Genomic DNA, 55,861 nt, shown 5'->3' with positions numbered 1-55,861 from the left:
CTGCAGCAGGGCCGCTGGACACCACTGCACAAAACCCATGCCAGACCCCTGGCGAAGCAGCGCCGCGCCGACCTGCACATCACGCTGATGGTGGTGCCCGCCTTGCTGATGGTGTTTGCCGTGCCCTACTACCTCAACCTGAACCAGTTTGTGCCCCTGATCGCCTTGCTGTTGCTGCTGCCCTTGGTGGGGGCGGCGCTGCGCTTCAATCTGCGCGGTGCAGTGTTGGCCGTGGTGTTGCTGGGCAGCGGCCTGGCGGTGATGACGGCCTTGTTCAACCAGCGCGAGCTGGCCTTGCAGTACCAGCTGGTGATGGTGGCGATTGCCCTGGTGGGCCTGTGGCTGGGCGGCGCGGTGGAGTCGCGCAACCACCACATGCTGCGCAACCGGGACTTTGCCCGCGTCTCCAACGACCTGCTGTGGGAAATCAACACCGAAGGGCAGGTGCTCAGCATCAGCGGTCGCCTGGCCAAGCACATCCGCCTGGCCCCCGGCCAATTCTGGAACGGGGTGCTGGAGGGCGTGTCGCAGCCCCACCTCAAGGTGCTGGAAAACGCACTGGCCCGCCAACGGCCCTTTCGCCACCTGGAGATTGCGGTGCAAGGCCGTGAAAGCACCCAAAGCACAGGCGGCACCCAGGGCGCGCCGCTGTGGATGCAGGTCAACGGCCTGCCGGTATGGAACGATTGGGGCGACCTGACCGGCTACCGCGGCACCGCCACCGACATCACCCACGCCTACCGGGCCAAGACCCTGCTGAAAAACTACAACCAGGAGCTGTTGGCCGATGTAGCCCGCCACACCCTGGATTTGCGCCAGAGCAACAGCGAGCTGGCCCTCAAGGAGCAGCGGCTGCAGGTGCTGCTGGCGGCGGCCCCGGTAGGCGTGCTGGAGCTGGACAGCGCCGACTGCTGCCGCTACCTCAACGTCAATGGCCGCGCCCTCACGGCCTGCACGCCCGAGCAGGCGCAGGGCCGCCACTTTCTGGAGTTTGTGCACCCCGAGGACCGCAGCCGCGTCGAACACGCCTGGACCCACCACCGCCACAGCCACCAGGTGCAGTGGCTGGAGTTTCGCCTGGACACCAGCAACCTGTGGTGCGCCGCCTACTGGATCCACCTGCGCCATGCCGACAGCAGCCCGGCCGGTGCCATCATGGTGCTGACCGATTCCACCGCGCGCCGCGCGCAGGACGAGCGCCTGTGGACCCTGGCCCACCACGACACCCTCACCAGCCTGCCCAACCGCAACCTGTTCTGGGACCGCTGCGCGCAGGCCATGAGCCTGGCCAAGCGCCACGACAGCGGCGTCGCCATGCTCTGGCTGGACCTGGACGGTTTCAAATCGGTGAACGACCGCCTGGGCCACGCGGCGGGCGATGCCTTGTTGCAACAGGTGGCGCAGCGCCTGAAGGGCCGTATCCGCGACAGCGACACCGTCGCCCGCATGGGCGGCGACGAGTTCGCCGTGGTCATGCCCGAGATCACCAGTCCTGAGGCCGCCGTACGCATCGCCCAGGCGCTGGTCGCCAGCCTGGGCGAAGTGTTTGACCTGCCACAGGGGCCAGCGCACATCTCCGGCAGCATCGGCGTGGCCCTGTTCCCCCTGCACGCTCACACGGTAGAGACCCTCACGCAGTATGCCGACATGGCCATGTACAGCGCCAAGCGGGCGGGGAAAAACCAGGTGCAGGTGTGGAGCCCGGCTTGCGACAAGCCGCTGACGTGCTGAGTTTGGGGGGCTTCAGCAACGCATCCGGAACTGCTGGTCGCGCGACTGCTTGCGGTCGGTGGCGATCTGGTCCATATGGGACGCGTTCCCCCCGGCGCGGGCCAGTTGGTCCAGGTAGCGGATGCGCGCGTCCAGGGCGGTGCACTGGGATGCCTTGCTCGGCGTGTAGGACTCGATGCGGGTGGTTGGCTCGGGTGGGGCTGCCAGCGCTGCACTTTTCGCGCGTTGGTTTTGGGCCATTTGCACCTGCTGGTCAAACGGCATCCCCGAGGGCACGGATTCCATGCGCTCGACCAGGGCACTGCGCTGGCTGCAATGCTCCTGCGCCCAGAACTGCCCACCACCGTAGCCTTGGCACAGGTATAGCGTTGTGGTGCCCGCAGCGCCGCCCTGCGCGCTCAGCGCTGGCGAGGTGTCTACAGACCGACCACCCGCGCAGGGTGCGCTGCTGTAGGTGTTGCCACAGCGGTAGACCTGGGCGTGCAGGGTGGTTGACAGTGCCAGGAGGGCGAGGGCGGTGAAGATGCGCATGGGCCTTGCATGGTACATGCGGTGTGCTCCCTTTGACGCTGTTGGTGCGTACACCGTTCGCCCCAATGATTTAAGCGAAAAATGCCCCCACCGCCCATTCCATAAGCGTGAGCAGCTATTTATCCAATAGCAAACCTGCCAGCCACCCCACCTACTTCACCAGCGGCCGCACGGTGGTGAATCCACCATCCACCGCAATCACCTGCCCCGTAATCCGTGCCGCGCCGTCGCTCAGCAGCCAGGCCATGGCATCCGCTACCTGCACAGCGGTTTGCACGCCGCCCAGCGGATATTGCTTGCCCGCGCCTTCGCGCATCGCGTCCATGCGCAGCATGCTGGCGGTCATGGGGGTGTCGGTCATGCCGGGGGCCACTACGTTGACGCGCAGGCCTAGCGGGGCGTAGGTGGCTGCTGCACTGCGGGCCAGGGCTTCGATGCCGCCTTTGGCTGCCGCTATCGCTTCGTGGTTGGCCACGCCGATGCGCGAGACCACACTGGAGGCCAGTACCGCCGCGCCTTGCAGCTTGGCCATGCGCAGGGCTTCCACCCAGGCTTGCAGCATGAAGAAGGCGCTGTCCAGGTTGATGCGCATGACTTCGCGGTACTGGGCTGCGGTGCTGCGGTGCAGGGGCGCAATCAAGGTGCTGCCGACGCAGTGGGCCAGCAGGGTGGGCGGGCCGCCTAGCTGGGCCACGCAAGCGGCGATGGCTTCTGCGGTGCCCTCAAACGTGGTGGTGTCGGCGGCGATATGGGCATCGGCGGGTACGTCGGCCAGTGCGGCGGCATCGCGGCCTACGGCGGCTACCCGGTGGCCTGCCAGGCGCAACTGGGCGACGACTTCACGGCCTATGCCACCGCGTGCGCCGGTCACCAGAGCGATCTGAGGAGATGTGGTTGTCATGGGGTGTGCTTTCTGGAGGGGGATCAAACAAGGGGCCTGCCGACAGGCTGGCCAGTCCGGGCAAGTCGTGCAGCTGGGTGATGCCACGGGTCGTGCGCGTCCACCACTGCGAGAACGAAGTGCAGGGGCGGGCGACTTCGGCAAACAAGAGCGGAGCGGGCTGGACCTGGGCCAGGGCGCTCAGATCCACGTGCGGATCGGCCACGGTATGCACCGATCGCGCGCCGCGCAGGGCCTGGTGCAGCGTGGCGGTGTCGGCGTGCCAGCGGGCGGTGGTCAGCTCGGCCATACGGGTGCTTACAAAGCTCCAGCGCTTATCGCTCCAGGGCCAGGCGCTATGAAATTCTGCAAGGTAGATGCCGATGCACAGCGTGTCGGCAGGCAGGTCTGGCGCCAGGCGCAGCGCCCAGGGATGGACCAGCCAGACATCGCGGCCAGTGACCAGCGCGGCATCGGGCGCGGTGGAGTTCGGCGGGGTGGAGGACACAGCGGGCTCTTCTACGCCTTCGGCTCCTGGCAGCCCGGCCACGGCACGCGGGCTGCGAGCGATGGCATCCAGCGCGGCGTAGCTGGTGTCGATCACGCTGCCGGGGCTGTGCCAGTCGGGCGGGGCGTACTTGGAGACGTTCTCGGCGTTGAACAAATACGGCTTGGTGCTGCCCGTGCCCGCCACCCATTGCCAGCTCAGGTGGTTGCTGGCCAGGTCGCCGTCGAGCAGGTGGGCCAGCATCCAGTCGGCCCCGGCACGCCAATGCACTTTGCGGATGTGCACCACGTAGCTGGCCAGCCACATGCGGGCGTGGTTGTGCAAGTAGCCGGTGGCGTAGAGCGTGCGCACGGCGGTGTCGATGGCCGGGATGCCGGTGCGGGCCTGGCGGATGTCATCGGGCATCTCGGCGGCATAGGCGTTTTTGGGCAGCAACCCCTCGTGCAGCGACTGCAAGATGCCGGAGCCCAGGTGCTGCCACACATGGCGAAAGTATTCGCGCCAGCCCAGCTCGAAGACGAATTTATGGCCCACGTTCAGCCGGTGCTGCGCCGCCACGCCTGCCAGCACCTCGGGCAGGGTGACAAAGCCATGGGTGATGTAGGGCGATAAGCCGGTGACCGCTCCTTCGATGGCGTTGCGGCTGCGGGCGTAGTCGGCGGGGCGTACCGCTTTGAGGCGGGCCTGTGCTGCTGCCAGAGTAGGCTCGAAGCTCATGCACTGGCCCCCACGGCACCGCTGCGGATGGCGGCGGCGCGCTCGGCCACGGCCTGCTTTTGGGTGTCGCTCAGGCGAGCCAGGTTGCGGACTTGCAAGGACATGCGCGGGTTGGCGGTGAGCATCTTTTCGTGCCGCGCCAGAAAGTCCCAGTACAGCGTGGTGTAGGGGCAGGCGCGTTCGCCTTCGCGCTGGGCTGGGTCGTAGCGGCAACTGGCGCAGTGCTGTTTGCTGCCCATGCGTTCGATGTACTTGCCGGTAGCGATGTAGGGTTTGCTGGCCATCAGGCCGCCGTCGGCGTACATCGCCATGCCCAAGGTATTGGGCAGCTCCACCCATTCCACCGCGTCCACGTAGACCGACAAGTACCAGGCGTGCACCTGTTGCGGCTGCACGCCCAGCAGCAGGGCGAACAGGCCGGTGACCATGAGGCGCTGGATGTGGTGGCTGTAACCGTGCGCCAGGGTTTGCTCGATCGCGTCGCGCAGGCAGGCCATGTCGGTCTGGCCGGTCCAGTACCAGGCGGGCAGGGGCTCCTGGGCGTTGAGGGCGTTGCGGTCGGCGTAAGCAGGCATCTGCGTCCAGTAGATGCCGCGCACGTATTCGCGCCAGCCCAGGATCTGGCGGATGAAGCCTTCCACACAGGCCAGGGGGGCGGCACCGGCGTGGTAGGCGGCCTCGGCGGCGGCCACCACTTCGCGGGGGTTCAGCAGCTTGAGGTTCATCGCCGCCGACAGGTGCGAGTGGTACAGCCAGGTCTCGCCCGGCCACAGGGCATCCTGGTAGCGGCCAAACAGGGGCAGGCGCTCTGCTATGAAGGCATCCAGCGATTGCAGCGCCTGTGCGCGGGTGACGGGCCAGGCAAAGCTGTGCAGCGTGCCGGGGTGGCTGGCGAAGCGGGTGTTGACCAGGTCCATCACTTCCTGCGTGGTGGCATCGGGCGCGAAGGTGGTGCGGGCGGGCACGCTGCCGGGGCCGGTTTTGCCAAAGGCTTCGCGGTTCTCGGCATCGAAGTTCCACTGGCCGCCGGTGGGCTGGTCGCCGTCCATCAGCACGCCGTGGCGGCGGCGCATTTCGCGGTAGAAATACTCCATGCGCAGCGATTTGCGGTCTTTGGCGTGCTCGGCAAACTGGCGCACGGTGGCATAGAAGTGGCGGTCTTCGCGCACGTCCAGCGGCACACCGGCTTCTTTGGCCACGGCCCGGATGGATTGGTACACACGAAAATCGCCTGCACCGCTTAGTACCAAAGCGTGAGCTGCTAGATTTTTAATAGCAAATTGTAGTTCGGCGGCCAGGCTGCCCCGGTTGTCCGACTGCTCCAACCGGGTGTAGTGCACGGGCATGCCCGCATCGCGCAGGCCTTGGGCAAAGTGGCGCATGGCGGCCAGAAACAGGGCGATGCGCTGCTTGCTGGACCAGATGTGGGTGGACTCCTCGGCCACCTCGGCCATCCACACGGCATCCTGCGCGGGGTCGAATTCGTCGAAGGCGCTGGAGGCCATGTCCAGCTGGTCGCCCAGCACGATGACCAGGTTTCTAAGCATTCTTGTTCTTTCGGCAGGCATCCGAGCAGTACTTCACCTCGGCCCAGTTTTTGGCCCAGCTTTTACGCCAGGCCATGGCCCTGCCGCAGGCCACGCAGGGCTTGCTGGGCAGGGACTGCTTGTTGCCTTTGAAACCTGTGAGAGGCATCAGGCCTTCTTGGCCCAGGCGCTGCACCAGCCTTTACCGGCGACCACTTTGCCTGCAAACAGCGGGCAGCCACCGGTGGCATCGGCCGGTTTGCCCTGGTACAGCGCGCAGTTGCTGCATAGCTGTGCGGCGGCGTGCTTGGGGTACTTTTTGGCATCGACCTTGGTGGAGTCGGCGGCGTAGCCGAGGGCGGCGGCCTGGGGGTCTTTTTCATCCACCTTGGCCTGGGCGCGCGCGCCGGTGGAGAGGGTGGTCAGGGCTGTGCCGGTGGCTGCGATGGCCATGAGGAAAACGCGTCGTGGGTGGGTCATTTTGGGTATCTCCTGCCGATGTTCCTAAAGGGGAATACCGGCGGACTGCCTCCGTCAAAAGTAACGGTGGCCGGAGCATACGCAACACCTGCGCACGCTGCTTTGATCGACATCAATACGCAGCGGGTTAGTCTGATACTAGCCAGTCACCCTTCTTACTCACCCTGTGATCCCCGGTGCGCCCAGCCGGTGGTGTGCTTCTCGATAAAGCTGAACAGCTCGTACATCACCATGGCCATCGCGCCCACCACCATCAGCCCGGCAAAGGCCAGGCCCATCTGCATGCTGGAGCCGGCCGAGATCAGCAGGTAGCCAATGCCTTCGTTGGCGGCGGTCATCTCCGACACCGTGGTGCCCACAAACGCCAGGGTGATGGCCACTTTGAGCGAGCCGAAAAAATAGGGCATGGAGCGCGGCAGGCCCACCTTGGTGAGCACGTCCCAGCGCTTGGCACCCAGCACGCGCAGCACGTCTTCCAGCTCGGGCTCCAGCGTGGCCAGGCCGGTGGCAATGTTGACCATGATGGGGAAAAAGCTGATCAAAAACGCGGTGAGGATGGCCGGGCCGGTGCCGATGCCAAACCACACCACCAGAATCGGCACAAACGCGGCCTTGGGCAGGGCATTAAACGCCGTCATCAGCGGGTAGATGGCGGCGTACGCCAGGCGCGAGCTGCCCACCACAAAGCCCAGCAGCACGCCCACCACAATCGCCAGGCCGAACCCCGCCATCGTGACCCAGTAGGTGCGCCAGGCATGGGCGGCGATGGTGCCTTTGAATTCGACCAGCTGCGTCCAGATGCGCCAGGGGCTGGGGAAGATGAATTCCGACACGTTGAACGCGGTGCAAATGCCCTGCCACAGCAGCAGGATGGCTACTAGCAGCACCCAGGGCGACCAGCGTTCCAGGGTTTTGGGGTTCATGGCGTGGCCTTTCGGAAGTTGCCGATGTGGCCGCGCAGGGCGTGCACGATGTCGGTGAATTCTGGGGTGTAGGTCAGCTCCAGGTCGCGCGGGCGGGGCAGGTTGATGTGCTGTTTGTGCATGAAGCGGCCCGGGCTCTTGCCCATCACGTACACCGTGTCGGCCAGAAACACGCTTTCGCGCAGGTCGTGCGTGACCAGAATCACGTTGAAGCGCTGCTCGGTCCACAGGTCGCGCAGGATGCACCACAGCTCCTCGCGGGTAAAGGCATCCAGCGCGCCAAAGGGCTCGTCGAGCAGCAGCATCTTGGGCTCGTGGATGAGTGCGCGGCAAATGCTGGCGCGCTGCTGCATGCCGCCCGAGAGCTGCCAGGGGAACTTGTCCTCGTAGCCGCCCAGCCCCACCTTTTGCAGCAACTGGCGGGCACGCTCGACGTATTCCTTGCGCTTAGCCTTGAAGTTGGAGCGGTAGGGCTCCACGATCTCCAGCGGCAGCAGCACGTTGTCTACCGTGGTGCGCCAGGGCAGCAGCGACGGTGCCTGGAAGGCCATGCCCGAAATCTTCAGCGGCCCGGTGACCGGCTGGCCGTCGATGCGGATATTGCCCCGGGACGGCATCTTCAGCCCCGTGGCCAGCTTCATGAAGGTGGACTTGCCGCAGCCCGACGGCCCGACGATGGCGATGAACTCGCCCTGCTGCACCTGCAGGTCGATGGCCTCCACCGCAAACTGGCCTTGCGCCCGCAGCGTGTCGTTGTAGGCGAGCCAGACATCGGAGAAATCTACAAAAGGAGGTGTGTTCACAGATTTATAAGAAATAGGCCGCTAGCGCTTATTTAATAAGCGTGAGAAGCTATGGAAAAGATAGTAATAGGATTTACGCAGCGCCCCTGTATCGCCCTTCGGGCTTACAGGGGGAACTTGCGTAAGTCCTGGGTAAATCACTTAGTGGCTCCACAGCGCATGCATGGGCACGGCCCACAGATTCGGGCCAAAGCGCAGCACCTGCTCGCCGGTGTACAGCACCAGCCCCACAAACACCTGGCCGGGCGGCACCATGCGGTCCTGGAACCAGCGCAGGTGTTTGAAGCTGTCGGCGCTGACGGCCGAACCGGCCTTGACCTCGATGCCCAGGGTGCTGCCGTCGGGCGTGGTCACCACAAAGTCGATCTCGCGCTGCTCGCGGTCGCGGTAGTGGGCGAGCTGGTGCGGCTCGTCCTGGGCATCGAGCTGGGCCGCCAGTTGGGCGTAGACAAAGCCTTCCACCAGCTTGCCGCTCTGGTCGGCATCCAGGCGGGCAGTGTCAAACTGCCAGCGCAGCAGGCTGGCGACCAGGCCGGTGTCGGTCATGACCAGCTTGTCTTGCTTGCCCACGCGGGCGTAGTCGGTGCGCGTCCAGGGTCGCAGCCGCTCGACCAGAAACAGCGATTCCAGTGCGTTGATGTACGACTCCAGCGTGGGCCGGGCCAGTGCCAGTTGCGCGCCAATGGCGCTGGTGTCCATCAGCTTGCACGACCAAGCGGCCAGCACCTCCAGCAGCTGCGCCATACTGTCTTTGCGGCGGATCTGGGCAATGTCTTGCAGGTCGCGCGCCATCAGGGCGGCCAAGTAGTCGGTGTGCCAGCGGCGCACGCTTTTGGCGGGCAGGGCCTGCACTTCGGGGTAGCCGCCGCGCAGGGCCTTTTGCAGCACCTCGTCTTTGCTGGGGCCGGGCCCCAGGCCATCCCAGTCCTGGCGCAGGGCGCGGGCGATGAAGTGCGGGGCGGCACCGGCCATTTCTCCCTCACTGAATGGCCGCAGGCGCAGGGTGCTGACGCGCCCGGCCAGCGATTCGGTCACGCTGGGCAGGCTTTGGATGTTGGCCGAGCCCGTGAGCAAAAAGCGCCCGGGCCGGGGGTGTTCATCGGCCTCTTTTTTGATGGCCATCAGCAGGGCCGGGGCGCGCTGGATTTCGTCAATCACCATCAGCCCATCGCCATGCGCCACAAAGCCGTGCGGATCGGCCAGCGCTGCGGCCAGCAGCCCCGCGTCGTCCAGGGTGCGGTAGAGCACGCTCTCAGGCGCGGCCACGACCTTGGCCAGCGTGGTCTTGCCGCACTGCCGCGCCCCGGCCAGCACCACCACCCTGCGCGTCTGCAAGGCTTCAAAGACGGCGGGGGCCAGCCAGCGCTGGATGCCTAGTGTGGAGGGCAATGGCATGTCCGCTATTTTTATAGTAGAGGTTCCGCTATTTTATAGTTAGGAAGCCCGCGATGGCGCAGTTTCAACATGCCTGGATCGCCATGGATTTATAAGAAATAGGCCGCTAGCGCTTATTCAATAAGCGTGAGAAGCTACGAAAACTGTAGTAACTACTTCTTGCCCGGCAATACGTTCAATTCAGCCGCACTGGGCAGGAAACTGCCGTTCCATACCGCATCGGGATTGACCCGCGTTTTGGTGGCGAACGCATCCGACACCTGCGAGGCCATCAGCGACAGGCGGGGCGGGGTGGTCTGGCCGAAACCTTCGGCGCGGGCGTTGGGGGTGTTGATGGCGGTGTCGATGGCCATGTTCAGGCGGCGCAGCTCCAGGGCACCGTTGATGATGCCGTCGCGGGCCTTCACGTCTTCGATGGCCACGGCGGGCCGGGCGATGACTTCGCGCATGCCCTTGGCAAAGGCCTGCAAAAAGGCTTTGACGGCGGCGGGGTTCTCCTTGATCAACTTGGGCGAGGCGATGATGGCGTTGCCGTACAGCTTTACGCCAAACTGCGGGTAGGGCATGACCAGCACGTCCTCCGCCTTGGTGCCGCGGGCTTCCAGGTTCAGCAGCGAGGTGAAGGTGAAGCCGGTGATGGCATCCACGTCGCCGCGCACCAGCATGGTTTCGCGCAGCGGCGGATCCATGCTGGTCCATTGCACGCCGCTGATGCCGTTGGCCTTGGCAAAGATGGGGAAGGCGCGGCGGCCTGCGTCAAACACCGGGGCACCGAGCTTTTTGCCGCTCAGGTCGGCGGGGGTTTTGATGCCGGATTTTTTCAGCACCATCACCGAGGCCGGGGTGTCGGCGTAGACCATCATCACCGCCACCGGCTTGTTGGGCGCGTCGGGGTTGTTGGCGTGAAATTCCATCAGCGCGGCCATGTCGGCAAAGCCCATGTCGTAGGCCCCCGAGGCCACGCGCGTCACGGTGCCGCCCGAGCCATTGCCTACGTCGATGGTCACGTCCAGTTTGGCATCCTTGAAATAGCCCTTGGCCGCAGGCGTGAGGAACAGCGCCGCCGGACCTTCGAAGCGCCAGTCGAGCTGGAATTTGATGGGTGTGGCCTGGGCAAAAGCGGGGGCGGCCAGCAGCAGGGCGGCGCTGGCCAGGGTGGTGTGCAGAAAGCTGCGTTTTTTCATGGGGATGCTCCGAATGGGTATCCAGACGTTACAGCAATAAAGGTGCCACCCAACGAAAAAGCGCACTATAAAAGTGCGCTTTTCTGAGGGGGTGCAGCGGGCTACTTGTGCAAAGTGGCTGCGTTGGCGACGGCCAGGGCCGTCATGTTCACGACCCGGCGCACCGTGGCCGAGGGCGTGAGGATGTGTGCCGAAGCGGCTGCACCCAGCAAGATGGGGCCGACGGTCACGCCATGGCCAGCGGTGACTTTCAGCACGTTGAACAGGATGTTGGCCGCGTCCAGGTTGGGGCAGACCAGCAGGTTGGCGGCACCGTGCAGGCTGGTTTCAGCATCCATCAGGGCGGCTTCACGCATGGGTTGCATGAGTGCCGCATCGCCTTGCAGTTCGCCATCGGACTCGATGTCAGGGGCCATGGCGGCAAACAATTCGCGGGCGGTGCGCATTTTGCGGGCCGAGGGGCGGTCTGAAGAGCCGTAGTTGGAGTGCGACAGAAACGCCACCTTGGGTGGCAGGCCGAAGCGGGTGACCTCGTCGGCGGCCATCACCGCAATGCTGGCCAGCTGTTCGGCCGTGGGCTCTTCGTTGACAAACGCGTCGGTGATGAACAGGGTATGCGTGTCCAGCAACAGTGCGTTCAGCGCGGCAAAGCCGGAAGCGCCTTTTTTCAAACCAATGATGTTGCGCACATGCTCCAGATGCCCTTCGTAGCGGCCCAGCAAGCCGCACAGCATGGCATCGGCATCGCCCAGGCGCACCATTAGCGCGGCAATGGTGGTGTTGGAGCGGCGTACGGCGGCCTTGGCCACGTCTTGCGATACGCCGCGGCGGCCCATCAGCTGGTGGTAGGTCTCCCAGTACTGGCGAAAGCGCGAGTCGTCTTCGGGGTTGACCACTTCCACGTCCACGCCCACGCGGATGCGCAGACCGGCTTTGAGGATGCGGGCTTCGATGACGGCGGGGCGGCCGATCAGGATGGGGTGGGCCAGGTTTTCGTCCACGGCCACCTGGGCGGCGCGCAGCACGCGGTCGTCTTCGCCTTCGGCATAGGCCACGCGCTTGCCACCGGCGGGCACGGCCTTGGCGGTGCTAAACACCGGGCGCATGACCATGCCGGTTTGGTAGACAAAGCGCATCAGGCTCTGGCGGTAGGCCTCGTAGTCCTGGATGGGGCGGGTGGCCACGCCGGACTCTTCGGCGGCCTTGGCCACGGCAGGTGCGATGCGCAGAATCAGGCGCGAGTCAAACGGCGTGGGGATCAGGTATTCGCTGCCAAACACCAGCTCTTTGCCCGCGTAGGCGGCGGCCACTTCTTCGCTGATGTCGGCCTTGGCCAGGTCGGCAATCTGGCGCACGCAGGCCAGCTTCATGGCTTCGGTGATCTTGGTCGCGCCGCAGTCCAGTGCGCCGCGGAAGATGTACGGGAAGCACAGCACGTTGTTGACCTGGTTCGGGTAGTCCGAGCGGCCGGTGGCAATGATGCAATCGGGGCGCACGGCCTTGGCCAGTTCGGGGCGGATTTCGGGCTCGGGGTTGGCCAGCGCCAGGATGATGGGCTTGGCGGCCATGGTCTTGACCATCTCGGCGGTGAGCACCCCGGCGGCGGAGCAACCCAGAAACACGTCGGCATTGTTCACTGCGTCGGCCAGCGTGCGGGCCGAGGTGTCCTGGGCGTAGCGCTCTTTGGAGGCATCAAAACCGCCGGGGCGGCCATGGTAGATGATGCCCTTGGAGTCGCAGGCGTAGATGTTCTTGCGCTGCACGCCCAGGCCCACCATCACGTCCAGGCAGGCGATGGCCGCGGCACCGGCACCGGATACCGCCACCTTCACGTCTTCGATCTTCTTGCCCACCAGCTCCAGGCCGTTGAGCAGCGCCGCCGACGAGATGATGGCCGTGCCGTGCTGGTCATCGTGGAACACCGGGATGTTCATGCGCTCGCGCAGTTTTTGCTCGATGTAGAAGCACTCTGGCGCTTTGATGTCTTCCAGGTTCACACCGCCCAGGGTGGGTTCCATGGCGGCAATGATGTCCACCAGCTTGTCGGGGTCGTTTTCGGCCAGCTCGATGTCGAACACGTCGATACCGGCGAATTTCTTGAACAAACAGCCCTTGCCCTCCATCACCGGCTTGGAAGCCAGCGGGCCGATGTTGCCCAGGCCCAGCACCGCCGTGCCGTTGGTGATCACGCCGACCAGGTTGCCGCGCGAGGTGTATTCGGCCGCCAGCGACGGGTCGCGCTGGATGTCCAGGCAGGGGTAGGCCACACCGGGCGAGTAGGCCAGCGACAGATCGCGCTGGTTGGACAGCGGCTTGGTCGCGTTGACCGAGATTTTCCCCTTGGTGGGGGTGCAGTGGTATTCGCGGGCTGCGTCGCGCAGCGCCATTTCTGCGGGAGAAATGTCTTTGGCCATTTTGCTCAGTGTCCTCGTTGGTGTTTTTGACCGTGTAAGCCTACCGCAAGCAATAGCAGGTAGTCCCGGTGGAGACTACCTATCTCGATGCAAAAAATGTATCCATTTATGCCAGCAGGTCGGCCAGCGTGCGGGCGATCACCTTGGTGGCGCGGCGCAGGTCTTCCAGGTGCAGGCGCTCGTCGGCGCGCTTGGCGTGCGACTCCAGCACGGTGCGCGGGCCCGCGCCGTAGATCACGCCGGGGATGCCCGCAGCCGCGTACAGCCGCACGTCGGTGTACAGGGGGGTGCCCATGGCCGGAATGGCCTCGCCAAACACCGCCATGCCGTGCTTCTGGATGGCATCGACCAGCGGCTGGTTGCCGGGCAGGGGCTGCATGGAATGGGCCAGCAGCAGGCGTTTAATGTCTACCGTGATGCCGGGCTGGAGGGCGGCGGCATCGGCAATCACCTGGCGGATGTTGGCTTCGACCTCGACCGGGTTCTCTTCGGGGATCATGCGGCGGTCGAGCTTGAACGTGACCTTGCCGGGCACAACGTTGGTATTGGTGCCGCCGGTGATCGTGCCCACGTTCAGGTAGGGGTGGGTGATGCCTTCCACGCCCGAGGTGACTTTTTGGTACAGCGTGTTTTGCGCGTACAGGGCGTTCAGTATTTGTACCGCGCCGTGCAGTGCGTCTACGCCGCTCTCGGGTATGGCGGCATGGGCCATCTTGCCGTGTACGGTGACTTCCATCTGCAGGCAGCCGTTGTGCGCGGTGACGACTTGGTAGGAAAAGCCTGCGGCGATCATCAGGTCGGGATTAACGATGTTGTTTTTGAGCAGCCAGCCGGGGCCGAGTTCGCCGCCGAACTCTTCGTCGTAGGTGAAGTGCAGTTCCACCGCACCTTGGAGCGGCAGGCCCAGGGATTCGAGCGCCCGCACCGCAAAGGTGAAACTGGCGAAGTCGCCCTTGCTCACCGCTGTGGCGCGGCCAAAGATGTGGCCGTCGGCAATCTCGCCGCCGTAGGGCGGGTGGGTCCAGCCGTCGCCGGGCGGGACCACGTCGCCATGGGCGTTCAGGGCGATGGTCTTGCCTGGGCCGTATTTGCGACGCACCACCAGGTTGGTGATGGATTCCATGCCGGCGGCGCTGACTTCGGCGGCGGGCACGGGGTGCTTTTCCACCGCCAGACCCATGGCTTCCAGAAGAGTCGCGGCGCGGTCGGCGTGGGGGGCGTTGTTACCGGGCGGGGTATCGGTGGGGACGCGGATGAGCTCTTGCAAAAAGGCGACTTCTTCGTCGAAATGCTGGTCGATCCAGGCATCGAGCGGGGCGTAATCTGTCATGGGGTGATCAAGTTATTCAAAAGATGAGAAAAAGCGTCGACGGCCAGTTGCATGTCGTCTGCGGTGCTGCTTTCCAGCGGGTTGTGGCTGATACCGGCGTTTTGGCCGCGCACAAACAGCATGGCCTGGGGCATCACTTCGTGCAGCTTCATGGCGTCGTGGCCCGCGCCGCTGGGCATGCGGTGCAGGGGCACGCCCAGGGCATTGACGGCAGCTTCCCAGTGCTGCTGCCACACCGGCGCGCTGGGTGCGGCGGCGGCGCGCATGGTTTCTTCCAGGGTGTAGCGCAGGCCCCGGCGGTCGCAGATGGATTGCAGCTGGGCGACCACATCGTTGGCCAGGGCATCGCGCTGGGCGTTGTTGGGGGCTCGCAGGTCCAGGCTGAAGTTGCACTGGCCGGGCACCACGTTGATGGAGCCGTTGGGCACCTGCAGCATGCCCACGGTGCCGACCGAGTCGCCGTCTTGCCCGGCGCGTTGCTCCACGTACAGCGCCAGTTCGGCCACGGCGGTGGCCGCATCGCGGCGGCGGTTCATGGGCGTGGTGCCCGCGTGGCAGGCCACGCCCAGTACCTCGCCGGTGTAGCGCACGCTGCCGTTGATGGAGGTGACGACGCCCAAGGGAATATCCAGCTCGTTGAGCACCGGGCCCTGCTCGATGTGGACTTCGACAAAGCCCAGGTAGTCGGCCGGATTGCGCTGCAGGGCGGGGATGTCGTTGATCTGCAAACCCGCATCGGCCATGGCGCTGCGCATGCGGATGCCGTCTACATCGGTCTGGTCCAGCCAGACGGGGTTGAAGTGGCCGATCAACGCGCCGGAGCCGAGGAAGGTGGCTTTGTAGCGCTGGCCTTCTTCTTCGGCAAAACCTACCACTTCGAAGTGGAACGGCAGGCGCTTGCCTTGTTGGGCCATGGCCTGCACGCAGGCCATGGGCACAAAAATGCCCAGGCGGCCATCGTATTTGCCGCCGTTGCGCACGGTGTCATAGTGGCTGCCCGTCAGCAGGGTTTTGGCATCTTCGGTGGATGCGAGATAGCGGCCCACCACATTGCCCACGGCATCGATCTGCACGGTGTCAAAGCCGCAATCGTGCATGTTCTGGGCGATCTGGGCGGCGCAGGCGCGGTGCGCGTCGGTCAGGTAGGTGACGGTGAGCTGGCCATGTTCGGCATAGCCGGGGTCGGTGTGCACGCTTAAATCTTCTTGCCAGTCCCACACCGTGTTGCCCTGCGGGGGGTGCGTGTCGAACGCGTCGTTGAGGCGGATTTCGACGATGCGGTGGATGTTGCGCAGCGCTTCGGCGTGCTCAAAGTCGGCCGGGTTGCGCAGTCGGCGCACAAACGTGTCGATGATCTCCTGCTTGCGCAAGCCCGTGCCGCGCGGCCCGCGCACCGCCAGGATGAACGGGAAGCCAAACTTCTGGCCGTAGTCGGCATTGAGCTGCTGCAACTGGGCCAGCTCTTGCGGCGTGCAGCGCGTCAGGCCGGCCTGGTTTTGCTCGTGGCTGGATTCGGCGGTGAGCGGTTCGGCGGCTTTGCCTGCGAGCTCGGGGTGGGCGCGGATCAGGTCCAGCTGGGCCTGTACACCGGCTGCGGCCAGCACCTGCACCATGGCGTACTTGAACCCCGCCAACGAGGCGAAGGGCCGCGCGGCCAGGGCTTTTTCTGCGATCCAGGGAGAGTGTTCGTACAGGCCGGGCAGCTGCTGCAGTACCTCGTGCTGGGGAGCGGTGTTGAGGAAAGCGAGCGTCAGGGGCATGGGTGTTTACAAGGCGGCTAGAGGATGGTTGCAGGGCGGTAAGGGTGGACTTTTTGCCAGTGTTCGGCGATGTCGATGCGGCGGCAAATCCACACCCGCTCATGGCTTTGCACGTAGTCCAGAAATTTTTGCAGCGCCCCAAACCGGCCCGGTCGGCCCAGCACCCGGCAGTGCATGCCGATGCTCATCATCTTGGGTGCGTCTTCGCCCTCGGCGTAGAGCACGTCAAAGCTGTCTTTCAGGTACTGCAGAAAGTGGTCGCCGGTGTTGAAGCCCTGCACCTGCACGCAGCGCATGTCGTTGGTGTCCAGCGAATACGGGATGACCAGCCGCGGCTCCACCGTGCCGTCGGTTTTGGTGGTGGGCAGCCAGAACGGCAGGTCGTCGCCGTAGTAGTCGCTGTCGTAGCTGAAGCCGCCCTGGTCGGCCAGCAGGCGGCGGGTGTTGGGGCTGTCGCGGCCGGTGTACCAGCCTTGGGGCCACTGGCCGCCGGTCATCTTGCGGATGATTTCGGCACCCACGGCCATGTGCTCGCGCTCGGTGGCTTCGGGCAGGTTTTGGTAGTGGATCCAGCGCCAGCCGTGGCAGGCGATTTCATGGCCCAGGTCGACGAAGGCCTGGGTTAGCTCAGGATGCCGCTCCAGCGCCATGGACACGCCGAAGATGGTGAGCGGCAGACCGCGCTTTTCGAACTCGCGCAGGATGCGCCAGGAGCCCGCCCGCGAGCCGTATTCGTACATCGACTCGATGGTCATGTGCCGGTCGGGGAAGGGTTGGGCGGTGATCAGCTCGGACAAAAAGGTTTCCGAGGCCGCATCGCCGTGCAGCACATTGTTTTCGCCGCCTTCTTCGTAGTTGAGTACGAACTGCACCGCGATCTTGGCCCGGTTGGGCCACTGGGCGTGGGGGACGTTGCGGCCATAGCCGACCAAGTCACGTGGGTAGGAGGCAGAAGTCTCGGTCATGGCACTCGGATAAGCACAAGTCAGGCCAGTGCGTCAGGCCAGCGCCATGGCAATGTCGTTGCTGGGGATCTTGCGGTCAAAGGTGAGGTTGGCCTCAACGTTGTGCAGGTGCTGGCCGATCAAACGCACGGCCAGGTCTTCGTCTTTGGCGGCCAGGGCTTTGATGAGCTCGTCGTGGTCGGCGCAGGCGTGGTCGGTGGGGTTGTCGGTCTGGTACATCAGGGTGATGAGCGAGCAGCGCGACAGCAGCTCCACCATCATTTGCACCAGTACATCGTTGTCCAGCAGCTCGGCCATGCGGATGTGGAAATTACCCAACACTTCGGTGCGGTTGGTCAGGTCTTTGTCCTTGAGCGCAGCCTTTTCGATCACGGCCTGCTCTTTCAAGGCCTTGATTTTGCTTGGGGTGATGTCGCGCACCAGGGCGCGCACCAGCTCCGCCTCCAGCATGCGGCGCACCGAAAACACCTGTCGCGCCTCGGTGACCGACGGCGCAGCCACAAAGGCGCCGCGCGCGGGCTCCAGGCGGATCAGGCGGTTTTGCGAGAGCTGGAACAGGGCTTGTCGGACCAGGGTGCGCGATACACCAAAATGGTCGGCCAGCTTTTGTTCAGCCAGTTTGGTGCCGGGGTGGAGCCGGTGCTCAACAATCGCCTTGGTCAGGGCTTCGACGATCGTATTGGTATTGGTCGTGGTGGATTCCATACCACCATAATAACGCAAAATTTGTACTGTATACAAATTTGTTTGGTTACAACGTATTTGATTAAGTGAGGACACGTATGGGATTGAGCACACACGTTTTGGATACTATGCACGGCAGCCCGGCGGCCGGTATGGCGGTGGAACTTTACACCACACAGGGGGAGAACAGCACGCTGATCAAGCGTTTTGTAACCAACGCCGATGGCCGCAGCGAAGGCCTTTTGCTGGATGCCACCAGCCTGCAAGTGGGCACCTACAGGCTCACGTTTGATGTGGAAGCCTACTTTAAGGCCCAGGGTGTGGCCTTACCCGAGCCGAACTTTTTACACCGGGTGAGCCTGGACTTTGGTATTGCCGACCCTCGCCAGCATTACCATGTGCCGCTGCTGGTCAGCCCCTGGAGTTACTCCACCTACCGCGGCAGCTAAGTTGTCATGCCCACGACTTAGTGTTTTGCCAGAATCGGCTCCTCAATCAGGAGGTGTTGCGGTGGTTAAATTTATAAGAAATAGGCCTGTACGCCATATTCTATCGGCGGTAGCAGCTATTTTTTTTATAGCTGTATCGGATGTTGCGGTGGCGCAAGCCGCTTATCCCGAGAAGCCGGTCAAGATCGTGGTGCCGTTTGCGCCCGGGGCGGGCACCGATGCCATGGGCCGCTTGATGGCCCAAAAGCTCGGCGAGGTGCTGGGGGCCAGCTTTGTGGTGGAAAACCGCACCGGCGCGTCGGGTGCCATCGGCACCCAGGCGGTGGCGGCTGCGGCCCCCGATGGCTACACCTTGCTGCTGGTGGCATCGCCCTTCACCACCGTGGCTGCGGCCATGCCCAGCGCCCACTACGACCCCCTGCGCGACTTTGTGCCGGTAGGCATGGTGGCGAGCGGCCCTCTGGTGTGGGCCACCAGCAGCCAGGTGCCCGTGCGGACCATGAAGGAGCTGATCGGCATGGCCCGGCAAAAGCCCGGCGCGCTGAACTACGGCTCTGCCGGTGCGGGCGGGGTCAACCACCTGGTGCTGGAACTGCTGAAGGCGCGCACCGGCACCTTTATTACCCACATTCCCTACCGTGGCGTGGCCCCGGCCACCATGGACATGCTGGCTGGCCATGTGCAGTTGGTCACCGGCACCATCCCGGCGCTGCTGCCCTTCATCAAGGATGGCCGGGTGCGTCCCTTGGCCGTGACCAGCGCCAAGCGTTCCAGCGCCTTGCCGGATGTACCCAGCATGGCCGAGGCCGGTTTTCCCGGTGTTGACGTGGTGAACTACTTTGCTCTGATGGCCCCGGCAGGCACGCCAGCGGCCATCGTCGGGCAACTCAATGCCGCTATCCAGCAGGTGGTGGTGATGCCCGAGGTGGTGGCCCGCTTCAAGGCCGATGCGGTGGAGGCCGCGCCCGGCTCACCCGCGCTGCTGGGGCATTTCATCGAAGCCGATTACCGCGCCTGGCGCAACGTGGTCAAAACCCAGAACCTCAAGCTGGAATAGCCCCGCGCTGGAGGGCTGAGAGCGTTTTCACAACTGCCCCTCGGTCAGTGTGTCCAGCTGGAACTGGCCGTTCTTGTTCCACAGCCAGGTGTCGGTGTAGGTGACGCGGCCCAGGCGTGAAGGCGGCGGAAAAGGGGCTGCAGCGCGCACGGTGCGTTCGATTTCGGTGATCACCTCGGGCGCGTGTTTGGGCGCGCGCAGCCAGTGCAGGCCGGTGACCAGGCCTTTGCGGTCCAGGTGCACTTCCAACACCCCGATGGCGTACAGGTGGGGCTGTAGCTTGCCCTGGTGGATGCGCTCGGCATTGCGGTTGTACAGGTGGCGGGCGGCATCGCGGCGGTAGTCGCGCGGCGTGCTGGCGGTGGAGATTTTGGGCGGTGCCACCGCCGCAGGCACGGGGGCTTCGGGCTGCGATTGGGTCGCCGGCGCGCCGGGGGTCGCCGACGGGCTGGCCGTGGGTGTGGTGGGCCCAGGCCCGGAGCCGCAACCCGCCAACAAAGCGGCGAGGGTGGTGGACAGGCTGGCCAGGGTCCAGCGCAGATAGGAAGCTTTTTTCATGGTGTGTCGGGGGCCGAGGGCCGCCCATGCATACTGGGAATGTGAAAAATTCAGACGTTTTACTCCAACATTTGCAAACCGCGCCTGCCGTGCTGGTTACGGTGCAGTCTACCCAAGGCTCGGTGCCGCGCGGGCCGGGCACCTGGATGGCGGTGCTGGCCGACCAACTGGTGGGTACCATCGGCGGCGGCCAACTCGAATTCCAGGCCATGGCCGAGGCGCGTGCCCGCCTGAACGGTGCCCTGGGTGCCGAGGTCATCCGCTACCCGCTGGGCCCCAGTTTGGGGCAGTGCTGCGGGGGCGTGGTGCATCTGCGGTTTGAACTGCTCGGCTTGGCCGATACCGACCGCCTGCGCACCGACCTGGCCCAGGTGCATCCACCCGTGGCCTTGTTTGGCGGCGGCCATGTGGGCCACGCGCTGGTGCAGGTGCTGGCACGGCTGCCGTTTGCCCTGGCGTGGATCGACAGCCGCGACGGCATCTTCCCCACCGAGCTGCCAGACACCGTGCGCTGCGAGCATTCCGAACCGGTGCAGCGGGCGGTGCACGATATTGCTCCCGGCAGCCAGGTGCTCATCATGAGCTTTAGCCATGCCGAAGACCTGGACATCGTGGCCGCCTGCCTGCAGCGCCAGCGCAGCCGGGGCGACTTGCCCTTCATCGGCCTGATTGGTAGCCAGACCAAGTGGGCCAGTTTTCGCCAACGGCTGGTGGCAAAGGGGTTCACCGAGGCCGAGCTGGCCCAGGTCACCTGCCCGATTGGCGTGCCTGGTATCCCTGGCAAAGAGCCCGAGGTGATTGCCGTCGCCGTGGCGGCACAGTTGTTGCAAAGGCTTACTGCCTAGAATCAACCGGTCGCAGCGGTGCAAAGCCAGCTCCCCAGGCTTTTGTGCGTGACCTTTTTAGTGCCTACAGCGCCCGCAGTGGTGGGCATCGCAATATTGCTGTCAAAGGGTGAGTGACACATGGAAAGCTATTACCTCGACTGGGCCAACCTGCTGCTGCGCTGGGTCCACGTCATTACCGCCATCGCCTGGATTGGCTCGTCTTTTTACTTCGTCTTTTTGGACAGCAGCCTGACCCCGCCGGTCGATGACGATCTCAAGAAGCAGGGCGTGAGCGGCGAGCTGTGGGCCGTGCACGGCGGCGGCTTCTACCACCCGGTGAAGTTTGCCGGTGCGCCGCCGCAGTTGCCCAAGCACCTGCACTGGTTTTACTGGGAAAGCTATTCCACCTGGCTGACCGGCTTCTCGCTGTTTACCGTGTCGTACCTGTGGAACGCCAGCACCTATTTGGTCGACAAGTCGCTGATGGACTGGTCCAGTGGTGCAGCGGTGAGCGTGGCGTTGGCGTTTTTTGTGGTGTTCTGGATGGCCTACGACTGCATTTGCCAGATTTTTGGCAAGCGCAAAGGTGGCGATGCCATCGTGGGTGCGTTGGTGGCGGTGCTGGTGTGTGCCGCATCCTGGCTGGCCTGCCATTGGTTTGCCGGGCGTGCGGCCTTTTTGCTGGTGGGCGCCATGATCGCCACCACCATGAGCGCCAACGTGTTCTTCTGGATCATCCCGGGCCAGCGCACCGTGGTGGCCGACATCAAGGCCGGCCGACCCATCGACCCCATCCACGGCCAGCGCGGCAAGCAGCGCAGCGTGCACAACACCTACTTCACCCTGCCGGTGCTGTTTGCCATGCTCAGCAACCACTACAGCTTCACCTACACCCACCCGCAGAACTGGCTGGTGCTGGTGCTGATGATGCTGGCAGGCGCGGCGATCCGGCAGTTTTTTGTGCTGCGCCACGGCTACCTGCTGGGTCGCAATCGCCACCCCATAGGCTACGCGCTGGTAGGCCTGGCAGTGATTGCCGGTGCCATCGTCTGGATAAAACCCCTGCCTGCTACACAATCAGTAGCTGCTAACGCCGATGGAATAAGCGCCAAGCCGGTAATTTCTTATGAAAAAGTGCAGGCGGTCATTGCCCAGCGCTGCACCCAGTGCCATGGCGCGCAGGTGCAGATGAAGAACGTGCGGCTGGACTCGCCCGCCGACCTGAAGCTGCACGCGCAGATGGTCTACCAGCAGGCGGTGGTCACCAAAATCATGCCCATGAACAACTCCACCGGCATCACCGATGCCGAGCGCGCGCTGATCGGGCAATGGTTCGAGGGCGGTGCGCCGGTGAACTAGGCTGCGTCAGGCACCGGCGTGAAGTGCAGGTGCATGAGTTGCCAGTCGCCCGGCGTTTTGCGCCACAGCTCGCTGAAGAACACGCTGCTGTGCGGCGTGTCGTCGATCAGCGTCTGGCTTTGGCCCGAGACCACGGCAAATTCACCGTGGTACTGCAGGGACAGGCTGGCATCCTGCTTGTAGGCGGTGTCGGGGAACCACAGATCGGCCTGCACCGCACGCGAGATGCCGTGCAGCTGCTCCCATTTGGATTGCACGCCGCTGGCATGCACCACGCAAAACGAGTCGGCTTGCACACTGGCCATGTAGTCGGTGTCACCGGCGAAAAATGCGGCATACCAGTCTTCGCGGGTGTTCAGTAGATTGATGTTGTCCATAGCTTCTTTTTAGGTGGTTTGCCATTGGGCACGGCGCAGGCCGGTCCGGCAGAATGCGAAACGGCACAGGGCCGCGATGGGGTGATTATCCGGTGCGCTGCAAGCGCTTTGAAAACGGCTTGCACAAAGCTTGCCAAAGGTCTTTGCACCATCCCCGTGCAGCCGGTCCGCCTGCCCTGCTACCATTCTTGGATGTTAATGAAAACACCCGACGCTATGAATTCTGTTGCGCTGGCCGATGCCCGCGACGGTGAAGGCACACCTGTCTCCGTCAAGATCCGTGAACGGCTGCAGGCCGCGCGCAAGCGGTTCAACGCCAACGACAACATTTCCGAGTTCATCCAGCCTGGTGAGTTGGAACTGCTGCTCGACGAAGTCACCGACAAAATGCAGGGCGTGCTCAGCAGCATGGTGATCGACACCGACCGCGACCACAACACCAACAACACCGCGCGCCGCGTCGCCAAGATGTACCTCAAAGAGGTGTTCCAGGGCCGCTACGTGGCAGCCCCCAACATCACCGAATTCCCCAACGCCGAGCACTTGAACGAGCTGATGATCGTTGGCCCCATCACTGTGCGCAGCGCCTGCTCGCACCACCTGTGCCCGGTGATCGGCAAGATCTGGATCGGCGTGCTGCCCAATGAGCACACCAACGTGATTGGCTTGTCCAAGTACGCACGCCTGGCCGAATGGATCATGGGCCGCCCGCAAATCCAGGAAGAGGCCGTGGTGCAACTGGCCGACCTGATCCAGGAAAAAACCCAGCCCGACGGCCTGGCCATCGTCATGGAAGCCAGCCACTACTGCATGGGCTGGCGCGGCGTGAAAGACATGGACAGCAAGATGATCAACTCGGTCATGCGCGGTGCGTTCCTGAAGGATTCGAACCTGCGCCGCGAATTTTTGTCTCTCATTCCTAGAAAAGGCTAACGCCATGCTTGTACGTTTGCTCTACGCCAGCCGCGCGCTGGACACCAGTGCGGGTGCCATTGAAGCCATCCTGGCCCAGTCGCGCCAGTACAACCCGGCCTGCGGTATCACCGGCATCCTGTGCTACGGCGGCGGCATCTTTTTGCAGGCCATCGAAGGCGGGCGCATGCCGGTCAACGAGCTCTACGGCCATATCCAGCGCGATGCACGGCACAAAGACGTGGCCTTGCTGCACTTCGAAGAAATCTCCGAGCGCCGCTTTGGCGGCTGGACCATGGGCCAGGTCAACATCTTGAAGCTTAACCAGTCGATTCTGCTGAAATATGCCGAAAAGCCCGAGCTCGACCCGTATGCGGTGTCGGGCAAGGTATCGCTGGCGCTGCTGGAAGAGCTTATGGCCACCGCTTCTATCGTCGGGCGCGTCTAACCGTCTCACTCCACCCATCTAACCCGCAAGCCTTGACCGACTTGCGGGTTTTTGTACTTTCGCATGTCTGTTTTTGCCCTATGTCTGGTGCTGTTGGCGGGCCTGATCCACGCCAGCTGGAATATTGCCGCCAAAAAAGCCGGTGGTGATGCGCGCTTTGCCGTGTTTTCCGGGATGGTGGGCGTGGTTGTGTGGGCCCCGGTGGCCCTCTGGCTGGGGGTGGATGAAGTACCCCGCTGGAACGCTACCCAGTGGGGCATGCTGGCCCTCAGTGCCTGCGTGCACGCCCTGTACTTTGTGGTGCTGCTGCGCGGCTACCGCAAGGCCGACCTGACCGTGGTGTACCCGCTGGCGCGCGGGCTGGGGCCGCTGATTTCGTCGCTGGCCGCTGTGCTGTTGCTGGGCGAACGCCTGAGCCTCTGGGGTGCCCTGGGCTTGGTCGGCGTGGTGACGGGGGTGTTTTTGATCGCCGGGGGCCCCGGCCTGTGGCGGGCTCCGCGCGACCCGGTCAACGCCGCCCGCCTGCGGGCCGGCCTGCGCTACGGCGCGCTCACCGGCATGTGCATCGCCTGCTACACCGTGGCCGACGGCTACGCGGTCAAGGTGCTGCTGGTCTCGCCCATCATGTTCGACTACGCCAGCAATGTTCTGCGCATGGGCCTGATGGGCTCTACCGTGCTGCGCGACCTGCCTGCGGCCCGGCTGTTGTGGCAGGCGCAATGGCGCTACGCGCTGCTGGTGGGCATTCTGAGCCCCGTGTCGTACGTGCTGGTGCTGTATGCGGTGCAAACCGCGCCACTGTCCCACGTGGCCCCGGCGCGCGAGGTGTCCATGCTGTTTGCCGCGCTGCTGGGCGGACACTTGCTGGGCGAGGGGCAGCGCGGCACCCGGCTGCTGGGCGCGGGCTGCATTGCGCTGGGCGTGGTGGCACTGGCGCTGGGCTAGCCATGGAGTCCACCGAACTCCTGGGTTGCGATTTCTCCAGCAGCCCCAGCGCCCGTAAAAACATCGTGCTGGCCTGGGGCCAGGTGGCCGGGGGGCGTGTGGTCTTGCAGCGTCTGGAGCGCCTGCCGTCCCTGGCTGCATTTGCCGCCGTGCTGGCCCGGCCACGCGCTTGGGTGGGCTGCTTCGATCTGCCGTTTGGCCTGCCGCGCGAATTGGTGCAGAGCCTGGGCTGGCCGCTGGACTGGGCTGCCTGTATCCGCCATTTTGCGGGGTTGGAGCGGGCGCAGATCCGCAGCCTGTTTGCCGCGTTTTGCGATGCCCGGCCGGTGGGTGGCAAGTTTGCCCACCGCGCCTGCGATGCTTTGGCGGGTTCCAGCCCGTCCATGAAATGGGTGAATCCACCCGTGGCCTACATGCTGCACGCGGGCGTGCCCTTGCTGCTGGAAGCCGGGGTGGATTTCCCCGGCCTGCACCCGGGTGACCCGCAGCGCGTGGCCCTGGAGGCCTACCCCGGCCTGCTGGCGCGCGAGGTGCTGGACGGCTGGACTCCGGGTGCCCAGGGCACCGGGCGGCGCAGCTACAAAAGCGACGACAAGGCCAAGCAAACCCCGCAACGGCTGGCGGCGCGGACCGACCTGGTCCAGGCGCTGGAAGCGGGGCAGGGCGTGCACGGGCCGCTGCGCCTGGGCATGCGCTTGCAACTCACGGCGGCCCAGCGTGCCTTGCTGTTGGCGGACGCCAGTGGCGATGCCCTGGATGCCGTGTTGTGCATGCTGCAAGCCGCCTGGGCCAAGCAACAGCATGCCGTCGGTGTACCGTGCTACGGCCTGCCAGGCCATTTAGATCCCCTCGAAGGCTGGATCATCACCGTGTGATGCCAAGTGCTTGATACGGGCCTGGGCCGCTGTATAGTTGTCAGCGAATACTTACGATTTATTTCAGTGTTTTAAATATTGCGTACAATTTATGTATTCTTTTGTTGGCAAGTGCGGGGTCTTTCTGTTCGGGCTGCTCCTATGCCACGGTGCTTGGGCGGCAGACGAGCGGCCGGAATGCGGCAGACCTTTTACCTTGGCCCTGCATGTGCATGGCGTGTTGTACTCAGCCGAACTGGATGCGGGTATTGACAAGGATTTTGCCGATGCGCTGGCCCAGCGCAGTGGCTGCACCATCCAGGTCAGTATGTTGCCGCGCGCACGCATCTGGCAGTTGATCGAGTCTGGCGCGCTGGATTTCAGCCTGTCGGGCATTGCCACCGAGGAGCGCAATACCTATGCGGCTTTCGCCTGGTATTTCTCCAACAAGTATTACCTGCTGGTCAACAAAAGCACCAATGTGCAGAAGCTGTCTGACTTTGAAGACCAGCCCGCGATGAAGCTGGGGGCCATCCGCAGTTTCCGCTATAGCCCCACGGCCAACCGCATGGTTGACAAGCTGGCGCAGGGGGGGCGGGTCAGCTATGCCTCGGGTTTGGAGCCGCTTTACCAGGTACTGGCTCTGGGGCGTATCCAGGGCATGGTGATCGAACCCTTCGACGTGGGCGATGTACAGGCCCGGCAGATCAAGGACACGACCCAGATCATCGAGTTCAACGACCCTCCCGTGCCGCACGGGCTCATCATGTCCAGGAAATCCATTGCCTCTGCCGACATCGCCAAGTGGCAGGCGGTGGTGCAGTCCTTGCGCAATGACGGTACGGTGCTGCGGATCTTTGAGAAGTATTTCCCGCCTGCACTGGCCCGCGAGATGGTGGTGTTTTGAGATTGAAGCGCCCCGACAACTGGCTTCACCACCTCGGCGGAGCGGTGCTGGTACTGGCGTTGTCGTTGGGCACCACCTGGTGGCTGTGGCAGTTTGAAACCCGCAACGCCGAGCTGGACCACCGCGCGCGTGCGGATGCCAATGTGCAGGCCTTTGCCAGCCGGGTGGAGCAGCGCATGCGCGCCCAGGAGCAGGTGCTGCGCGGCGTGCAGGGCCTGTTCGCGGTAGGGATGCCGGTGGGGCGAGAAGCCTTCAGCCGTTACGTGGAGGCCTTGCAGCTCGGGGCCGATGTATCCGGGGTGGTCGCGCTGGGCTGGGTGCCGCTGGTCGGTGCGGCGGAACTGCCCGCCCATATGGCCGGTATGCGCGCCCTGGGCGCTGGCTACGCGCTCGCGCCCGAAGGTGTGCGCCCCGAGTACGCCCCGCTGGTGCAACTGGAACCGGCTTTGGATGCCAAGCTGGGCCCGCTCGGCCAGGATTTGCTGGTCGATGCCGTGTACCGGACCACCATGGAGCGCGCGCGCGATTCCGGGGCGGCGGCCATTACCGGCAGGCTCAGTCGCACGCTGCAAAACGGTACCGATGTCCGGGTGGGGTTTGCCATGTTCATGCCGGTCTACCGCCCCGGGGCACCAACCGATACCGTGGACGCTCGGCGTGCCGGTCTGATGGGTTGGGTGGTGGCACCGTGCCGCATGGATGTGTGGATGGCAGGGCTGCCGGGTGTGGAGACCAGTGGTGTGGACGTGCGTATTTTTGACGGCATAGAACTCAGCAACCAGTCGCTGCTGTTCGACTCCAATCCCATCCCCTTGCCCAAAACCCAGGCCTCGGCCGACACCCTGGAGTATCTGCAGGTGGGAGGCCGCACCTGGACCCTGGCCATGGTGGAGCACGCCGATGCAGCCGCTTCACCGGCCCACCACAAGGCGCAGATGATTGCCCGCAACGGCATGGTCCTGAGTGGTGTGTTGGCCCTGCTGGCCTGGGTGCTGCTGAGCGACCGTGCACGCACCGTCATCATGGCCACCCAGATGACCACCGAACTGCGCGAAACCAAGGAACATTTCGAGCTGATCTTTGACAGCAGCCCCGACGGCATGGTGATCACCCAGCAGGCCGACGGTTTGGTGGTGGACATCAACCAAGGCTTTACCGCCATGACGGGCTACGAGCGCGCCGATGTGGTCAGCATCTCGATAGGGGCCTTGCCGATCTGGAAGGATGCTGAAGACCGCCGCCGTTACCGCAAGGAACTGGCCGAACACCAGCGTTGCGAAAACCTGGAGGTCAGCCTGGTCACCAAGACGGGCCAGACCATCGTCGGGATCTTGTCGGCGCAACCCGCCACCTTTAAGGGTGTGGCCTGTTTTGTCGGGGTGATCCGCGACATCACGGGCCGCAAAGCCATTGAAGACCGCATGGCCCACATGGCCCAGCACGATACCCTGACCGGCCTGCCCAACCGGGCACTGTTTGACGACCGGCTCAAGCAGGCCATCGTCCAGGCCAACCGCAACCGGGGGCGGCTGGCTCTGCTATACGTGGACCTGGACCACTTCAAACCGGTGAACGACACCCTGGGCCACGCGGTGGGCGATGTGCTGCTCAAGGCCGTGGCCCAGCGCATGCATGACAGCGTGCGGGCCTCGGATACCGTGGCCCGCATTGGCGGGGACGAGTTTGTGGTGCTGCTATCCGCAGTGCACGACGGCACCGATGCGCTGGCGGTGGCCGAGAAAATCCGCCTGGCGCTGAACCAGAGCTTTGAGGTGGTGGCGGGCAAGATGGTGCACATCTCTTCCAGCACGGGCGTGGCCATCTACCCCGACCACGGCAAGGACGAGATCGAGCTGTCCAAGAATGCCGATATGGCGATGTACCGCTCCAAGCAGCAGGGCCGCGACCAGGTGGTGCTGTTTGCGCCGCTGGTGCCCGTCGATCCTACCGCTGCTGCTATCTAATTGCGCGGCTCAGGTGGGGAGATCACGGTCTCGTCCAGCTTGCGGGCCAGCTCTGACACGGCCAGCGCGGCAGGGCAGCCGGGAATGTTGACCATCAATAACTGGCGGCGCATCACAGCATCGCGTACCGAGGCATCGGCCGGGATGTCGCCCACATGGATCAGGCGGATCGAGCGACCGGTGCCGTTGGTGACAAAACGGTCCAGCACCTGCTGCAACTGGGTGGTGATGGCGCGGCCATCACCGGGGCGGGCGGTCTGGTTGATCACCATGCGCACGTGCTGGCGTTTTTGCTGGGTGGCCAGCACCTTGATGGCGGCATAGGCATCGGTCAGCGAAGTGGGCTCGGGCGTGGCCACCACCAGCACTTCGGAGGCCAGCGATACCGAAAACAGCACCACGTCCGAAATGCCCGCACCGGTGTCCAGCAACAGCACATCGAAACGCGGCATCAGGGTGCGCACCACCTGCAGAAATTCGTCCCGTACCTCGGGAGTCAGGCGCGAGTACTCCACCATGCCCGAACCGGCCAACAGCACCGAGAAGCCGCCGGGGGCTTTAACGATGGCCTCGTCCAGCGTGGCTTTGCCGGTAAACACGTCGTGCAGCGTGACCTTGGGGTGCAGGTTCAGCACTACATCCAGGTTGGCCAGGCCCAGGTCGGCATCCAGCACCAGTACCCGATGGCCCCTTTTGGCCAGGGCGGCCGCCAGATTGGCCGACACAAAGGTTTTGCCGACACCGCCTTTGCCGCTGGTGATGGCGATCACCTTGGCACCGGAGCCGCTGAGGGGGGAAGGGGAATTCAGAATGTTGTTCATCGCGGCTTACCTTTGTCCAGTGCTGCCATGGAGGGCACCGGACGACATATCAATCCAAGCCGGTTCTGCGGCAGACAAATGACCAAACAACAAATTTTTCTCTTCGGCGCTGACATGGCTTTCGGGCTGGGGTTCCAGGCACAGGCGGTTGCGCCCGCTGGTCTTGGCCAGATACAGCTGCTGGTCGGCCCGGTCGATCCAAAGCTCGGTGGTGGAGCGGATCCACTGCAGCGCAAACGCGCCGCCGATGCTGATGGTGACCTGCAGTTCCACCCCGGGGGCGATCGCAATACGGGTGCTCTCAATACTGCGCCGTATGCGCTCGGCCACCGTGTGGCCAAAAGACGGCTGGCACGACGGCAGTACCACGACAAATTCTTCGCCGCCATAGCGGGCCAGCGTGTCCATGGGCCGCACGCAAGCCTGCAGTGCCTTGGCCACCACGCGCAGCACCTGGTCACCCGCCGGGTGGCCATGGGTGTCGTTGACGCTTTTGAAGTGGTCGATGTCGATCAGCAGCAGCAAGGCCGCCTCGCCGGAGCGGGCTACGCGGTCGACCTCGGCTTCCAAAACCGCGTTGAAATGGCGGCGGTTCGACAGACCGGTGAGCGGGTCCTTGAGCGATAAATCGCACAGGCCATCGATCACGTTTTGTACATAGGCCAAGGGGTCGGGCATGTCCATCGACGGCATGTCTTGCTGCAACAGAGCGCAAGCCGACTCCAGCCGCAAACTGCGTAAATCCAGGGAGGAGTGGGTTGCCGTTGAGGACACTTTTATGGGCCAGAAGTTACAGAAAGTTTAACAGTATCCGGTGCCGACCCAAGCCTGGAAATGGCCTGCCCGGCAGGGTCAATAGGCGGCTTTCAAGGCCGTATTCTTAAATCGCAAAATCTTCCGGCCCGTGTTGCAGGGCCAGCAGCGCGTCATGATCGGTGCGGTGCAGGCGCACCGCGTCGGGCGGCAGCTCTCCGGCACGGCGCAGCACGTTTTCGACCGGCAATTTCATGCCACTGAGGTGCAGGGTGATGTGGCTATGGGCCAGAGCATGGCGCAGTTTGCCAAAAGTTTCTACCCCCGTGGCATCGATGCGGTTGATGGGCTGGGCAAACAGGCAGACCTGGCGCACGCCGGGGTGCAGCGCCAGGTGCTCCATCACCGCCCGCTCCAGGCTGCTGGCGGAGGCAAAGTCCAGCTCGGCATCCATGCGCAGCGCGTACAGGTGGGGTGCCAGCGGCGGCAGGTTCCACAAATGGCGGTCGCGCAGGCTGCCGTCGGGGTGCAGGCCGATCTCGATGATGCGCGGGTGCAGCCGGTGGTACAAAAAGTGCGACAAGGCCATCAGCAAACCGGCCAGCACACCCCAGTACAGCCGGGGCGCGGTGGCCAGGGTCAGCACAAAGGTGGTGGCACAGGTCACGGCCTCTACCGGGGCGGCGCGCCAGATGCGGCGCAGCTCGGCCGGTTGCACCAGGCTGGACACAGCGGCCACCACCACTGCCGCCAGCACCGCCTGCGGCACGTGGTACAGCGCCGGGGTCAGCCACAGCAGCACCAGCAACACCAAAATGACCGAGAAAATCGTGGCCCAACCGGTCTTGGCCCCTGCATACAGGTTGATGGCCGAGCGCGAGAACGACGAGCTGGTCGGAAACGCCCCGCACAGGCCCGACGCCACCTTGGCCATGCCCTGGCCGATCAGATCCTGGTTCTCGTTCCAGCGGGTGCCGCCGCGCTGGTTGTCCACCTTGGCACTCGACGCGGTTTCCAAAAAGCTGATCAGCGTAAGCACCAGCACCGGCATGGCCAGGTCGCCCAGTTGCGCCAGCGTGATGGCACCGGGCAGTTGCAGCGCAGGCAGACCGGCGGGCAGAGCACCCACCACCGCGCCACCACCGGCGGCAAAGCCCAGCCCGGCACTGACCAGCGCGCTGGCCACCACCAGCACCATGAGCACCGGAAACCTGGGAAACCAGCGCTTGCCCAGCACCAGCACGGCCAGCGCACCCAGCCCAAACAACGCCGCCTGCCAGTCGATCTGCGGCTGGTGCAGCAGGTTGGTCAAGGGCCCCTTGAGGCCGATCAGCGCGGGCAGTTGCGACAGCAAAATCAAAATGGCCGCCGCCTGGGTAAAGCCGGTGAGCACTGGCGCGCTCACCAGGTTCAGCAGCCAGCCAAAGCGCCCCAACCCCAGCATGATCTGCAGCAGGCCCGACAACAGCGCCAGCCACACCGCCAACGTCACCCACTGCGCGCTGCCGGGTTCGGCCAGCCCCAAAAAGGCGCTGCCCACCAGCAGGGCGCTTAAAGCGGTGGGCCCTACCGACAAGCGGGTGGACGAGCTCCACAGCACCGCCACCAGCGCGGGCAGCAGCGAGGCGTAGATGCCGGTGATCAGCGGCATGCCCGCCAGTGCGGCGTAGGCCACGCCCTGGGGAATCACCATCATGCCCACCGTCAGCCCGGCCCAGAGCTCGCCGACCAGGGTGCTACGGCTGGGGCGCGGCCAGCTGAGAAAAGGAAACCAGCGCTGAAAATAGGCTAAATTTTTAAGGCTTATTGGCATCTAGCGCTTATTCTATGAGCGTGAGCAGCTATAAAAATAGGAGTTATGCCTGGTGCGCACACACCGTGCACTCCGGGTCGCGGGGGATGCGGATGTCGTTCCAGGCCATGCTGCGCGCATCCAGCATCTGCAGCCGCCCGGCCAGCGAGGTGCCTGCGCCGCTGAGCAGCTTGATCGCCTCGGCAGCCTGCATGGCCCCGATGATGCCCACCAGTGGCGCCAGCACGCCCATCACCGCGCAGCGGGTTTCCTCAAAGTCGTCGCTGGGCGGGAACACACAGGCGTAGCACGGTGAAGCTGCATCGCGCGCGTCGAACACGCTGATCTGCCCGTCCATGCGGATGGCTGCGCCCGACACCAGGGGCTTGCGGTGGCGCACGCAGGCCGCATTGACGGCATGGCGGGTGGCAAAGTTGTCGCAGCAGTCCAGCACCACATCGGCCTGGGCCACCAGCGTGTCCAGCAGCGCGGCATCGGCCCGGGCGTGGACGGCGGTGATCTGCACCTCGGGGTTGATGGCCTGCATGGCGGTGCGCGCCGAATCCACTTTGGGCCGGCCCACGCGCTCCAGGCTGTGGGCGATTTGCCGCTGTAGGTTGGTCAGGTCTACGGTGTCGTGGTCTACCAGGGTGATGTGGCCGATGCCCGCCGTAGCCAGGTACAGCGCCACCGGCGAGCCCAGGCCGCCCGCACCGATGACCAGCGCGTGCGCCGCCAGCAGCCGCTCTTGCCCCTCGATGCCAATGTCGTCCAGCAGGATATGGCGCGAGTAGCGCAGCAGTTGGTCGTCGTTCATCTGGGCATTGTGGCAATGAAAAGCCCCGCAGTGGCGGGGCTTTCGGAGGGAAGGGAGGGAAGTAAGGGGCGGCTTATTGTTCTTTCTTTTCTTCTTTGCGCTCGACCATGGTCTTGCTGACGATCACCGGCTTGCCTTTGAGCTGGTTCAGCGCCTGGATCAGCTGGAAGTCTTTGTCGCTGCCAAATTCGGGCTGCGGCTTGCGGTCGGCCACGGGTTTTAGCGCCTCGGCTTCCAGCAGCTTGCGGGCTTCGTCGCGGGCTTTTTCGCGGGCTTCGTCTTTCTTCTCTTCGCCCTGGCCGCTGTTGAGGTGCTTTTCCAGGTCGGCTTCGCGCATGCGCAGGGCACCGAAGGGGTTGCCGTCGGCGGAGTCATCGACCATCACATCGGGCACGATGCCCTTGGCCTGGATGGATTTGCCGCTGGGCGTGTAATAGCGCGCGGTGGTTAGCTTCAGGCCGGTATCGGGGCCGAGTGGGCGCACGGTTTGCACCGAGCCCTTGCCAAAGGTCTGGCTGCCCATGATGGTGCCGCGCTTGTAATCTTGTAGCGCACCGGCGACGATCTCGCTGGCCGAGGCCGAGCCTTCATTGACCAGCACGATCAGCGGCACGGTTTTCAGGGCGGCGGGCAGTTTGGCCAGGGCATCGGCTCCGCGGCGCTGGTAAAACTCGGGCGATGCCTTGTAGGTGAACTTGCTGTCGGCCAACTGGCCGTTGGTGGACACCACGGTCACGTTCTCGGGCAAAAAGGCCGCCGATACGGCCACGGCCGCATCCAGCAGGCCACCCGGGTCGTTGCGCAAGTCCAGCACCATGCCCTTGAGCTTGGGTTCTTGTTTATAGATGTCGCTGACCTTGGTGACAAAGTCGTCCACCGTGCGGTCCTGGAACTGGCTCAGGCGCACCCAGGCGTAGCCCGGCTCGACGATCTTGGCGCGCACCGACTGGGTGCGGATCTCTTCGCGGGTGATGGTGACCGGGAAGCTGCGGTTCTCGTCCTTGCGGAAAATCGTCAGGTTGACCTTGGTGTTGGGCTCGCCGCGCATCTTCTTCACCGCGTCGTTCAGCGGCAGGCCTTTGACGGCGGTGTCGTCGATCTTGGTGATCAGGTCGTTGGGCTTGAGGCCTGCGCGGAAGGCGGGCGAGCCTTCGATGGGCGAAACCACCTTGACCAGCCCGTCTTCCTGGGTGATCTCGATGCCCACGCCCACAAAGCGGCCGGTCGTGCCTTCGCGGAATTCCTTGAACGACTTTTTATCGAAATACTGGGAATGCGGGTCCAGGCTGGCCACCATGCCCGCAATCGCATCGCTGATGAGCTTTTTCTCGTCTACCGGCTCCACGTAGTCGGTTTTGACCATGCCAAACACCGCCGCAAGCTGTTGCAGCTCTTCCAGTGGCAGCGGGGCCATGGCCCCACGGGCCACGGTTTGCAGGGAAACCGTGGTCAGGGCTCCGGCAATGGCACCGGCGGCAATCCAACCGGTAATTTTGAGTTTCTGGCCCATAAGCATCTTTCAAGTCGCTTTGAATGTACACGTTGGTATCCACACGTGTGGATACGTTCCGTGTAAACCTTTATATACGCTTATTTCTTTTGTCCTTGGGCGGCGACGGCGGCGGCTGCCGCAGCGGCGGCTTCGGCATCGCCCAGGTAGTAGTGGCGGATCGGTTGGAGGTTTTCGTCCAGCTCGTACACCAGCGGAATGCCGTTGGGGATGTTCAGGCCGACGATGTCGTCGTCGGAGATGTTGTCCAGGTACTTGATCAGGGCGCGGATCGAGTTGCCGTGGGCGGCCAGCACCACACGTTTACCGGCCTTGATGGCGGGGGCCATGGCTTCATTCCAGAACGGCAGCACCCGGTCCACGGTGTCTTTCAGGCATTCGGTCAGCGGCACCTGGTCGGCGGTTTGCTTGGCGTAGCGCGGGTCGCTGCGCTCGCAACGCGGGTCGCTGGCTTCCAACGCAGGTGGCGGCGTGTCGTAGCTGCGGCGCCAGACCAGCACCTGGTCGTCGCCGTACTGCTTGGCGGTTTCGGCTTTGTTCAGGCCTTGCAGTGCACCGTAATGGCGTTCGTTCAGGCGCCAGCTGTGCACCACCGGCAGGTAGGTGCGGTCCATCTGGTCCAGGCAGTGCCACAGGGTGTGGGTGGCGCGCTTGAGCACGCTGGTGTAGGCCACGTCAAACTCGTAGTTGTCGGCTTTCAGCAGGCGGCCCGCGTTTTGCGCCTGGGCGATGCCCGTCTCGGTCAGCGGCACATCGGTCCAGCCGGTGAAGCGGTTTTCAAGATTCCAGGTGGATTCGCCGTGGCGGATCAGAACGATTTTGTACATAGGGCGGCTTGTCTCGGTAAGTGAAAGGGGCCAAAAACGGGGGCTTCCCGCAAGGGGCAGCACGCCATTCTAAAATCGCCGGTTCGGGGTAGTCCCGCTAAACCACAAATAAAAGGTGCAAAGTGAAGTTTTTCATAGACAACTGGATGTTGATTGCCATAGCGCTGGCGGCGGGTGGCGGCTTGCTGTGGCCGGTGATTTCCAGCAGTGCGGGCACGGGTGCCCTCACCGCCAACGGTGCGGTGATGCGCATCAACCGCGAAAAAGCCGTGGTGCTGGACGTGCGCGAGGCCGATGAATTTGCCGCTGGCCACATCGCCGCTGCCAAAAATCTGCCGGTCGGCCAGCTGGAGGACAAGCTGGCTGCCACGGTGAAGAACAAGACGCTGCCCTTGATTTTGGTGTGCGCCACCGGTGCGCGGGCCAACCGGGCCCTGGCCACCGCCAAAAAGCTGGGTTACGAGCAGGCCGAAGTGCTCAGCGGCGGCCTGAAGGCCTGGAACGAAGCCAACCTGCCGCTTGAAAAGTCCTGAGCCACCACCAGATACACACCATGCAAGCCGTCAAGATGTACACCACCGCCGTATGCCCTTACTGCATCCGTGCCAAGCAAATCCTGAAAAGCAAGGGCGTTGACCAGATCGACGAGATCCGCGTAGACCAGCTCCCCGAGGCCCGTGCGGCCATGATGGAACTCACCGGTCGCCGCACCGTGCCACAGATCTTCATTGGCGATACCCATGTGGGCGGCTGTGATGACCTGGTGGCGCTGGACGGTCGAGGCGGCCTTTTGCCCTTGTTGAACGCTGCTTAAAACGGATAGGACTTACGCTGCGCCCCTGTATCGCCCTTCGGGCTTACAGGGGGAACTTGCGTAGGTCCTGGCGTCTTTTTAATCGGCAATAATCCGTTTGCTTTTTTGCCCGCCGTGGCTTCTCCGGCGGGCTTTGTTTTGAATTGAAAGAACACCATGTCCGAACAACTAGATCCCGTTTTCCAGATCCAGCGCGTTTACCTGAAAGAGGCTTCGCTGGAGCAGCCCAATTCTCCCGGCATCCTGCTGGACCCGACCCAGCCGGGCGTGGAAATCCAGTTGGGCGTGGAAGCCAACCCGGTGGCCGATGGCATTTTTGAAGTGGCCGTGACCGCCACCGTGCACACCAAGATTGGCGAAAAGACCGTGTTTTTGGTGGAAGCCAAGCAGGCCGGTATTTTTGAAATCCGCAACATGTCGCAGGAGCAGATGGGTCCGATCGTCGGCATTGCCTGCCCGCAAATCGTGTATCCCTACCTGCGCAGCAACGTGGCCGATCTGGTCCAGCGCGCCGGTTTCCCCCAGGTGCACCTGGCCGAAATCAACTTCCAGGCCATGTACGAACAGCAGCAAGCCAACGCCGCTGCCGCCGCTACCGAAGCGCCCACTGCAACCCTGCAGTAAGCCATGAAAATCGCGGTTCTGGGCGCGGGGGCCTGGGGCACCGCGCTGGCCATCAGCGCCAGCCAGCGCCATGGCATCACGCTGTGGGCGCGCGATGCCGGGCAGGCCGCTGCCATGCAGGCCCAGCGCTGCAACCAGCGCTACCTGCCGGGTATTCCTTTTCCCGAAACGCTTACCGTCTGCGCTGTTCCCCCCGCGGCCCTGGCCGCGTTGGTGGCGGAGCACGACCTGGTCATACTGGGCACACCCATGTCGGGCTTGCGCAGCATGCTGCAAGACATCGCGGGCTGTACCGCACCCGTTGCGTGGCTGTGCAAGGGTTTTGAATCTGCGGGTTCCAAGCCTTTTGGGCTGCTGGCGCACGAGGTATATGCACAGGTAGCTACTGAATCCATAGCAAATGACTATGCGCACTATGGCGTGCTCAGCGGCCCCAGTTTTGCCCAGGAAGTGGCCCGTGGCCAGCCCACGGCCCTGGTGGCGGCCAGTGGCAGCGCCGAGGTGCGCGATGCCCTGGTGGCGGCCTTCCACAGCCCGGCGCTGCGGGTCTATGCCAGCGACGACGTGGTGGGTGTGGAGGTGGGCGGTGCGGTCAAGAACGTGCTGGCCATCGCCACCGGCCTGTGCGACGGCCTGGGCCTGGGCCTGAACGCGCGGGCGGCGCTGGTGACCCGTGGGTTGGCGGAGATGACGCGCCTCGGGCTGGCCCTGGGGGCCAAGGCCGAGACCTTCATGGGCCTGTCCGGTCTGGGTGATCTGGTGCTGACCTGCACCGGCGACTTGAGCCGCAACCGGCAGGTGGGTTTGTTACTGGCCCAGGGCCAGACTTTGGACCAGGCGGTGGCTTCTCTGGGCCATGTGGCCGAGGGCGTGTACAGCGCCCGCACCGTGGCGCAGCGTGCGCACAGCCTAGGTGTGGACATGCCCATCACCCACAGCGTGGTGGCTTTGCTGGACGGTCGCATCCGCCCGGCTGACGCGGTTGCGTCTCTGATGGGACGGGCCCCGGTGCCCGAGCTAATGTAAGGTTTTGTGTCTTGTGTGTAAGGAAAATTCTTACATGCCCCGGTAAAAACCTGACCTGCGATATGGGTGCCCCCCGACTTAATTTTTGATTGGGGGGTATTCACAATCCATTTCAACGGATCGGGAAACAGCAGATTGCGACAAACGCAAGGCAGCCTGAACCGGGCAGACCAAAGGACACACCATGAACACCGAACAGATCATTGCCGAAATCCGCGAGGCCAATCTGACGTACCTCATGCTGGCGCAAAGCCTGATCCGCCAGGACAAGGCCGAAGCCCTGTTCCGCCTCGGTATCAACGAAGAGGCCGCAGATATTTTGGGTGCCCTGTCGGCCGCACAAATTCTGAAACTGGCCTCGGGCAATATGCTGCTGTGCCACTTCCGCGTGGAAGACAGCCTGGTGTGGAGCCTGTTGACCAACCACGACATCAAGAAGGTCGGCAACCCTGCCACCAACACCTTGCACGCCAACATCCTGATGGCAGGCCGCCTGGCCGAAGTTCTGTAAGGAGCCCAGCATGACCGCCACCTCCACCGCAACCGCCACCAAAGTGCCCAAGCCCACCAAAAGCGTGTTGCAAGATTCGCAGCAAATCGAACGCGCCGCCGCACTCATCCGCATGGGTGCCCGGATGCAGGTGCTGGAATCGGAAACCGATCTGTCCTACGAGCGCCTGCTGCGCCTGTACAAAGAGGTGTCGGGCAAGTCGCCCAGCAAAGGCCAGTTGCCGTTCTCGACCGACTGGTTCTTGTCCTGGCAAGAAAATATCCACTCGTCGCTGTTCCTGAACATTTACGAGTACCTGTCCAAGAGCATGGACATGGATTCCATCGACATCCTGACCAAGGCCTACCGCCTGTACAGCGAGCAGATCGTAGCCGCCGAGGTGGACCCGCTGCTGTCGTTCACCCGCGCCTGGCGCCTGGTCAAGTTTGTCGATGCCAATATGCTCAACATGACCCAGTGCAGCAGTTGCGGCGGAAAATTCGTCACCGAGCTGTACGAAAACCCCCGCCAATACGTTTGCGGACTGTGCAGTCCACCGGCCCGCGCGGGCAAATGTAAGGGCGAACGCACCTTGATGTTGCACTAATCGTTCGAATGCCGCGACCGATTGCATAGGTATCCTGCAACCAAAGCGTGGCGGCTTCAAACCAGTCGCGTAAAACCTACGAAAGTGTCCGCTCCGGGCTAATTTTTGCGACCGACCGCCGTACCATAACGTTTTGAATCGGAAGATTTCGATCCCATCGAAACGCATCCGAACCGGGATTAAGTCCGGTTTCAAGGCATTGGATAGGTAGCAAGATGTTTCGACGTGGGAATTCTGGGCTGGTGCGCCCGCGCAGCCTGCGTTTTTACCTGATGGTTTTGGTCCTGGTGGCATTGCTGCCCATGGCCGGGGCGGCTGCGTTCGCCATGTGGCAGGTGGCCCAGGTGTACCGTGGTGCCTCTACCCACCAACTGCAGGAAAACACCCGTACCCTGGCCCAGGCAGTGCATACGGAAATGGCAGCCCGCACCACCATGCTCGAGGCCTTGGCCACCCTGGCCGCCACCGATGCGGGGGTGCCGCTGGATGCCGATGGCCGCCTGGAAGAGGGCATCATCCTGGCGCAAGCCGACAGCGACGCCAAACCCTCACCGATCACCACTCTGGAAGCCAAAGGCTTGCCGTCCGAGGTACTGGCCCAGGCCCTGGCGGCCCAGGAACGCACGGTGTCCAATCTGTTCATGGCCGGTGCCGATAAAAACAGCCCCCGGGTGGCCCTCAGCGTGCCGTACCGCACCCCTGGCGGCACCCGCAAAGTGCTGGCGCTGATGGTGTCGCCGCTGGAACTGGTGCGCTCCTTGCAGCAGCGCAGCGTCGCCTCGAACAACCTGGTGGCGGTGGTGGACGGCAATGGGCGGCTGGTGGCCCGCTCGTGGGATTCCGAGCGGTTTGTGGGCACCATCGTGCCCGATTGGGCGCTGCTCAAAGTGATGCAGACCGAAGCCGGGGTTTTTGAGGGCCGTTCGCTGGAAGGGCGGCCGGTGGTCATCAGTTTTCAGCGCCTGGCGCACACCCCGGGTTGGGTGGTCGTGGTAGGCGAGCCTTTGGAGCGCTTCAATGCCCGCTGGCACCGCCCCTTGGGGACGCTGCTCATCGGAGCCCTGCTGGCCTTGTGTGCGGCATTGCTCCTGGTGCTGTGGATGACCCGGGTGCTGCTGCGCCCGGTGCGGGCATTGGCGCAAAACGCCGAACGGGTGGCGGCCGACACCGTGGGGACCCACGCTGTGGGCCAGGCCACGGCCATCTTTCCGGTGGCCGAGTTTGAAGGCTTGCGCCAAAGTCTGGAGGGTGCCGACACCGTCCTGCGCGCCCGCGCCGAGGCCGAACACCTGGCCACCGAAGCCCTGCGCGCCAGTGAGGCCCGCTACCGCCAACTCAGCCAGGCGCTGTCGCAAGAGAAGGAACGCCTGCTGCTGGCCACCCAGGCCGGCGGGGTCGGCATTGTGGAGCTGGACTTCGCCGAAAACCGCTACCTCTGGGATGACCAGACCTACACCGTGTTCGGTTTACCGCACGGTGCGTTCGACGGCAGCGAAAAACAGTTGCTCGCCTGCGTTCACCCCGACGATGTCGCCGCCTTGGTCCGGCAGTGGCAAACCGCGCTGCGAGAAACCTCGGTGATCGCCAGCGAGGTGCGCATCGTGCAGCCTTCAGGGGCGGTGCGCACGGTGCAGATCTTTGGCCAGGTGCACCGCCATGCCGATGGCCGCCCCGCGCGTGCCATCGGCACGGTATGGGACGTGACGGTGGCCCGCGAGGCCGCCGACGCACTCACCGCCGCCAAAGAGGCGGCCGAGGTGGCCGAGCGCGGTAAAAGCGCGTTTTTGGCTTTCATGGGCCATGAAATCCGCACCCCCATGAACACCGTGCTGGGCATGACCCGGCTGGTGCAGCAAACCGAGCTGTCGGGCAAGCAGCGCAACTACCTGGACAAGATTGACGTGTCGGCCCAGTTGCTGCTGGGCATCGTCAACGACTTGCTCGACCTGTCCAAGATCGAAGCCGGCAAGATGGCCCTGGTCGAGGCCGAGTTCACCCTGGAGTCGCTGCTCGAATCGGTGTCGGTGGCGCATGCCCTGAAGGCCGAAGAGAAGGGCCTGGAAATCGCCTATGCCGTCCAGTCCGACGTGCCCGCACGCTTGGTGGGCGACGTGCTGCGGCTCAACCAGGTGCTGGGCAATCTGGTGGGCAATGCCGTCAAGTTCACCTCCCGGGGCGAGGTGGTGGTGTCGGTGGCGCTGGACGCAGAGAGCCAAACCAACGGCTACCTGCTGCGTTTTTCGGTGCGCGACACCGGTGTGGGGCTGGATGCAGCGCAGATCGCCCGCATGTTTTTACCGTTTTCGCAGGCCGACAACCAGGTTAGCCGCGACTACGGCGGCACGGGGCTGGGTCTGTCGATCTGCAAGCAACTGGTGGAGCGCATGGGCGGTCGCATCGGTGTTACCAGTACGCGCGGTCTGGGCAGCACCTTCAGCTTCACGGTGCCCTTGCGCCGCCCCGACGTGGGGGCGGTGCCTGCGTTGCGACCCAACGCCGCGGTGCTGCAGTACCGCCGCTTGCTGGTGGTGGATGACAACGCCAGCGCGGGCAGCATCCTGGCGCAACTGGCGCGTGGTTTTGGCATGGTGGTACAGGTGGCCGACTCGGGCCCTGAGGCGCTGGAACACTTGCGCGCAGCCTTTGATAAGGGCCGGCCGTTCGAACTGGTGCTGATGGACTGGCGCATGCCCGGCATGGATGGGATGCAGGCGGCCCGGCAGATCAAGACCGACCCTGTACTGGCTGCCGTGCCGGTGGTGCTGATGGTGACGGCCTACGCCCGCGACGAACTCCTCACCGAAGCCCAGGACATGGGCCTGGCGGGGGTGTTGATCAAGCCCGTGACCGAGTCGCTGGTGTTCAATACCCTGGCCGATGCCCTGGGCCAGACCTGGACCGGCCCCCCCGGCGAAGACGGCGAAAGCCCGCTGGACCTGGGCCGCCTGCAGCAGCGGCGGGTGCTGCTGCTGGCAGATCCATCTCCGGACCCGGACCAGGAGGCCATGGTCGAGTTTTTGCAGCAGATCGGCATGGAGGTGGATACCGTTCACGGCACTGTCCAGGCGCTGGCCCGGCTGCAGGCCGCGCCTTGCGACGTGGTGCTGCTGGCGCACCACCTGCCCGGCATGGATGGACTGGCCGCCGCCCGTATGCTGCGCAGCGACCCGCGCTGGGCCTCCCTGCTGCTGATCGGACTGGTGCACGCTGAGGCTGGTGTCTGCGCTGCCGGGCCGCAGGCCTGTCTGGATGCCGGCATGGACGACAGCCTGGCCCTTCCGGTGGACACCGAACAACTGGCCCGGCTGCTGGTGCAGCGCCTGCCCAAAGACGCGGCGCTGGCGGCACTGGCAGGCCTGCGCGTGCTGGTGGTGGACGACAACGCCCTTAACCGCGAAGTCGCCAGCGAATTCCTGCAGGCGGTGCGCATGCAGGTGGTGCTGGCTGCCGATGGGCAGCAGGCCCTGGAGTGTCTCGAACAAGAGCCCTTCGACATGGTGTTGATGGACCTGCAGATGCCCGTCATGGATGGCCTGACCGCCAGCCGCGAGATCCGTAAACAGGCGCGCTGGGTCAGCCTGCCGCTGATTGCGCTGACGGCGCATGACTCCCAGGTAGGCCACCCCGCCGCCGTGGCAGCGGGCATGGACGGCTATCTGCGTAAGCCGATCGACGAATCTGCCCTGTACCAGACCCTGTTGCAGTTTGCGCCCCTGCCACGCGCCATGCCCAGCCTGGCCGCCCACCCCCCCAAAGATGCCCATGACGGCCTGCCCGATGTATTGCCGGGGGTGGACCTGCGGCTGGCCCTGGTGCGCCTGGGGGGCCGCCAGGCCAGCCTGCAGCGTGTGCTGCGCGGCTTTGTGCGCGACTTTGCCGGCCTGTCGGCGCAGTGGCGGCCCCCCCGGCCCACACCCTCGCGCAATACGCTCTCGGCCCAGACCCACACGCTGAAATCCACTGCCCGTTACCTGGGGGCCGATGCGCTGGCCGATGCTGCCGTGCGCCTGGAGCAACTGGCACCACACGCCGCCGCCGAGATGCTGGCCGAAAGCGTGGCGGTGTTCTGCCGCCACCTGGACACCGTGGTCGACAGCGCCATGGCCCTGCTGGACGACAGCGGCTACGGAGCAGATGCCACCAGCGACAGCGTGGACGTGGCGACCTTGCTGGTGCGTATCGGCCAGGCCCAGCCCATGGTGGCGCAGGGCAACTACGCGGCTGCAGAGCTGTTGCTAGGCATCCGCTCCGGGCTGGCCCACACCGCGCTGGCGCGGCTGGCCGATGCCGCGCTGATCCAGTTTGAAGACCTGAACCTGTCTGCCGCCAGTGGCTCCCTGGAGTCGCTGGCCGAGGCCCTGGCAGACAAGCATGGAGCGGCCTGACGTGATGGATATGCTGTCCCTGCCCACCGTGCTGATCGTCGATGACGACCGCACCAGCCGCACCGTGCTGGCCGACCTGCTGCATGGCGAATGCCGCGTGCTGCTGGCCAAAGACGGGCCGTCGGCCCTGCAACGGGTGCGCGAAGAACCCGAAATTTGCCTGCTCCTGCTCGACATCGCCATGCCCGGCATGGACGGCTACGAAGTGCTGCAAGCCCTGCACGCCAACCCCCGCACCGCCCATGTGGCAGTGATCTTCATCAGCGGCCTCAACGACGCGCGCAGCGAAGAGCAGGGCCTGCTGCTGGGCGCGGTGGACTACGTGGTCAAACCCATACGCCCGGCGATTGCCCGCATCCGCATCCGCAACCACCTGCGCCTGATTGCCCAGCGCAAGGAGCTGGAACGCCTGGCCAGCCGCGACGGCCTGACCGGCATCGCCAACCGCCGCTCGTTCGACGAATCGCTGCAAGTGGTCTGCCAACTGGCGGCGCGGCGCAAAGAAGCCATCGGGCTGTCGATGATCGACGTGGACTTCTTCAAGCAGTACAACGACCTGTACGGCCACCCGGCAGGCGACGACGCGCTGCGCCGCATCGCCCAGGTGGTGGCCAGCTTTGCCCGGCGGCCCTACGACCTGGCGGCCCGCTACGGTGGCGAAGAGTTCGTGCTGCTGCTGCCTGCCGTGCCCGACATGGACCAGTTGCTGGAACGCCTGCGCACCGACGTGATGGCCCTGGGCCTGCCGCACGCGGGCTCGGACGTGGCCACCGTGGTCACCATCAGCATCGGTGCAGTCAACATCCGCGCCGGGGGGCGCCACGACCCGGCCCTGCTGCTGGAGCAGGCCGATGCCATGCTCTACCAGGCCAAACACCAGGGCCGCAACCGGGTGGTGTCCAGCGCGTTTGCATCGACTAGCCGGTTTTAGAGCGTGGCCAGTTTGCGCAGGCTGGCCACCGTGGCCAGGCAGGCCTGGGCCACTTCTGCACCCTTGTGCACGAAGTGGTCGCCAAAGAACTGCTGGTGCTCGGCGTGGCTGTGGAAGTGGTGTGGCGTGAGTACCGCGCTGAACACCGGCACGCCGGTCTCCAGTTGCACGTCCATCAGCCCCTGGACCACGGCGTTGGCGACAAACTCATGGCGGTAAATGCCGCCGTCCACCACCAGCGCGCAGGCCACGATGGCATCGAATTGGCCGCTTTGGGCCAGCTTCTTGGCGTGCAGCGGAATCTCGAACGCACCCGGCAGTTCCAGAATGTCAATGGCGTCGCGCGGCACGCCCTGGCGCGCCATCTCGGCCAAAAAGCCGTCGCGGGCCTGGTTGACGATGTCGGCATGCCAGGTGGCCTGGACGAAGGAGATGCGCAGGGGAGCAGTAACGGTCGTGGTCATAAAAGTTGTTGGCAAAAAATGTTCCCAACCCAGGACGCACGCGCGCAGACACAAACCGCCAGGGGCAGGTTTGCAGACGGCGCGTTCTCTTGCATCCGGACTTTAAGGCTCGTTAAAACCTGAACCGTCGGCTCCGGAATCGCACCGGAATCTGCTGACCCCTTGCAGGGCAAACCATGCAAAGGCGCTCGCGGGCTTGTGCATCGCTGCCATCACCGCCGGTGGGGAATTCCACCCCGCCCTGAGAACGCTGTTCTGCGCAGTTGTGCGCAGAGGCCCAGAGTGTAAGGGCAGGCTTACAACCTGTGCTTATAAGGTAAATAAGGTGCCTGTGCTTATCGGGTGGGCGTGAGTAGCTATATTTTGAATAGCGCTATGAAACCAGGAATTTGCGGCTATCGGCAGAGCTAGGCAGCCAGTCTTTGCTCTTCTTCCCAGCCCAGGCAGGCCAGCGCCACGGTGCGCGGCACCGGCTTTTCTCCGCTACGGTAGTAGGCCAGCATGCGGCGCGACAGGCCCAGCGCCTGGGCTGCGGTATCCAGGGTCAACTGGTGGCGGGCCATCCAATTCCAGATCGCCTCGTGCGATGTGCCTCCCGCCTGCTCGATGGCGCGGGCGCGCAGGTTGTCTGCCGCCAGCTCCAGCGCGTCGTCACCCGCCCACACCACGCTCGCCCCCCATTCACCCACCGCCGCCTGGGCAAAGATGGCCGGGGATTGCATGCGTGCGAGGCTAGGGTGCGCGGCGATGGTGGCCTGCAGGTTGACTTGCAGCGTGGCTCCATCGGCAAAGTCCATCTCCAAGCCGAAGGGCGGCAGCACGCGGACGGCGGTCAGGGTGAAGTGGGTAGCGGTCATGGGTTGAGTTCCTTCCATTGGGCAAATAGCTGCTGTTGGCGGGCTGCGGCCCAGGCCAGTGCTTCGGCGATTTCACGTGGGGCCAGCCTGCCGCGCAATATGGCCAGTGTGGCAATCTCCACCAAGGCATCGCGCCCATCCAGGGTGCGCACATGGAAGTGCGGCGGTAGATGGTCTGCTGCGTACAGGGTGATGCTGCAATTCGACAGCCGGACGAGCGTGGGCATGAAGAGATTTTAGTGCAACTATTGCACTTTTGCAGGCGGCTAAAATTTATAAAAAATAAGCTGCTTGCGCTTATTTCATAAGCGCAAGCAGCTATTAAAAGCATAGTATCTCTACGCCGTAACCACCAGGCAATTCTCCAGCCACTGCACGTGGTATTCCTGCAGCCCGTCCAGCCGGTAAGCCGGTGCGGCCAGCAGGTGCTGGGATGCCGTGGGTTGGCTCCAGCGGCCCAGCATCCAGGCACCGCGGGCAGTGCCTTCCATCGCGTCGATGCTGGCGTAGCAGGTGTGGCCGGGCAGCAGGGCTTGCAGCAGGCCCAGGAAAAGGCGGTTGTGGGCCAACGGGCCTTCGACCACCACGGTGGACTCGGTCGCACCGGGGCGCAGTTGTACCACCAGCCAGGCGGTGAGCTGGGCGCAGTACAGGGCGGCCAGGGCCGAGCGTTCGGCGGGGGCCAGGGCTTGCAATGCGATGGGCTGGCCTGCGCGCAGTACTTCGCCCGTGCGGTGCATGAAGGGGCCGCCCTGCGGGGCGAAGCTGGGCAGGGCGGTGGTGTGGCTGCGCAGCAGGGCTTCGGCATCTTCCAGCGTGCCCAGGTCGGCGGGGGCACCGTCCAGCAGGGCGGCGAATTCGCGGCCGCCCATGAAGCGGGCGGTGGGGGTGGCCTGGCCGCGCACGTTGACGTTGCACAGCATGTCGCGCTGTGCGTCCAGCGTGGCGGTAGGCGCATCGGGGGCCATCAGCACCGTCCAGGTACCGGAGGACACCACGGTCAGCTCGGCTGTGCTGGAGAGGTAGCGGGCCAGGCAGGCGTTGCTGTCGTGCACGCCCACCAGCACTTCGCAGCTGCGTGGCAGGCCCAGCGCATCGGTCAGTGCCGGGCGTACGCAGCCCAGCACCTGCCAGGCTGGGGCCAGGGGTGCGAACTTGGCGGCCCAGCCCTGGTTTTTGGCCAGGGGCGAAAAATCCTGCTGGTCCGGTGCCCACATCTGGGTGTGGCAGCCCAGCGACGACACCTCGCTGGCGGCCACGCCGCTGAGCCACCAGGCCCAGTACTGCGGGTAGGGCAGCAGGGTATGGGTGCGCGCCCAGGCCTCGGGGTGGGTGTGCTGCAGCCAGTAGAGCTGGCGGGCGGCGTTCAGGCCTACGGGCAGGTCGGGCGAATAGGTGATCTCAAACCCGTCGCGCTGGCGCTGGTAGGCGTGGTGCAGGGCGCTGGTCTGGTCGGCATAGGTGTCGCACTCGTAGTCCAGCGGTGGCCAGGCTAGGCCGTCGGCGGTGATGCCCACAAAGGCCGCGCCGTGGGTGCTGGTGACCACGCGGGCGCAGCGCGGGGTGAGGGCGCTGGCGGCCAGCGTGCTGCAAATCCAGTCGCTCAGGCCGCCAATGTCCAGCGCGCTGTAGCCCAGCGGGGAATCCACCGGCGCGTTCTTGCGGCCATGCTGCTCCAGTACGCTGCCATGGTCGTCTACCAGCAGCAGTTTGGCGTGGCTTTTGCCGATGTCGATGACGAGGGTCAGGTCCAACATGGGTTTATTCAAGGTGGAACAGGCAGGGTAACGGTTCCGCTACCGGGCTGCCGTCGGGATTAGTGCGCATCAGGTCGCCCATGTACGCCCACCAGCGCTGCATCACCGGATGCTGGGGCAGGCTGTGCATGCTGTGGCTGGACTCGCGGCGCAGCACCGCGAATAAAACATGGTGTTCTTCGTCCAGGTAAATGCTGTAGTCGCTGACACCCGCTGACTTCAGCAGGGCCACCAGCTCCGGCCAGATCTCGTCGTGGCGCTTTTTGTATTCGGCTACGCAGCCGGGGTTCAGGAACATGCGAAAGGCGATTTTTTCCATCTCAGGCCTTTGCCGCTGCCAGCCGCCCGCGCAGCTTGAACTTGGGCAGTACCATAGACACGATGAGCAGCCCGCCCACGATCATCGACATCACGATACCCGACACATTGGCCATGCCCAGGGCAAAGGTGAACAGGCCCAGCAGCAGCACCGCCAGCATGGTGCCCACAATGCTGCCGCGCCCGCCTTCGATGGCCACGCCGCCCAGGATCACCATGGTGATGGCATCCAGCTCCCAGCCCATGGCGATGTTGGGGCGGGTGCTGCCGATGCGCCCGGTCAGCAAAATGGCGGCCAGCGCGGCCATCAGCCCGGCAAACACAAACAGGCGCAGGCGGTAGCGGTCTACCTCGATGCCCGAGAAGCGCGATGCCACCGGGTTGGCACCAATGGCGTACAGGCGGCGGCCCAGCACGGTGCGGTGCAGCACCACACCTACGGCCACCGCGCACACCAGCAGAATGGCAAATTCAATCGGCACGATCAGCCAGGGCAGGTCCACCAGGTCGCCCAGGTAGCCGTTGCCCAGCACCGAAAATACCTCCGGATAGCCCGACATCGCCTGGTCGCCCAGGGCCACCATGGCCAGGCCCCGGTACAGCGACAGCGTGCCGATGGTCACCACGATGGACGGCAGCCGGTAGTGCGTGACCAGCCAGCCGTTCAGGAAACCGGCCAAACCACCGGTGGCCAGCGCTGCCATTGCCATGCCGGCAGGCCCGGCCCCGGCACGCATGGCAAAGCCCATGGCCAGCGAGCACAGCGCCAGAATGGCTGCAATCGACAGGTCGATCTCGCCGGTAACGATCAGCAGCGCCAGGGCCAGCGCCAGAATGCCTTTTTCGCTGAAGTTGAAGGTGCTGTCGGCAATGGCGTAGGGCGATAAAAACCCCGGCTGGATGGTGCCAAACACCACCACCAGCAAGACCAGCAGCCCCAATAAAACGCGTTCCCAGGTGTTCCAGGCTTTCATGCTGCCGCTCCCTTCAGTTCTGTTCTTTCCAAAATCAGGCGTCCGCCCCGGTGCTCGGCCCGCGCGTTCAGCGTCACAGACACCAGAATCACCGCCCCGGCAATCGCCTGCTGCCAGAACGGCGACACCTGGATCACCGGCAGCGCCGCGTTGACCACGCCGATGAACAGCACGCCTAAGCCCGCGCCCAGCACGCTGCCCACGCCGCCGCCAATGCTGACCCCGCCAATCAGGCAGGCGGCTATCACCGTCAGCTCATAGCCCGCCGCCAGCTCGGTGTAGGCCACCGAATAGCGCCCCACCCACAGCAAGCCCGACAAACCGGCCAGCATGCCCGACAGGGTGTAGACCAGCATCAGCCGCGACTTCACCGGAATGCCCACGTACTGCGCCGCATGCGGGTCGCCGCCCAGCGCATACAGCTCGCGCCCTTCGCGGCGCAGCTTGAAAAACACGGCGGCCAGGGCCAGCACCAGCAGCGCAAACCACACCAGCGCGGGCAGCCCCAGCCATTGCGCACGCGGCAGGCCCTTGATGGCGGCGTGGATCTGGTGGTCGGAAATCCAGGCCCCTTTGCTGGCCACAAAAATCGCCCCGCGAAACGCCGACAAGGTGCCCAGCGTGACCACGATCGGCGGCAGGTCAAACCGGGTGATCAGCCAGCCGTTCAGGCTGCCCAGCAGGGCACCAATGGCCATCGCCAACAGCAGCAGCACGCCTATCGGCACGCCCGGCATGGCCCGCCCCACCAGTGCGCAGACCATGCCAGTCAGGGCCAGGTTGGACGCCACCGACAGGTCAATGCCCCGGGTCAGCAGCACGCCCATTTGCCCCACCACCAGAATGGCCAGAATCGCCGAGTCGTTGGCAATGTCCATGCCGTTGCGCCAGCTCAGAAAAACCGGCGCACGGGCGGCTACCGCCAGCGCAATCGCCCCAATGATGGCCAGCAGCAGCCATTCGCGCCGGGCCAGAAAAAGCTGTTTCATGTTGCCAATGCCTCGTTGACGTGCGGGGTTCTGGCGGCAGATACGTCTGCGGCCGGGATCGGTTTGGAGGGGTGTGGCAGTACGGTCAGGCCGGATGCCGCCGCCACGATGGCCTCGGCATCGACCGTGCCCCGCGCAAATTCGGCCACCTGCAGGCCCCGGCGCATCACCACCACCCGGTGGGCCAGGTTCATCACCTCGGGCAGTTCGCTGGAGACCAAAATCACCGCCAGGCCTTGCTCCACCATCTCGGCAATCAACTGGTACACGGCCTGCTTGGCCCCTACGTCGATGCCCTTGGTGGGCTCGTCCAAAATCACGATGCGCGGGTTTAGCCCCAGCCATTTGGCGATCACCACCTTTTGCTGGTTGCCACCCGACAGGCCCGACAGCGGCAGATCGTGCGAACTGGTCTTGATGCGCAGCCGCTCCACCATGCTGGTGCACAGCGCCGACTCCTTGGCCTGCGACAGCCAGGGGCCGCGCGCAAACTTGGCCAGCCCGGCCAGGCTGATGTTTTGCAGTACCGAGAAGCTCAGAATGCCGCCCTGGCGCTGGCGCTCTTCGGGCACATAGGCCAGGCCTGCGGTGATGGAATCGGCCGGGCGGCGCGGCTGCAGTGGCTTGCCTTCTACCGTAAATTTGCCGGTGGCTTCCAGGTTCAGGCCCATTAGCGCCAGCATGGCCTCGCTGCGACCCGAGCCCACCAGGCCGTAAAAGCCCAGAATCTCGCCGCGCCGCAGGGTGAACGACAGGTTATTGAATTCGGTGGGGTGCGACAGGTTCTGCACCTCCATCACCACTTCGCCCGGCACCGAGTGCACCGGTGGGTAGATCTGGTCAATGGCGCGCCCGGCCATCAGCTTGACCAGGCTTTGCTCGGTGGCGTCGGCGATGTTGCCCGTGCCCACGGCGGAGCCATCGCGCAGCACCAGGTAGCGGTCGGCCACGGCAAAAATTTCGTCAAACTTGTGGGTGATGAAGATCACGCCCACGCCCTGGTCGCGCAGTTGGCGCACGATGCCGTAGAAGTCGCGGATCTCAGCCTGCGACAGGGCGGCGGTGGGCTCGTCCAGAATCACCACCGAGGCCTTTTGCGACAGCGCCCGCGCAATCTCCACCAGGTGGCGCTCGGCCAGGCTCAGGGTTTTGACCTGCGCCGTGGCCACAAAGCGTGCACCTATGTGGGTCAGCACCTGCTGGGCCTGGGCGTTCATCGCGGCCCAGTCCACCAGGCCTGCGCGTTGCAGGTGGCGGCCCATGAAAATGTTTTCGGCCACGCTGAGCTCTTCGAACATCACCGTTTCCTGGTGCACCGCCAAAATGCCCGCCGCCTGCGAGGCCCGTGCGTTGGCAAACTTCTGCGGCTGGCCGTTGAGCAGGATGGACCCCGCCTCAAACGGCACCACGCCGGTCAGCAGCTTGACCATGGTGGATTTGCCCGCGCCGTTTTCCCCAATCAGGGCCAGCACCTCGCCCGCCCGCAGGTCCAGGTCCACGTCTTTGAGGACGGTGACGGCCCCATAGCGCTTTTGGATGCCGCGCAGTTGCAGCAAAAAATCAGTCATCGCAGATCCCGATGTTCCAATACAAAGGGCAGCCCTACCAGGGCAGGGCTGCCCGCCTTTCCTCAGTCTCTATCCGGCTTAAAAGAACTTCGAGAATTTCTCGGTGTTGGTCTTGTCGTAGGTGAACGGCTCGGACATGGCGGCTTCGTTGTTTTCATCCAGGGTGACCGTGCCCACGCGGCCCAGCTGGATTTTTTCGCCCGGCTTGCCGGTGGCCTTGCCGCTGATGAACTGGCTGGCAGCCATCACCGAGGCGTAGCCCAGGTCAATCGGGTTCCACAGCGCGAACGACTTGGACGCGCCGCTGTTCACGTGGCCCAGCATTTCGGACGGCAGCGCCAGCCCGGTCACAAACACCTTGCCGACCAGCTTCTCGTCTGTCACGGCCTTGGCGGCAGCGGGTGCGCCGACCGAGGTGGGGGCGATGATGACCTTCAGGTTGGGGTAGCCCTTGAAAAGGCCTTGGGCTTCGCGGTAGCTCTTGTCGGTCTGGTCGTCGCCGTACACGGTGCTGACCAGTTTCAAGCCGCTGTTTTCCGGCTTGGCCAGCACTTTCTTCATTTCCTCGATCCAGACGTTCTGGTTGGTGGCCTGCGCAGTGGCCGACAGAATGGCGATTTCGCCGGTGTTGCCAATCGCTTCACGGGTCATGTCCACCAGCTTCTTGCCGATCAGCGGGCTGGCCGAGGGGTTCAGTTGCATCAGGCGACCGTCTTTGCGCACGCCGGAGTCAAACGACACCACTTTGATGCCGCGCTGCATGGCTTTCTTCATCACCGGCACCAGGGCATCGGGGTCGTTGGCCGAGATCACGATGGCTTTGACGTTCTGGGCGATCAACGAATTGATCACCTCAATCTGCCCTTCGGCGGTGGCCTTGGCTGGGCCGGTGTAGATGATTTCCACGCCTTTGAGTTCTTTGGCCGCTTCTTGCGCGCCCTGGTTCACCGCATCAAAAAAGCCGATGCCCATGGCCTTGACGACCACGGCAATCTTGTCCGCCGCCATGGCCGGGCTGGCCAAAGCCGCCGTCAAAGCCACTGCCAGCAAAGTTTTCAGTTGTTTCTTCATGCTTGTCTCCTGGAATTAAAGTTATAAAAACACTCTACGGGAACACGATGCCGTCGCAGGGGGCGGCGGCTCCGATGGGGTACACGGCTTAAACGATGCCGCTGCTGGGGCCGCTGGCCGGGCGAATCGCCGCCATGTCGGCGCGGTAGCCGCTAGCGCGGTAGGTCGCCACGGGGTCTACGGCACCACCGGCTTCCAGGCGGATTTTTTGCAGCAGCGGGGTTACGTCGGTGTGGAAGGCGGCCTTCAAGGTCTGCGCGGCCATCAGCACGTCGTTGCTGTCCTGGTAGCCGGTCAAGGCCACGCGGTCTACCAGCAGGGCCTGGGCGTAGCAGCGCTGCACGGTCACGGCGCTGGTCATCAGGCTCTCGATGGGGTCGGTCACGTTGTGCGACTGGTCCAGCATGTAGGCGGGGTCAAAGCCGGGAACTTTGCTTTGGGCTGCGTCCACCAGTTCGTTGAACACCAGGAACAGCTGGAAGGGGTTGATGCTGCCGCTGTCCAGATCGTCGTCGCCGTATTTGCTGTCATTGAAGTGGAACCCGGCCAGCTTTTGCGCATGCACCAGGCGGGCCACGATCATCTCGATATTGGTGTTGGGCGCATGGTGGCCCAGGTCCACCAGGCAGCGGGCTTTCTCGCCCAGGGTCTGGGCGGCCAGCAGGCTGGAGCCCCAATCCTGGATCACGGTGGCGTAGAAGGCGGGTTCGAACATCTTGTGCTCTAAAAACATTTGCCAGCCGTCGGGCAGGGCGGCGTAGATCTGGCGGTTGCTGTCCAGGTAGCGGTCGAACTGGCGGCGGAAATGGCTTTGGCCGGGGAAGTTGGCACCGTCGCCAATCCATACCGTCAGCGCCTTGCTACCGATCTGTTTGCCGATCTCGATGCACTCGATGTTGTGCGCCACGGCCTGGGCGCGCACGCCTGCGTCGGCATGGGTCAGGCTGCCAAACTTGTACGACAGTGGCTGGTTCTTCTGGTCGGAAAAGGTGTTGGAGTTGACCGCATCAAACCCCAGGCCGAAGGACTCGGCGTGCTGGCGCAGTTCTTTGTAGTCGTTCACCTTGTCCCACGGAAAGTGCGGCGACACGGTGGGCGTGCAGCGCACCAGCTGGTGGATCACGCCGCAGTCTTGCAGCTTGTCGAACACATTGCGCGGCTCGCCTTTGCCGGGGAAGCGGGCGAAGCGGGTGCCGCCGGTGCCCACGCCCCAGCTGGGCACGGCCACGGCGAACTTCGCCACGTCGGCTTTCAGTGTGTCGATATCTACGCCCCGGCGGGACAGTTGCTCGCCCAGGTTTTCATAGTCTAAATGCACTCTAGCGCTTGATTCATGGGCGTGAGAAGCTATTAATTCTGGAGCAATTTTTGTCGTGGTCATGTCTGTCTCTTTGGTTTTGTTTGATCGCCGAATTAACGCGGAAAGGCCGCAAGATTACCCGCATCCACGTTGATGATGTTGCCGGTCGACTTGGCGGCCAGGTCGCTGGCCAGGAAGTAGGTGGCTTCGGCGATGTCCTCGGGGAACACGCTGCGCTTGAGCATGGAGCGGTCGCGGTAGAAGGCTTCCAGCTCTTCCTCGCTGATCTTGTTGGCGGCGGCGCGCTCCTGGCTCCAGGCACCTGTCCAGATCTTGCTGCCACGGATGACGGCATCGGGGTTCACCACGTTGGAGCGTATGCCCAGTGGTGCGCCTTCCAGTGCAAAGCTGCGCGACAGTTGGATCTCTGCCGCCTTGGCCGCGCAGTAGGCGCTGGCCTGGGCGCTGGCCACCATGCCGTTTTTGCTGGCGATGTAGACCATGGCACCTCCGATAGCCTGGGCCTTCATCAGGCGGAAACACTCACGGCCCACCAAAAAGTAGCCGGTGGCCAGGATGTTCTGGTTGCGCATCCACAGCGCCAGGCTGGTGTCTTCAATCGGTGCGGCGGAAGCGATACCGGCGTTGGACACCAAAATGTCCACCCCGCCAAACTCCAGTGTGGCCTGCACGTAGGCGGTGATCACCGAGTCTTCGGAGGTCACGTCGCACACCATGCCGCGTACCACGTCTTTGCCGTAGCGCTTGGCCAGCTCAGTGCGGGTGGATTCGAGTGCTTCCACGTCGATGTCCAGCAGCGCCACACAGGCACCCTCGTTCAAGAAGCGCTCGACGATGGCGCGGCCAATGCCGCCTGCGCCGCCGGTCACCAGCGCTACTTTGCCGACCAAAGGCTTGGCCTTGGGCATGCGCTGCAGCTTGGCTTCTTCGAGCAGCCAGTATTCGATGTCAAACGCCTCTTGCTCGGGCAGGCCCACATAGGTGTCGATGGCATTGGCATCGCGCATCACGTTGATGGCGTTGACGTAGAACTCACCGGCAATGCGCGCCGTGGCCTTGTCCTTGGCAATCGACACCATGCCGATGCCGGGCAGCAAGATGATCACCGGGTTGGCATCGCGCAGGGCCGGGCTGTCGGGGCGCTTGCAGCGGTCGTAGTAGGCGGCGTAGTCGGCGCGGTAAGCCACCAACTTCTCTTCCAGCGCGGCGGCCAGGGCGGCACCTTCCAGGTTGTAGACCGATGCTTCCAGGATCAGCGGGCGGATCTTGGTGCGCAAGAAGTGGTCGGGGCAGGAGGTGCCCATCGCCGCCAGCGGGGCCAGTTGCACGCTGTTCACAAATTCCATCACCGCAGCTTGCCGGTCTACGTGCATCAGCTTGTGGCCGCTCTTCGACGCCAGGCCGCGTAGCACGGGCAGCACCCGGGCCAGCGTCGCGTCTTGCTCGGCGGTGGCCAGCGATGCCTGCGCCACGCCGCCAAAGGCCACGGCCTTGCGGGCTGCGGTCTCGCGGCCCAGCCAGTTTTGCGCATGGGCGATCACGCCCACGGTGTTTTCATAGCAGCTCTTGGCCGTGTCGCCCCAGGTGAACAGGCCGTGGCCCGCCAGCACCAAACCGCGCTGGGTAGGGTGGGCGGCCTGGTAGCGCTGCAGCATCAGGCCCAGCTCGAAACCGGGCTTGCGCCAGGGCAGCCAGCCCACGGTGCCTTCAAAAATCTTGGCGGTGAGTGCTTCGCTGTTCGCCATGGCGGCAATCGCAATCACCGCGTCGGGGTGCATGTGGTCCACATGGGCGAAGGGTAGGTAAGCGTGCAGGGGCGTGTCGATGCTGGCGGCGCGCGGGTTCAGGTTGAAGGTGCAGTGCGGCAGGTAGGCCACCATTTCGTCTTCAAACTGCGGGCCGCGGTACAGCTTTTGCAGCGCGTTGAGCTTGTCCATGTACAGGGTGCTGAAGCCGTCGAGCTTCATCGAACCCACATCGCCGCCCGAGCCCTTGACCCACAGCACGGTGGCATCCTGGCCGGTCAGCAGGTCTTTTTGCACCAGCTTGGCAGAGGTGTTGCCGCCGCCGTAGTTGGTGATGCGCAGGTCGGAACCCAGCAGGTTGGAGCGGTACAGCAGCAGGTCGGACGCATCCAGCGTGGCCGCATGGGCGTCGTTCCAGGTGGGGAAGGGGGCGGTAGTAGGTGTGGACATGAAAGCGGATGGGGGAATGGGAAGAGGGCGGGGTTGCGTTGGAGGCAAGTCTAGAAACAGCCGTGCATATCCACAACCAATGCTTATTGATGGTTTGGCAAAGTTTTTCTTATACTTGGGGCTGGCCGCGGCAAGGGTCTGCGCCCAGTGCCTGTAAGGCCGGAAATGCTGCGGTGCAGCTTAGGGAAATTCCTTGCAAACCACTGTCCCGCGACTCGATTTCGGCTTTTTTCCAAGGCCCGCATTGCGGGTGAACCCTGAATGAAAAACACCACCCTGCGCCAACTCCGTATCTTCGAAGCCGTGGCCACCACCCTGAGCTACTCGCGCGCTGCCGAGCAGCTGCACCTCACGCAACCGGCGGTGTCCATGCAGATCAGCCAGTTGCAGGAAGACGCGGGCCAGCCGCTGTTCAGCAAAACCGGCAAGCGCCTGCTGCTGACCCCGCCCGGCGAAGCCCTG

The 55,861-nt window shown here is 64.1% G+C and carries 54 protein-coding genes and 1 riboswitch (2 of these 55 only partly in view); of the genes, 20 read left to right on the top strand and 34 right to left on the bottom strand.

Annotated elements, in window-relative coordinates:
- Positions 1 to 1,731: the 3' portion of a diguanylate cyclase domain-containing protein gene (locus AC097O_RS05710; RefSeq protein ID WP_479591886.1), read on the top strand. It extends 579 nt beyond the left edge of the window; the window shows 1,731 of its 2,310 coding nt (coding positions 580–2,310); the start codon falls outside the window, past its left edge; its stop codon occupies positions 1,729 to 1,731.
- Between the two features lie 12 nt (positions 1,732 to 1,743).
- Here AC097O_RS05710 and AC097O_RS05705 read toward each other — a convergent pair whose 3' ends face one another.
- The 15 genes from AC097O_RS05705 to AC097O_RS05635 form a co-directional block, all read right to left on the bottom strand.
- Positions 1,744 to 2,280, bottom strand: a complete 537-nt coding sequence (locus AC097O_RS05705; protein WP_479591885.1) for a hypothetical protein — start codon at positions 2,278 to 2,280, stop codon at positions 1,744 to 1,746.
- 133 nt (positions 2,281 to 2,413) lie between these two features.
- Entirely contained in the window at positions 2,414 to 3,163 is a 750-nt protein-coding gene (locus AC097O_RS05700) for an SDR family NAD(P)-dependent oxidoreductase (RefSeq protein WP_479591884.1), read from the bottom strand.
- A complete protein-coding gene (locus AC097O_RS05695) occupies positions 3,102 to 4,367 on the bottom strand; it encodes an FAD-binding domain-containing protein (protein WP_479591883.1) in 1,266 nt (421 codons plus the stop codon). The genes AC097O_RS05700 and AC097O_RS05695 overlap by 62 nt, the downstream gene beginning before the upstream one ends.
- Positions 4,364 to 5,914 (bottom strand): cryptochrome/photolyase family protein, encoded by a 1,551-nt coding sequence (locus AC097O_RS05690; protein ID WP_479591882.1) that lies wholly within the window; start codon positions 5,912 to 5,914, stop codon positions 4,364 to 4,366. The genes AC097O_RS05695 and AC097O_RS05690 overlap by 4 nt, the downstream gene beginning before the upstream one ends.
- Positions 5,907 to 6,062, bottom strand: a complete 156-nt coding sequence (locus AC097O_RS05685) for a DUF2256 domain-containing protein (protein ID WP_479591881.1) — start codon at positions 6,060 to 6,062, stop codon at positions 5,907 to 5,909. The genes AC097O_RS05690 and AC097O_RS05685 overlap by 8 nt, the downstream gene beginning before the upstream one ends.
- Complete coding sequence (locus tag AC097O_RS05680; protein WP_315185355.1) at positions 6,062 to 6,373, bottom strand: high-potential iron-sulfur protein; 312 nt, start codon at positions 6,371 to 6,373, stop codon at positions 6,062 to 6,064. Before AC097O_RS05680 ends, AC097O_RS05685 begins: the two co-directional genes overlap by 1 nt.
- 155 nt (positions 6,374 to 6,528) lie before the next feature.
- Positions 6,529 to 7,296 (bottom strand): ABC transporter permease, encoded by a 768-nt coding sequence (locus AC097O_RS05675; RefSeq protein WP_479591880.1) that lies wholly within the window; start codon positions 7,294 to 7,296, stop codon positions 6,529 to 6,531.
- Entirely contained in the window at positions 7,293 to 8,099 is an 807-nt protein-coding gene (locus tag AC097O_RS05670; protein ID WP_479591879.1) for an ABC transporter ATP-binding protein, read from the bottom strand. The genes AC097O_RS05675 and AC097O_RS05670 overlap by 4 nt, the downstream gene beginning before the upstream one ends.
- A gap of 141 nt (positions 8,100 to 8,240) precedes the next feature.
- Positions 8,241 to 9,494: an ATP-binding protein gene (locus tag AC097O_RS05665; protein ID WP_479591878.1), complete on the bottom strand. Its 1,254-nt coding sequence runs from the start codon at positions 9,492 to 9,494 to the stop codon at positions 8,241 to 8,243.
- A 152-nt stretch (positions 9,495 to 9,646) separates the two neighbouring features.
- Complete coding sequence (locus AC097O_RS05660; RefSeq protein WP_479591877.1) at positions 9,647 to 10,678, bottom strand: ABC transporter substrate-binding protein; 1,032 nt, start codon at positions 10,676 to 10,678, stop codon at positions 9,647 to 9,649.
- 101 nt (positions 10,679 to 10,779) lie between these two features.
- A complete protein-coding gene (locus AC097O_RS05655; RefSeq protein ID WP_479591876.1) occupies positions 10,780 to 13,092 on the bottom strand; it encodes an NADP-dependent malic enzyme in 2,313 nt (770 codons plus the stop codon).
- Positions 13,093 to 13,198: 106 nt separating this feature from the next.
- Complete coding sequence (locus AC097O_RS05650; protein WP_479591875.1) at positions 13,199 to 14,422, bottom strand: M20 family metallopeptidase; 1,224 nt, start codon at positions 14,420 to 14,422, stop codon at positions 13,199 to 13,201.
- Positions 14,419 to 16,182, bottom strand: a complete 1,764-nt coding sequence (uraD, locus tag AC097O_RS05645; RefSeq protein ID WP_479591874.1) for a 2-oxo-4-hydroxy-4-carboxy-5-ureidoimidazoline decarboxylase — start codon at positions 16,180 to 16,182, stop codon at positions 14,419 to 14,421. The genes AC097O_RS05650 and uraD overlap by 4 nt, the downstream gene beginning before the upstream one ends.
- A gap of 17 nt (positions 16,183 to 16,199) precedes the next feature.
- Entirely contained in the window at positions 16,200 to 17,147 is a 948-nt protein-coding gene (gene puuE / locus AC097O_RS05640; RefSeq protein ID WP_479591873.1) for an allantoinase PuuE, read from the bottom strand.
- A 33-nt stretch (positions 17,148 to 17,180) separates the two neighbouring features.
- Positions 17,181 to 17,852, bottom strand: coding sequence for a GntR family transcriptional regulator (locus AC097O_RS05635; RefSeq protein ID WP_315185371.1), 672 nt, complete (start codon positions 17,850 to 17,852; stop codon positions 17,181 to 17,183).
- Between the two features lie 77 nt (positions 17,853 to 17,929).
- On the opposite strand from AC097O_RS05635, the gene uraH reads away from it, so the two are divergent.
- Together uraH and AC097O_RS05625 are read left to right on the top strand one after the other, a co-directional pair.
- Complete coding sequence (uraH, locus tag AC097O_RS05630; RefSeq protein WP_479591872.1) at positions 17,930 to 18,280, top strand: hydroxyisourate hydrolase; 351 nt, start codon at positions 17,930 to 17,932, stop codon at positions 18,278 to 18,280.
- A gap of 148 nt (positions 18,281 to 18,428) precedes the next feature.
- A complete protein-coding gene (locus AC097O_RS05625; RefSeq protein WP_479591871.1) occupies positions 18,429 to 19,337 on the top strand; it encodes a tripartite tricarboxylate transporter substrate binding protein in 909 nt (302 codons plus the stop codon).
- 27 nt (positions 19,338 to 19,364) lie between these two features.
- Here AC097O_RS05625 and AC097O_RS05620 read toward each other — a convergent pair whose 3' ends face one another.
- Positions 19,365 to 19,895 (bottom strand): hypothetical protein, encoded by a 531-nt coding sequence (locus AC097O_RS05620; RefSeq protein WP_479591870.1) that lies wholly within the window; start codon positions 19,893 to 19,895, stop codon positions 19,365 to 19,367.
- Positions 19,896 to 19,921: 26 nt separating this feature from the next.
- On the opposite strand from AC097O_RS05620, the gene xdhC reads away from it, so the two are divergent.
- Together xdhC and AC097O_RS05610 are read left to right on the top strand one after the other, a co-directional pair.
- Entirely contained in the window at positions 19,922 to 20,740 is an 819-nt protein-coding gene (gene xdhC / locus AC097O_RS05615; protein WP_479591869.1) for a xanthine dehydrogenase accessory protein XdhC, read from the top strand.
- Between the two features lie 120 nt (positions 20,741 to 20,860).
- Positions 20,861 to 22,081 (top strand): urate hydroxylase PuuD, encoded by a 1,221-nt coding sequence (locus AC097O_RS05610; RefSeq protein WP_479591868.1) that lies wholly within the window; start codon positions 20,861 to 20,863, stop codon positions 22,079 to 22,081.
- Here AC097O_RS05610 and AC097O_RS05605 read toward each other — a convergent pair.
- Positions 22,078 to 22,458: a nuclear transport factor 2 family protein gene (locus AC097O_RS05605; RefSeq protein ID WP_479591867.1), complete on the bottom strand. Its 381-nt coding sequence runs from the start codon at positions 22,456 to 22,458 to the stop codon at positions 22,078 to 22,080. The genes AC097O_RS05610 and AC097O_RS05605 overlap by 4 nt on opposite strands.
- 198 nt (positions 22,459 to 22,656) lie before the next feature.
- On the opposite strand from AC097O_RS05605, the gene folE reads away from it, so the two are divergent.
- From folE to AC097O_RS05575, 6 genes are all read left to right on the top strand, one after another.
- Entirely contained in the window at positions 22,657 to 23,391 is a 735-nt protein-coding gene (gene folE / locus AC097O_RS05600) for a GTP cyclohydrolase I (RefSeq protein WP_315185385.1), read from the top strand.
- Positions 23,392 to 23,395: 4 nt separating this feature from the next.
- A complete protein-coding gene (locus tag AC097O_RS05595) occupies positions 23,396 to 23,818 on the top strand; it encodes a BLUF domain-containing protein (RefSeq protein WP_315185386.1) in 423 nt (140 codons plus the stop codon).
- A gap of 63 nt (positions 23,819 to 23,881) precedes the next feature.
- On the top strand, positions 23,882 to 24,763 hold the full coding sequence (locus tag AC097O_RS05590; RefSeq protein ID WP_479591866.1) for an EamA family transporter: 882 nt from the start codon (positions 23,882 to 23,884) through the stop codon (positions 24,761 to 24,763).
- Positions 24,764 to 24,765: 2 nt separating this feature from the next.
- Positions 24,766 to 25,638: a DUF429 domain-containing protein gene (locus tag AC097O_RS05585; RefSeq protein ID WP_479591865.1), complete on the top strand. Its 873-nt coding sequence runs from the start codon at positions 24,766 to 24,768 to the stop codon at positions 25,636 to 25,638.
- 217 nt (positions 25,639 to 25,855) lie between these two features.
- Positions 25,856 to 26,524 carry a substrate-binding periplasmic protein gene (locus AC097O_RS05580; protein WP_479591864.1) on the top strand — a complete coding sequence of 223 codons (669 nt, stop codon included), beginning with the start codon at positions 25,856 to 25,858 and terminating at the stop codon, positions 26,522 to 26,524.
- 2 nt (positions 26,525 to 26,526) lie between these two features.
- Positions 26,527 to 28,488: a sensor domain-containing diguanylate cyclase gene (locus AC097O_RS05575; protein WP_479591863.1), complete on the top strand. Its 1,962-nt coding sequence runs from the start codon at positions 26,527 to 26,529 to the stop codon at positions 28,486 to 28,488.
- Here AC097O_RS05575 and AC097O_RS05570 read toward each other — a convergent pair.
- The 6 genes from AC097O_RS05570 to gpmA all read right to left on the bottom strand — a co-directional run bounded on the left by AC097O_RS05570 (position 28,485) and on the right by gpmA (position 35,008).
- Complete coding sequence (locus AC097O_RS05570; protein WP_479591862.1) at positions 28,485 to 29,309, bottom strand: MinD/ParA family protein; 825 nt, start codon at positions 29,307 to 29,309, stop codon at positions 28,485 to 28,487. The two genes, AC097O_RS05575 and AC097O_RS05570, sit on opposite strands and share 4 nt — an antisense overlap.
- Positions 29,310 to 29,315: 6 nt before the next feature.
- The gene (locus AC097O_RS05565) at positions 29,316 to 30,083 is read right to left on the bottom strand and encodes a GGDEF domain-containing protein (RefSeq protein WP_479591861.1); all 768 of its coding nucleotides are present in this window, start codon (positions 30,081 to 30,083) and stop codon (positions 29,316 to 29,318) included.
- A gap of 106 nt (positions 30,084 to 30,189) precedes the next feature.
- Positions 30,190 to 31,875, bottom strand: coding sequence for a SulP family inorganic anion transporter (locus AC097O_RS05560; RefSeq protein ID WP_479591860.1), 1,686 nt, complete (start codon positions 31,873 to 31,875; stop codon positions 30,190 to 30,192).
- Between the two features lie 43 nt (positions 31,876 to 31,918).
- Positions 31,919 to 32,671 (bottom strand): HesA/MoeB/ThiF family protein, encoded by a 753-nt coding sequence (locus tag AC097O_RS05555; protein ID WP_479591859.1) that lies wholly within the window; start codon positions 32,669 to 32,671, stop codon positions 31,919 to 31,921.
- Between the two features lie 73 nt (positions 32,672 to 32,744).
- Positions 32,745 to 34,181, bottom strand: a complete 1,437-nt coding sequence (locus tag AC097O_RS05550; protein WP_479591858.1) for a S41 family peptidase — start codon at positions 34,179 to 34,181, stop codon at positions 32,745 to 32,747.
- An 80-nt stretch (positions 34,182 to 34,261) separates the two neighbouring features.
- Entirely contained in the window at positions 34,262 to 35,008 is a 747-nt protein-coding gene (gene gpmA / locus AC097O_RS05545; protein ID WP_479591857.1) for a 2,3-diphosphoglycerate-dependent phosphoglycerate mutase, read from the bottom strand.
- Positions 35,009 to 35,130: 122 nt separating this feature from the next.
- Between gpmA and AC097O_RS05540 the strand changes: the two genes are divergently transcribed.
- From AC097O_RS05540 to AC097O_RS05505, 8 genes are all read left to right on the top strand, one after another.
- Positions 35,131 to 35,541, top strand: a complete 411-nt coding sequence (locus AC097O_RS05540; protein WP_479591856.1) for a rhodanese-like domain-containing protein — start codon at positions 35,131 to 35,133, stop codon at positions 35,539 to 35,541.
- Between the two features lie 20 nt (positions 35,542 to 35,561).
- The gene (grxC, locus tag AC097O_RS05535; protein ID WP_479585049.1) at positions 35,562 to 35,822 is read left to right on the top strand and encodes a glutaredoxin 3; all 261 of its coding nucleotides are present in this window, start codon (positions 35,562 to 35,564) and stop codon (positions 35,820 to 35,822) included.
- A gap of 156 nt (positions 35,823 to 35,978) precedes the next feature.
- On the top strand, positions 35,979 to 36,446 hold the full coding sequence (gene secB, locus AC097O_RS05530; RefSeq protein WP_479591855.1) for a protein-export chaperone SecB: 468 nt from the start codon (positions 35,979 to 35,981) through the stop codon (positions 36,444 to 36,446).
- A 3-nt stretch (positions 36,447 to 36,449) separates the two neighbouring features.
- Positions 36,450 to 37,472, top strand: a complete 1,023-nt coding sequence (locus tag AC097O_RS05525; RefSeq protein ID WP_479591854.1) for an NAD(P)H-dependent glycerol-3-phosphate dehydrogenase — start codon at positions 36,450 to 36,452, stop codon at positions 37,470 to 37,472.
- 184 nt (positions 37,473 to 37,656) lie between these two features.
- Entirely contained in the window at positions 37,657 to 37,983 is a 327-nt protein-coding gene (flhD, locus tag AC097O_RS05520; protein ID WP_315185411.1) for a flagellar transcriptional regulator FlhD, read from the top strand.
- A gap of 10 nt (positions 37,984 to 37,993) precedes the next feature.
- Positions 37,994 to 38,569 (top strand): flagellar transcriptional regulator FlhC, encoded by a 576-nt coding sequence (gene flhC, locus AC097O_RS05515; protein ID WP_315185413.1) that lies wholly within the window; start codon positions 37,994 to 37,996, stop codon positions 38,567 to 38,569.
- A gap of 272 nt (positions 38,570 to 38,841) precedes the next feature.
- Complete coding sequence (locus AC097O_RS05510; RefSeq protein WP_479591853.1) at positions 38,842 to 42,954, top strand: response regulator; 4,113 nt, start codon at positions 38,842 to 38,844, stop codon at positions 42,952 to 42,954.
- Positions 42,941 to 43,885 carry a diguanylate cyclase domain-containing protein gene (locus tag AC097O_RS05505; protein ID WP_479591852.1) on the top strand — a complete coding sequence of 315 codons (945 nt, stop codon included), beginning with the start codon at positions 42,941 to 42,943 and terminating at the stop codon, positions 43,883 to 43,885. The genes AC097O_RS05510 and AC097O_RS05505 overlap by 14 nt, the downstream gene beginning before the upstream one ends.
- On the opposite strand, the gene AC097O_RS05500 is transcribed toward AC097O_RS05505, so the two are convergent.
- The 11 genes from AC097O_RS05500 to AC097O_RS05450 form a co-directional block, all read right to left on the bottom strand.
- Entirely contained in the window at positions 43,882 to 44,349 is a 468-nt protein-coding gene (locus AC097O_RS05500; protein WP_479591851.1) for a 6,7-dimethyl-8-ribityllumazine synthase, read from the bottom strand. The two genes, AC097O_RS05505 and AC097O_RS05500, sit on opposite strands and share 4 nt — an antisense overlap.
- Before the next feature lie 79 nt (positions 44,350 to 44,428).
- Positions 44,429 to 44,602: riboswitch (FMN riboswitch) on the bottom strand.
- 154 nt (positions 44,603 to 44,756) lie between these two features.
- The gene (locus AC097O_RS05495; protein WP_479591850.1) at positions 44,757 to 45,206 is read right to left on the bottom strand and encodes a DUF2442 domain-containing protein; all 450 of its coding nucleotides are present in this window, start codon (positions 45,204 to 45,206) and stop codon (positions 44,757 to 44,759) included.
- The gene (locus tag AC097O_RS05490) at positions 45,203 to 45,433 is read right to left on the bottom strand and encodes a DUF4160 domain-containing protein (RefSeq protein WP_479591849.1); all 231 of its coding nucleotides are present in this window, start codon (positions 45,431 to 45,433) and stop codon (positions 45,203 to 45,205) included. The genes AC097O_RS05495 and AC097O_RS05490 overlap by 4 nt, the downstream gene beginning before the upstream one ends.
- 111 nt (positions 45,434 to 45,544) lie before the next feature.
- Positions 45,545 to 46,963 carry an FGGY-family carbohydrate kinase gene (locus tag AC097O_RS05485; protein ID WP_479591848.1) on the bottom strand — a complete coding sequence of 473 codons (1,419 nt, stop codon included), beginning with the start codon at positions 46,961 to 46,963 and terminating at the stop codon, positions 45,545 to 45,547.
- 4 nt (positions 46,964 to 46,967) lie between these two features.
- Positions 46,968 to 47,282, bottom strand: coding sequence for an L-rhamnose mutarotase (gene rhaM / locus AC097O_RS05480; protein WP_479591847.1), 315 nt, complete (start codon positions 47,280 to 47,282; stop codon positions 46,968 to 46,970).
- A 1-nt stretch (position 47,283) separates the two neighbouring features.
- Positions 47,284 to 48,255: an ABC transporter permease gene (locus tag AC097O_RS05475; protein ID WP_479591846.1), complete on the bottom strand. Its 972-nt coding sequence runs from the start codon at positions 48,253 to 48,255 to the stop codon at positions 47,284 to 47,286.
- On the bottom strand, positions 48,252 to 49,244 hold the full coding sequence (locus AC097O_RS05470; RefSeq protein WP_479591845.1) for an ABC transporter permease: 993 nt from the start codon (positions 49,242 to 49,244) through the stop codon (positions 48,252 to 48,254). Before AC097O_RS05470 ends, AC097O_RS05475 begins: the two co-directional genes overlap by 4 nt.
- Positions 49,241 to 50,812: a sugar ABC transporter ATP-binding protein gene (locus tag AC097O_RS05465; protein WP_479591844.1), complete on the bottom strand. Its 1,572-nt coding sequence runs from the start codon at positions 50,810 to 50,812 to the stop codon at positions 49,241 to 49,243. Before AC097O_RS05465 ends, AC097O_RS05470 begins: the two co-directional genes overlap by 4 nt.
- 78 nt (positions 50,813 to 50,890) lie before the next feature.
- Positions 50,891 to 51,883, bottom strand: coding sequence for a rhamnose ABC transporter substrate-binding protein (gene rhaS / locus AC097O_RS05460; protein ID WP_479591843.1), 993 nt, complete (start codon positions 51,881 to 51,883; stop codon positions 50,891 to 50,893).
- 88 nt (positions 51,884 to 51,971) lie between these two features.
- On the bottom strand, positions 51,972 to 53,264 hold the full coding sequence (gene rhaI, locus AC097O_RS05455) for an L-rhamnose catabolism isomerase (protein ID WP_479591842.1): 1,293 nt from the start codon (positions 53,262 to 53,264) through the stop codon (positions 51,972 to 51,974).
- A 32-nt stretch (positions 53,265 to 53,296) separates the two neighbouring features.
- Complete coding sequence (locus AC097O_RS05450) at positions 53,297 to 55,399, bottom strand: bifunctional rhamnulose-1-phosphate aldolase/short-chain dehydrogenase (protein WP_479591841.1); 2,103 nt, start codon at positions 55,397 to 55,399, stop codon at positions 53,297 to 53,299.
- 261 nt (positions 55,400 to 55,660) lie between these two features.
- Here AC097O_RS05450 and AC097O_RS05445 point away from each other — a divergent pair, with 261 nt between their 5' ends.
- Positions 55,661 to 55,861 carry the beginning of a LysR substrate-binding domain-containing protein gene (locus tag AC097O_RS05445; protein ID WP_479591840.1) on the top strand. 723 nt of this gene lie beyond the right edge of the window, so 201 of the gene's 924 nt are visible here — the first part of the coding sequence; its start codon is at positions 55,661 to 55,663; its stop codon lies off the right edge, out of view.

This window comes from Rhodoferax sp. LS1P39 (assembly GCF_056521425.1).
This window is presented reverse-complemented; position numbering and strand designations above follow the sequence as displayed.

What these genes read in the sequence shown, in the direction of transcription:
- AC097O_RS05655 (WP_479591876.1), bottom strand. Translation starts at nt 13,092, where the DNA reads ATGGCCAAAGACATTTCTCCCGCAGAAATGGCGCTGCGCGACGCAGCC.
- AC097O_RS05450 (WP_479591841.1), bottom strand. Translation starts at nt 55,399, where the DNA reads ATGTCCACACCTACTACCGCCCCCTTCCCCACCTGGAACGACGCCCAT.
- rhaM (WP_479591847.1), bottom strand. Translation starts at nt 47,282, where the DNA reads ATGGAAAAAATCGCCTTTCGCATGTTCCTGAACCCCGGCTGCGTAGCC.
- AC097O_RS05525 (WP_479591854.1), top strand. Translation starts at nt 36,450, where the DNA reads ATGAAAATCGCGGTTCTGGGCGCGGGGGCCTGGGGCACCGCGCTGGCC.
- AC097O_RS05620 (WP_479591870.1), bottom strand. Translation starts at nt 19,895, where the DNA reads ATGAAAAAAGCTTCCTATCTGCGCTGGACCCTGGCCAGCCTGTCCACC.
- xdhC (WP_479591869.1), top strand. Translation starts at nt 19,922, where the DNA reads ATGCATACTGGGAATGTGAAAAATTCAGACGTTTTACTCCAACATTTG.
- AC097O_RS05665 (WP_479591878.1), bottom strand. Translation starts at nt 9,494, where the DNA reads ATGCCATTGCCCTCCACACTAGGCATCCAGCGCTGGCTGGCCCCCGCC.
- AC097O_RS05475 (WP_479591846.1), bottom strand. Translation starts at nt 48,255, where the DNA reads ATGAAAGCCTGGAACACCTGGGAACGCGTTTTATTGGGGCTGCTGGTC.
- AC097O_RS05560 (WP_479591860.1), bottom strand. Translation starts at nt 31,875, where the DNA reads ATGCCAATAAGCCTTAAAAATTTAGCCTATTTTCAGCGCTGGTTTCCT.
- uraH (WP_479591872.1), top strand. Translation starts at nt 17,930, where the DNA reads ATGGGATTGAGCACACACGTTTTGGATACTATGCACGGCAGCCCGGCG.
- AC097O_RS05510 (WP_479591853.1), top strand. Translation starts at nt 38,842, where the DNA reads ATGGTTTTGGTCCTGGTGGCATTGCTGCCCATGGCCGGGGCGGCTGCG.
- uraD (WP_479591874.1), bottom strand. Translation starts at nt 16,182, where the DNA reads ATGCCCCTGACGCTCGCTTTCCTCAACACCGCTCCCCAGCACGAGGTA.
- AC097O_RS05610 (WP_479591868.1), top strand. Translation starts at nt 20,861, where the DNA reads ATGGAAAGCTATTACCTCGACTGGGCCAACCTGCTGCTGCGCTGGGTC.
- AC097O_RS05470 (WP_479591845.1), bottom strand. Translation starts at nt 49,244, where the DNA reads ATGAAACAGCTTTTTCTGGCCCGGCGCGAATGGCTGCTGCTGGCCATC.
- folE (WP_315185385.1), top strand. Translation starts at nt 22,657, where the DNA reads ATGAAAACACCCGACGCTATGAATTCTGTTGCGCTGGCCGATGCCCGC.
- AC097O_RS05555 (WP_479591859.1), bottom strand. Translation starts at nt 32,671, where the DNA reads ATGAACGACGACCAACTGCTGCGCTACTCGCGCCATATCCTGCTGGAC.
- flhD (WP_315185411.1), top strand. Translation starts at nt 37,657, where the DNA reads ATGAACACCGAACAGATCATTGCCGAAATCCGCGAGGCCAATCTGACG.
- AC097O_RS05505 (WP_479591852.1), top strand. Translation starts at nt 42,941, where the DNA reads ATGGAGCGGCCTGACGTGATGGATATGCTGTCCCTGCCCACCGTGCTG.
- AC097O_RS05495 (WP_479591850.1), bottom strand. Translation starts at nt 45,206, where the DNA reads ATGACCGCTACCCACTTCACCCTGACCGCCGTCCGCGTGCTGCCGCCC.
- AC097O_RS05570 (WP_479591862.1), bottom strand. Translation starts at nt 29,309, where the DNA reads ATGAACAACATTCTGAATTCCCCTTCCCCCCTCAGCGGCTCCGGTGCC.
- rhaI (WP_479591842.1), bottom strand. Translation starts at nt 53,264, where the DNA reads ATGACCACGACAAAAATTGCTCCAGAATTAATAGCTTCTCACGCCCAT.
- rhaS (WP_479591843.1), bottom strand. Translation starts at nt 51,883, where the DNA reads ATGAAGAAACAACTGAAAACTTTGCTGGCAGTGGCTTTGACGGCGGCT.
- AC097O_RS05685 (WP_479591881.1), bottom strand. Translation starts at nt 6,062, where the DNA reads ATGCCTCTCACAGGTTTCAAAGGCAACAAGCAGTCCCTGCCCAGCAAG.
- secB (WP_479591855.1), top strand. Translation starts at nt 35,979, where the DNA reads ATGTCCGAACAACTAGATCCCGTTTTCCAGATCCAGCGCGTTTACCTG.
- AC097O_RS05675 (WP_479591880.1), bottom strand. Translation starts at nt 7,296, where the DNA reads ATGAACCCCAAAACCCTGGAACGCTGGTCGCCCTGGGTGCTGCTAGTA.
- AC097O_RS05595 (WP_315185386.1), top strand. Translation starts at nt 23,396, where the DNA reads ATGCTTGTACGTTTGCTCTACGCCAGCCGCGCGCTGGACACCAGTGCG.
- AC097O_RS05465 (WP_479591844.1), bottom strand. Translation starts at nt 50,812, where the DNA reads ATGACTGATTTTTTGCTGCAACTGCGCGGCATCCAAAAGCGCTATGGG.
- AC097O_RS05705 (WP_479591885.1), bottom strand. Translation starts at nt 2,280, where the DNA reads ATGTACCATGCAAGGCCCATGCGCATCTTCACCGCCCTCGCCCTCCTG.
- AC097O_RS05635 (WP_315185371.1), bottom strand. Translation starts at nt 17,852, where the DNA reads ATGGAATCCACCACGACCAATACCAATACGATCGTCGAAGCCCTGACC.
- AC097O_RS05660 (WP_479591877.1), bottom strand. Translation starts at nt 10,678, where the DNA reads ATGAAAAAACGCAGCTTTCTGCACACCACCCTGGCCAGCGCCGCCCTG.
- AC097O_RS05550 (WP_479591858.1), bottom strand. Translation starts at nt 34,181, where the DNA reads ATGGGCCAGAAACTCAAAATTACCGGTTGGATTGCCGCCGGTGCCATT.
- AC097O_RS05585 (WP_479591865.1), top strand. Translation starts at nt 24,766, where the DNA reads ATGGAGTCCACCGAACTCCTGGGTTGCGATTTCTCCAGCAGCCCCAGC.
- AC097O_RS05590 (WP_479591866.1), top strand. Translation starts at nt 23,882, where the DNA reads ATGTCTGTTTTTGCCCTATGTCTGGTGCTGTTGGCGGGCCTGATCCAC.
- AC097O_RS05690 (WP_479591882.1), bottom strand. Translation starts at nt 5,914, where the DNA reads ATGCTTAGAAACCTGGTCATCGTGCTGGGCGACCAGCTGGACATGGCC.
- AC097O_RS05605 (WP_479591867.1), bottom strand. Translation starts at nt 22,458, where the DNA reads ATGGACAACATCAATCTACTGAACACCCGCGAAGACTGGTATGCCGCA.
- AC097O_RS05695 (WP_479591883.1), bottom strand. Translation starts at nt 4,367, where the DNA reads ATGAGCTTCGAGCCTACTCTGGCAGCAGCACAGGCCCGCCTCAAAGCG.
- flhC (WP_315185413.1), top strand. Translation starts at nt 37,994, where the DNA reads ATGACCGCCACCTCCACCGCAACCGCCACCAAAGTGCCCAAGCCCACC.
- puuE (WP_479591873.1), bottom strand. Translation starts at nt 17,147, where the DNA reads ATGACCGAGACTTCTGCCTCCTACCCACGTGACTTGGTCGGCTATGGC.
- AC097O_RS05490 (WP_479591849.1), bottom strand. Translation starts at nt 45,433, where the DNA reads ATGCCCACGCTCGTCCGGCTGTCGAATTGCAGCATCACCCTGTACGCA.
- AC097O_RS05500 (WP_479591851.1), bottom strand. Translation starts at nt 44,349, where the DNA reads ATGACCACGACCGTTACTGCTCCCCTGCGCATCTCCTTCGTCCAGGCC.
- grxC (WP_479585049.1), top strand. Translation starts at nt 35,562, where the DNA reads ATGCAAGCCGTCAAGATGTACACCACCGCCGTATGCCCTTACTGCATC.
- AC097O_RS05650 (WP_479591875.1), bottom strand. Translation starts at nt 14,422, where the DNA reads ATGACAGATTACGCCCCGCTCGATGCCTGGATCGACCAGCATTTCGAC.
- AC097O_RS05700 (WP_479591884.1), bottom strand. Translation starts at nt 3,163, where the DNA reads ATGACAACCACATCTCCTCAGATCGCTCTGGTGACCGGCGCACGCGGT.
- AC097O_RS05680 (WP_315185355.1), bottom strand. Translation starts at nt 6,373, where the DNA reads ATGACCCACCCACGACGCGTTTTCCTCATGGCCATCGCAGCCACCGGC.
- AC097O_RS05485 (WP_479591848.1), bottom strand. Translation starts at nt 46,963, where the DNA reads ATGTTGGACCTGACCCTCGTCATCGACATCGGCAAAAGCCACGCCAAA.
- gpmA (WP_479591857.1), bottom strand. Translation starts at nt 35,008, where the DNA reads ATGTACAAAATCGTTCTGATCCGCCACGGCGAATCCACCTGGAATCTT.